The organism is Mesorhizobium sp. M0136 (genome assembly GCF_040322515.1).
In the GTDB taxonomy this organism is placed as follows: domain Bacteria; phylum Pseudomonadota; class Alphaproteobacteria; order Rhizobiales; family Rhizobiaceae; genus Mesorhizobium.
This window is the reverse complement of the sequence record NZ_JAMYTP010000020.1, coordinates 54,651-108,849: the sequence shown is the minus strand read 5'-3', so window position 1 is coordinate 108,849 and position 54,199 is coordinate 54,651. Positions and strand designations below refer to the sequence as shown.

Here is a 54,199-nt window from a genome sequence, read left to right as displayed (position 1 = left end):
GCAAGCGGCAGCACTGTTGCAGCAGCTGCGAGCCTCACTGCGCCATGCCTTGTCCCGCCAGCTCGTCAATGATCGGGCAATCCGGCCGCTCGTCGCCGTGGCAGTGACTGACCAGATGGTGGAGCAAGCCGCGCAGTCCGACCAGTTCGGCGATCTTCCTGTCGATCTCCACCAGCTTGGCTTTCGCAATCGCCTTCACGTCGGCGCTGTCACGTTCCCTGTCCTGGTACAGCGACAGCAACTGGCGGCATTCGTCGACCGAAAACCCCAGGCTTCGCGAGCGCTGCAGGAAGCGCAGCCGGTGAATATCGGCCGTCGAGTAATCGCGATAGCCATTGCCTGTCCGAGCCGGGTGCAAGAGCCCGATATCCTCGTAGTAGCGGATCGTCTTGGCCGGCAGGCCGGATTTTTCGGATGCGACGCCGATGTTCATGGCGGAAATCTCCTTTGTCGGAGGTAATAGACCTTCCAGTAGATGGAAGGTCAACATGATGTGGCGATTTTGGATGCCCGACGCAACCGCCCGCCGGCTCCAACCGTTTGCCTGCCAACAGCACGTACTGAACCTTCGGGAAGAAATCAGTTTCCGGAAACGTTTATCGAACAGCTCAATCCGGTGTTCGACATCGGTGTCAATAACCAAAGACCCTCCGGCGGCACACCGTGCATACGCCGAGGAGACAGAATATGCCCGTCAAGGCCTATATCAACCGGATCGCGACAGCGGTGCCGGAGCACGAGGTTCATCAATTCTACCTGCGTTTTGCGGCCTCGATGCTCGCGGCCGATCGCCGGAGGATCTTCGAACGCATGGCCGATGTTGCCGGCATCGAGCACCGCTATTCCTGCTTTGCGCCGGCGTCCGACCCCGAGGGACCGTCCGCCGACCTGGCGGGGACCTTCATCCGCGGTGCGTTTCCCGGAACGGCCATGAGAATGGCAATGTTCGACGATGCAGCACCTGTTCTGGCGCAAAAGGGCATCGACGGATTGCAGCTTGGCGACGACGCTTCCCGCATCACCCATTTGATCGTCACCACCTGCACCGGCTTTTCGGCGCCGGGCATCGATCTCGAACTGGTTTCCCGTTGCGGGCTGCCGGACAGTGTCGAACGCACGATGATCGGGTTCATGGGTTGCTACGCGGCAATCAACGGCCTCAAACTGGCCCGCCACATCGTTCGCTCCGACCCGCAGGCCAAGGTCCTGCTGGTCAATGTCGAGCTCTGCACGATGCATTTGCGCGAAACCACTGAACTCGAAAAACTGCTGTCGTTCTGCCTTTGGGGTGACGGCTGCGCGGCCGCGCTCGTGACCGCCGAGCCGGCCGGCATCGAGCTGGATAGCTTTCACTGTCTGGTGGCGAGGGAGCGGCGGGACCTGATGCGCTGGAACATTCGCGACCACGGCTTCGAAATGGTTCTTTCCGGCCAGGTTCCGGCAGCGATTCATGAAGCGTTGCGGAGCAACCAGGCCGCCATCCTCGGCGGTCGATCGGCGGAAGACATCGACCTTTGGGCCGTGCACCCGGGTGGACGTTCGGTTCTCGACGCCGTCGAAAGGGCCCTGAAACTGGTGTCCACCGCGCTGGACCCATCGCGCGAGGTGTTGCGCCGGTATGGGAACATGTCGTCCGCGACCGTCATGTTCGTGATGAAGGAGATGTTGAAGGCGCCACCCGGCCTGCTCGGTTGCGGCATGTCGTTCGGACCAGGATTGACGGCGGAAACCATGCTCTTTCGAACGGTGTCATGAGCGGCCTGGAGCGTCGGCAGCTTGCGCCGGAAATCCTCGACGGACTTGCGGCCGACGATCGGCGAGCGCTTGTCGCCCGCCGCGACCTTCGTCGCATCAATATGCTGATGTTTCAGGCGCCGATCGTGACGTCGTTGCTCAGGAGGTTCGTGCCAACGCCGCCACGCCGCATCCTGGAAATCGGCGCCGGCGATGGTTCCTTCATGCTGGCGGTGGCGCGGCGCATGGCCAGGCATTGGCCCGGGGTCGAACTGGTAATGCTCGACCGCGTCGACCTTGTCACGGCGCAACTGCGCGGTGATTTCGACAGGCTGGGATGGAAGGCCGAAGGCGTCACCGCCGATATCTTCGATTGGGCAGGAAAGATCGAGGGCGCGCGGTTCGATGCCATCACCGTCAATCTGTTTCTGCATCATCTCGACGATGCACAGCTCGTGCGTCTGTTTTCGCTGATCAGGCCGAAAGCCCCGTTGCTCATCGCGACAGAGCCGCTGCGGGCGAAACTGGCGCTGGCCGCGACCCGTCTTCTCCCGGCAATCGGCGCCAACGACGTCACACGAAACGACGCGGCTCAGAGCGTGCGTGCCGGCTTTCGCGGCCGCGAGCTTTCCGGCCTCTGGCTTGCGGCCAACGGCAAACCGGTCGAGGAACGGCGCGCTGGCCTGTTTTCCCATATCTTCGTCGGCGCCAGCGTCAGTGACGAGCCATGACGCGATTGTCGACCCATGATGCGATCATCATAGGCGCCGGCCCGGCGGGCACATCTGTCGCGCTCACGCTGGCCCGGCGCGGATGGGCCGTGGCCATTGTGGAGAAGACCGCATTTCCGCGCCGCAAGGTCTGCGGCGAATACATCTCGGCAAGCAATCTTGCGCTTCTCGACCAGCTGGAGATCGGCGATGCCTGGCGTGCCAATGCCGGCCCCGAAATCCGCCGCGTCGGTTTGTTTTCCGGCGAGACCTGCGTCGAGGCGGCTATGCCACGTCCGGGAGCTGGGTCTCGTGCGAAAGACGGCTTCGGCCGGGCGCTCGGCCGGGACATTCTCGACTCTCTGCTTCTACAAGCGGCGCGATCGGTGGGCGTCGAAATCTTCCAGCCCTGCCGCGCCGTCGCCATCGACCGGGATGGTGAGATGCAGCGTGTACGAGTTCAGGTCGGGGATGAAGCGGTGATGTTGCGTGCGCCGGTGATTGTCGCCGCACACGGCTCCTGGGAGCCGGGACCATTACCCAGCCAGCTCGCAAAGACCAATCGGCCGTCGGACCTGCTCGGCTTCAAGGCGCATTTCACCGGGTCGTCGCTCGCACCGGATTTGATGCCTCTGCTGGCTTTTCCCGGCGGCTATGGCGGCATGGTCTCGGCGGATCATGGACGGTTGTCGATCTCGTGCTGCATTCGCCGCGATGTGCTCGCGCGGCTGCGTAAACAACATGATCCCGAACACCGGAGCCATGTGTCAGCCGCCGATGTGGTCTCGCGCCATCTCATGAATTCATGCCGGGGCGTGCGAGGCGCCCTGGAACCGGCGCACCTCGATGATCCCTGGCTTGCCGCGGGTCCGATCCGGCCGGGAATTCGCTCCTGCTACGAACAGGACATCTTCCGGGTCGGCAATGCAGCCGGAGAGTCTCATCCTGTTATCGCCGAGGGCATCTCGATGGCGCTTCAGTCCGGCTGGCTGCTGGCTAGCGAACTCGCATCCGCGCCAAGTGGACAAGCGGGGCGTGAGGCCGCCGCCAGACGCTACGAGGCGGCCTGGAGAAGACTGTTTTCGACCCGGGTCTACGCTGCCGCTGCTATTGCCGGAATTGCCCTTCGCCCCGGCAGCGCCACCGTGATGGCGGCGATCGTCCGGAATTTCCCGCAGGCGCTGACATTGGGCGCGCAACTGAGCGGCAAGACCAAGCCGGTTCCCGGCTTTGCCTGACGAGCGGCGCGCATGAGGGCACGCCCAAAACAGGGTGACCATCCTGTTTTGGCTCGCAGGTGTTTTGGTGACAGGCGTGCCATGTTCGGCCTAGGCTGGCCTCAAAGCCTGGGAGATCGAGACCGTCGAGGAACGGGACGGCCAGCAACAACATTAACGGCGTCACATCGGGACAGACTATGCAGCAAGCCATTACGTCGGACGGCCTTCGCCGGGTGGTGCTCGTCGTCGCGCTGCTGAATCTCGGTTACTTCGGCATCGAATTCGCCGTGGCGCTGGCGATCGGCTCGGTGTCGCTGTTCGCAGACAGCGTCGATTTTCTGGAAGATGCCTCGGTCAATCTCCTGATACTGCTCGCCATGGGCTGGTCGCTGCGTGCCCGCTCGCGGGTCGGCATGGCGCTGGCGCTTATCCTTCTGGTGCCCGGCCTGGCGACGCTGTGGACCGCGTGGGAAAAGTTCAACATGCCGGTGCCGCCGCAGCCGGCAGCGCTGACGCTGGCAGGGTTGGGCGCCTTGGCGGTCAACCTGTCGTGCGCCTACATGCTGGCGCGCTACCGCCGTCACAGCGGCAGTCTTACCAGGGCGGCATTCCTTTCGGCCCGCAACGACGCCGTCGCCAACATCGCGATCATACTGGCCGGGTTGATAACTGCCTTCCTATGGCGCTCGGCATGGCCGGATTTGATCGTCGGCCTCGGAATTGCGGCGCTGAACGCAGACGCGGCGCGCGAGGTCTGGGAGGCAGCTCGGGAGGAGCACCGCGCCGGTTCGTGAAGCCAAACGCCCAGCGCGGTGCCGGCCTGCGAATGCGGCGATGCAGGGGCGCCACTGCAGGCCGGCAGACCGGTTTGCAGTCATCCAGAAACTTGCGTGATTTCTAATATAGCGCACACCTGCAAAGCGGGCGGAGGCAGAAACGTCCTCATAAGCACGCACCTCATCAAAAGGCCCGCGTCCGGACGAGGACACGGGCCGGTTTTCGCTGGCATGCGCTAGGCAGGTATCAAGACGGCGATGCGGTGGATGCCGACTACCTTGCTGGTGTTGGCTGCCTCGTCGGTCTTGCCCTTGGAGCAGGTGTACACGTCACCTTCCCTAAGCTTGAATTCCTTGTCCGCCTTCTTGATCGTGAATTCACCGGCAGCAATGGTGCACACCATGTCGTTGTCCATCACCATTTGAGGGGCGGCTGCTCCGGGCTGAAAGACTATGTCGACAATTGAGATGCTCTTGTAAGCGGGGATATCGGAATTGCCGGTGCCGACCTCGACCAATCTGACGCCGGGGGCTATTTCCTTGCCTTCCTTCGGGCCGTATTTCTTGACCTTTGCAGCAGCCGCCAGCGTGAACAAAGGCGTCACCGCTGCCGCCGTCACGCCAAGCGCGATTGCAGACCTGCGACTTATGGTTTTCATCGCATCCTCCCATTTTATGTTTGGCCACGCACCAATGCGCATGACCACAAGATATTAACACATATGCAGATAATTGCAGCACGGCGTTTCGGAGCTTCCGGGAGCGAACCGCCTCCCGGTCGAATGCGACCGAATAGCAAACAATTCCATGCTATGCTGACGAGCCATCAAACGGACGGCGGGGGATAGCAATGTTGGAAACGGACAAGGTATTCGCCGGCTCAATTCCGGAAAACTACGACCGCTATATGGTGCCGTTGATTTTCGAGCCGTTCGCCGCAGATCTTGCACGGCGAGCAGCGTCCTTGTCGCCAAGCGCCGTTCTGGAAACCGCCGCGGGCACCGGGGTTGTCACCCGCGCATTGGCGCCAAAACTGTCGCCCGGTGCAAGCTATGTCGTAACCGACCTCAACCAGCCGATGCTCGACTACGCCGCTTCGCGGCAAGCTCCCGACGATCGCATCAAATGGCGTCAGGCGGATGCTCTGGCGCTACCGTTTGAAAATGCGGCCTTCGATCTCGTTTGTTGTCAGTTCGGCGCGATGTTCTTTCCCAACCGCTCATCTGCCTACCGCGAAGCCCGGCGAGTCCTGAAGCCCGGAGGACATTTTCTATTCAGCGTATGGGATCGCATCGAGGAGAACGTGTTTGCCGACGATGTGACGAATGCTCTCGCAAGGATTTTTCCGAACGATCCGCCGCGCTTTCTGGCACGCACGCCGCATGGCTACCACGATACGGCACTGATCCGTGGCGAGCTGGAGGACGCAGGTTTTTCCGGTGTGGTGATCGAGACGAGAGCCGAACAAAGCCGTGCCTCCTCGCCGCGCCTTCCGGCCGTTGCTTATTGCCAGGGCACTCTCCTTCGCAACGAAATCGAGGCCAGAGAGGCGGGGAAGCTGGACTCTGCAACCGACTATGCCGCAGCCGCCATTGCAGGCAGGCATGGCAGCGGCAAGGTTACTGCCAAAATTCAGGCTCACATAGTGGTGGCTGTGGTCTAGGTGTTGGATATCCCGCTCCGGCACTTGGCGACATTCAGCTGCTGCGCGGCAAACATCTTGCCGCTGTCCCGAATTCTCAGACGTTAATCGTTCATTCGCCCGAGTGGCAGGTCGACAAGTGCCGGGTCGATAATCGCCGTTCTGATCGAACGCCGGGGCTTGATGACGGTGGCTGCCGGCCGCAAGATTCTGGTCGGCCCGGCTTCACTTTCGCAGCCATGGCCGACTCCGCCCAGCAAGGTCTAGTCATTTCGCTTTCTTGACTCGGCCGACAAAAACGGGCAGCAAAGTCATCATTGGAGGGCAGTTTTGCCAACTATGCAGGTTTTGGAGGGCGTTTTTCGGTGTGACCGTCGCCCAATCGGCGGTCGGTAGAGGGATTAGTTAACCAACTTTGTCCATCTTTTGAATCAATCGGCAACAGACGCGAAGCGTGCTGGGGGCACCAGGCGAACTGTGAATGTCACGGCTGCGAAATCCGCTAGCCGGCATCGGCCGATTGAGAGTGGTTGAATGGCGTTTGTAAGTGCGAAAACCCGGGGTGACAGTCCTGCAACTGGATTGACTTCGATGAGGCCCGGCCTGCGCTGGGTCGCGGTTCCGGCCGTCGGCGCAGCCATTGCTTTATGGTCGGTGGCGACCTTGGCCGGCCTTTATTCGATGGGAACCTCGCTCACCGCCGCTTCCAACGGTCTCCCGCAAAGCCTGCTCGCGCCGCGCACGATCGCGCTCGCCGATCCTCGCCGCAGCCTTGCAAAGGCGCAGGCCCCGACATGGGCCGCAGCAAACGCAGCGCTGTCGGCCAAGCTGCTGCAGCACGGGTGCGATGCCAACTGCCTGCGGTCGGCGTCGAATTTCGTCCACCAGGGAAAATCGGCGCGTCTCAAGCGCAATACGGTGCCGCTCGTCGCCGATGCATCGCGGCAATCGAGCTTCGACGACGTGGTGGCCAAAGCAGGGCTGTCGCCGCAAAAGCTTGCCGCCGCCTTTGCCCGTGCCGGCTCACCCGTCATGCTCGCAAGCCTGCCGGCCGCCGCCCGGTTCGCCGAGCCGGTACGCATTCCCGACCCGAACGGCCCGGCATCGGTGCGCTTCGGGCCGGAGGTGGCGGAGATCGAACGCTCGTCGCGCCTGGCTCTGGCGCTGGCGAATACTTTGCCGGAGCAGATGATCGACGTGCTCCCGGCAGCCGTCGTGGCAAGCGAGCCGGCAGCTTCGCAAGAGCCGCAAGAGCCTGAGGTCCAACTGGCCTCGCTGCCGCCGCAGGACGACATGCCCGACAGCGTTCCGCTGCCGACGCTGCGTCCGCAGGCGGACATCGATGAGCCGGCGCCCCAGGCTCAAGCCTCGAAAGACCGGGCGCCAAAGGATCAGGCATCAAAGGCCCAGGCAGCAAAAACGGAGCCGCCCCAGAAATCCAGGGCCCAGGCATCCAGGGCGAGCAAGGTCCAGACGGCCGACGCTCCGCCGGTCGAGACGCTACCCGGCAGCCTGTCGCCGCGCAATTCGTCACAAGCGGCAGTGCCGGCGGTGTCGGGCAAGCCGGGCAAACGGTCGAAGACGCAGGGCGGCGACATGCTGGCCTATGCCAAGCCCGACTTGCCTTCCGGCGGACTCGGCGGAGCCTTCAGGAACCTGTTCACCACGCCCAACATGGGCAGCGGCGTCGCCGTCTACGACATCTCGGCCAAGACCGTCTATATGCCCGACGGCTCACGGCTGGAGGCACATTCGGGACTGGGCGCGATGGTCGACCAGCCGCGCTACGTTCACAAGAAGAATGTCGGTCCGACGCCGCCCGACACCTACAATCTGACGCTGCGGGAATCGCGCTTCCATGGCGTCGAGGCCCTGCGTCTCACCCCTGCCAGCGGCAGCAACAAATATGGCCGCGACGGCCTGCTCGCCCACACCTACATGCTGCGCGGCGGGCGCGCCGAATCCAATGGCTGCGTCGTCTTCAAGGACTATGCCCGCTTTCTCGCCGCCTACAAGAAGGGCAAGATCAAGCGGCTCGTCGTGGTGCCGCGCCTGTCGAAGCCGCTGACACGCGTCGCCCAAGAGGGCCGCGGCGCTTAGGTTCGCGGCGGTCCTTTACGGCTTCGTTATCCCAGGGCGGAGCGGACGCGACCCTGGGATCCATGCCGTTGCATCAGCCGAAGAATGCAACGAGGCAGATTTGACGCCGTTCTGTCGCAATCCCTTTCACTTCTTATCCCTCCTGCACGAGGTTCTGCACCGTCGCAGCGCATAGAAGTCACGGCATGGATCCCAGGGTCTTCGCGACGTCGCTTCGCTCCTGCTTCGCCCTGGGATGACGACGCTGGGGGACGTTTGGGCCAATCTCGAGGTTTTCATTCCCGGCCGAGGATATTATGACTGACCGGCCGGGGCGGCTCCAGCTTCAAACAATCACGAGGACATCATGACAATACGCGCTGTCGTCTGGGGCGAGAATATTCATGAGCGGACCAACGAGGTGGTCGCCGGCATCTATCCCGAGGGCATGCATGCGACGATCGCCAATGCGCTGAAACTCGACCCGGAGATTTCGGTATCGTGGGCGACGCTGGAGCAGAAGGAGCATGGGCTGCCGGCCGACCGTCTGGCCGAGACCGACGTCTTGCTGTGGTGGGGACACAAGGACCATGGCGCCGTCGCCGACGAAGTGGTCGAGCGCGTGGCGCGCCGCGTCTGGGAAGGCATGGGGCTGATCGTTCTCCATTCCGGCCATTTCTCGAAGATCTTCAAGAAGCTGATGGGCACTCCCTGCACGCTGAAATGGCGCGAGGCGGGCGAGCGCGAACGGCTCTGGGTGACCAGCGCAAGCCACCCGATCGCTGCCGGGATCGGCGAGTATTTCGAGCTCGAAAACGAGGAGATGTATGGCGAGCAGTTCGCCGTGCCGGAGCCGCTCGAGACCGTGTTCATCTCCTGGTTCCAGGGCGGCGAAGTGTTCCGGTCGGGGCTGACCTATCGCCGCGGCGCCGGCAACATCTTCTATTTCAGGCCCGGCCACGAGACGTATCCGACCTATCACGACGCCAACGTCCACAAGGTGCTGCGCAATGCGGTGAGATGGGCGCACAACCCCCAAGGCTCCAATCCGGCCATCCTCGATGCGCCGAACGTACCGGTGGAAAAGGCGCTCGAGCCGATCGTCGAGCGTGGCGGAAAACTTCATTCCGCCGGCGAAACCGGCTTCCGCTAGACGACAAATCCATTATCGAACAAGAAGATAAAGCCCTGTCCTAAGGATAAGAATCATGCGTCTGTTGATACTCGGTACGGGCTGGATGGCGGAGGAGCATGCCAGGCAGTTCGGCAAGATCGAGGGCGTCGAACTGATCGGCGCCGTCGATCTCGACCGTACGCGTGTCGACAAGTTTTCGGACATCTATGGCATCCCCAACCGCTTCGCGTCGCTGGACGAGGCGCTGGCATGGGGCAAGTTCGACGCGGTGGCGAACGTGACGCCCGATCGCATCCACCATCCGACCACCATGATGCTGATCGCGGCGGGCAAGCCGGTGCTTTGCGAAAAGCCGCTGGCCGAAAACTTCGAGAAGGCCAGTGAGATGGCCGATGCCGCCGAGCGAGCCGGCATCATCAACATGGTCAATCTGACCTATCGCAATGTCGCGCCGCTGCAGAGAGCGCGCGCCATGGTGCTGGCTGGCGAGATCGGCACGGTCAGGCATGTCGAGGCCTCCTATCTGCAGAGCTGGCTGGTATCCAAGTTCTGGGGCGACTGGCGCACCGATCCGAAATGGTTGTGGCGGCTGTCGCGCGGCCACGGCTCCAATGGCGTGCTGGGCGACGTCGGCATCCACATCCTCGATTTCGCCAGCTATGGCGCCGCACTCGACATCGACCATGTGTTCTGCCGCCTGCGGTCCTTCGACAAGGCGCCCGAAAACCGGATCGGCGAGTACGAGCTCGATGCCAACGACAGTTTCACCATGGCGCTGGATTTCAGCAATGGCGCTTTCGGTGTCGTTCATGCCAGCCGCTGGGCGACGGGCCATCTCAACGAACTCCGCCTGCGCATCTACGGCGACAAGGGTGGCATCGAAGTCGTGCACAATCTGACCAGCTCGGAGCTGAAAGCCTGCATCGGCGAAGATGTCGAGAACGCCAAATGGCAAGTTCTGGACGCCGGAACGGTGGCGACCAACTACCAGCGCTTTGTCGATGCGGTGCGCAACGGCGTTCAGGCCGAGCCGTCGTTCCGCCATGCGGCCGAATTGCAGAAGGTGCTCGACCTCGCCGTTGTCTCGGATGAGAAGAGGGCCGAATTGAGCACGCACGCGGATGCGCAATAGGCTTGGGTTCCTGCGCCGCAGGGCGAGGGAGAGGTGGCCGCAAAGCGGCCGGAGAGGGGTCTTTGGCAGCGAGGGCCTTCGCAAGAATGAAATGTCTTTGATGGCGGGACAAGGTCGCACGCAATGACATGGTCAGCGCAATTCCCCCTCTCCGTCTCGGCGACCCGAGTGGTTTGTGAAACTCGCTAGCCGCGAGCGAGACTGAACTAACTCGGAAGGTCAGTTGACTCTTCGCCGCAACGGCCCATCGTTGATTGTTGGCCTACCTTTCCGACCAACTTTTGAACAGGGAGGAAACCATGGAAGCCGTCAATCGTAGATCCACAATTGCACTCGGTCTTACACTGGCCGCAACGCCTCTGATCGCTTGGGGGACACCAGCAGCTGCCCAGACTTACGGCCCCGATGAGGGCAAGGAGGTCTCACCCGGCGTCAGAGTTGTAGCGCTTGGTGAGCGCAAGTCGGTCATACCAGCCTATGCAACGGTGAAGCTGCGCGATGTTGTCATTCAGCCTGGAGCGAAGACGACTGACAACATGATGAAGAACGACATGCTCTGCCACATGACTGAGGGAGAACTTTCGGTCGTTCACAACAAACAAAAGTTCACAGTCAAGAAGGGCGATGTTTGGGCCTGCGCTAATGGCGCTACGACAGAAGGCACCCAGAACACGAGCAGTGCGGTCGCGATCATGCGGGTCATCGATTTGATGCCAGCATAAAGGGAAGCGGCTGGTGGAAGTGCGGCAATGGCCGCCCTAAGAGGAAGCCCGGCGCGCATCTGTCGTATTAGGGAACGTCCAGCGAAGGGCCGCTTTCCATCCATCTCCGCCATCGACGACAGCCAGCTGAGTTGAGTTCGAACCCTAATGCCGCAGGATCTTGCTCAGGAAGGCGCGGCTGCGGTCCGTCTTCGGGTGCGAGAAGAACTCGTCCGGGGTGCCGCTCTCGACAATGGCGCCGGCGTCCATGAACACGACGCGCTGGGCGACCTTGCGGGCAAAGCCCATCTCGTGCGTCACCACCATCATGGTCATGCCTTCCTCGGCCACGGCGACCATGACGTCGAGCACTTCCGAGATCATCTCGGGGTCGAGCGCCGAGGTCGGCTCGTCGAACAGCATGATCTTGGGCCGCATGCCGAGGCAGCGCGCGATCGCCACGCGCTGCTGCTGGCCGCCTGAGAGTTGCGCCGGATAGGCATCGACCTTGTCGGCGAGGCCCACCTTGGCGAGCAGCTCGCGCCCGGCCTTTTCGGCCTCGGTGCGCGGGATCTTGCGGACATGGATCGGCGCCAGCGTCACGTTCTCGAGCGCCGTCTTGTGCGGATAGAGGTTGAACGACTGGAAGACGAAGCCGATCTCGGTGCGCAGCCGCGTCATGTTGGTGGCGGCGTCGCCGAGACGCTGGCCGTCGACCGTCAGGTCGCCGTCGCGGATCGTCTCCAGCCCGTTGATGCAGCGGATCAAGGTGCTCTTGCCCGAGCCGCTCGGGCCGCAGACGACGACCACTTCGCGCGGCTCGACGCTCAGCGTGATATCCCTGAGCACGTTGAGCTGGCCGAACCATTTGTTGACGCCGCGAAATTCGATCATGCCAGTGCCATTTTTGCTAAGGTTCGACATCACAACTGCACCTCGCCATGCGCCGCGCCCATGCGTTGCTCCAGCCGGCGGGCCAGCATGATCAGGGGGTAGCAGACCATGAAGTAACCGAGCCCGACGAGGAAGAAGACGAGCAGGCCGTTCGGCACACGCTGCACCACCAGCCAGCCGACGCGGGTGAGGTCGGTGAGGCCGATGGCCGAGACAACCGAGGAATCCTTGATCAGCAGCACATATTGCCCGACCAGCGGCGGCAGCACGATGCGCATCGCCTGCGGCAGCACCACCTGGCGCATGCGCTGCCAGCGCGACAGGCCGGACGCCAGCGCCGCCTCGACCTGGCCGGTCGGCACCGAGCGGATGCCGGCGACGACGATCTCGCAGATGAAGCAGGCGGCCAGATTGGTCAGCGCGATGATGCCGGCGATGAAGGCGTCGAGCTCGATGCCGAGTTCCGGCAGGATGAAGAAGATCAGGAAGATCTGCACCAGGAACGGTGTGCCGCGGATCAGGTCGACCCAGGCGCCGATCGCGCCGCTGATCAGCCGGTTGCCGCCGGTGCGCAGGATGCCGAGGCAGAAGCCGAGCAGCGTGCCCAGCACCAGGCTGATCAGCGACAGCACCACGGTCATGCCGAGGCCGCGCAAGGCGAGGGGGTAGCTGCCGGCGATGCTTTGCAGCTGCTGCCAGATCATGTCCGTGCCCCCGCGAGGCCGAGCCAGCGCCCGGAGAGCGCCGCCAGCCCCTTCAGCCCGTAATAGAGCAGGAGGTAGAAGGCGGCGATGGTGATAAAACCTTCCGCCGGCATGAAGCGGTCGGAAGCGAGCAATTGTCCGGCGCGCGTCAGTTCGGCGACGGAGATCAGCGACAACAGCGCGGAATCCTTGACCAGCACGATTGCCTGGCCGAGCAGCGGCGGGATCGTCACCTTGAACGCCTGCGGCAGGATGACGAGGCGCATGCGCTGGACATAGGTCATGCCCGAGGCGACGCCGGCCTCGACCTGGCCGCGCGGGATCGACAGGATGCCGGCGCGGATGATCTCGGCGACATAGGCGCCGCTGTTCAGCGACAGGGCCAGGATGCCGACGACGAGCTCGGGCAGGACGAAGCCGAGCCGCGGCAGGCCGAAATAGAGGAAATAAAGCTGCGCCAGTAAGGGCGTGGCGCGCACGGCGTCGATATAGGCCTTGGCCGGGACGCGGAACAGCCGGCCGCGCTGCAAATTCATTGCGGCGAGCACGATGCCGACGGCGAGCGCGCCGGCAAAGGAGAGCGCAGACAGCCACACGGTCGTGACGAGGCCCTGCCCGAACAGGGGCAGATATTCGACGATGGTGCGGAAGCTGAAGTTTTCGAGCATGGTGAGTGGGCAGTAGTGAGTAGGCAGTAGTGAGTAGTGAAGGTGTCCGGAATGGCCATCAGCCACTCCATGCTCCCTATTTCTACTTCCTGCTCCCTACTCCCTACTCCCTATCCGTTAGTGGTCTTTTTTCCAGGCGTCGGAATTCACCCAGTAATCGAGGTTCTTTTGCAGGCGGCCGTCGAGGCTGACCTGGTCGAGGAACAGGTTCATCCAGACCAGCAGGTCCTGCTCGTCATAGCGCGTGGCGAAGGCCAGCGGCTCCTTCGACAGCATATCCGGCATGATGGTGAAGCTGCCGGCTGGGTAAGCGGTCGACTGCCCCTTGACCGCCGAGACGTCGTTGACGCCGCAATCGGCCTGGCCGTTATTGACGGCGTCGAGCAGCAGCGGGCCGCCGCCCTTGTAGCTCTTGATGTCGGCATCGGGGAAGGCGGCCTTGGCTTCCTTCTCGCCGGTGGCGCCGAGCAGCACCGCGATCTTGGTGCCTTTGGCCTTGCAGTCCTCGGTGGACTTGAAGGCGGTCCCAGCCTTGGTGAAGACGGTGCTGCCCGTGTACATGTAAGGCTTGGTAAAGGCGACCTTCATGCCGCGCGCCAGCGTCGGCGTCATGTCGGCGACCAGAAGATCGGCCTTGCCCGACAGCAGCGCCGGGATCAGGCCGTCCCAGTCGAAGTCGAGGAAGGTGATCTTGACGCCCATTTCCTTGGCCATCAGTTCAGCGAGTTCGACCGAACTGCCGGTGCGTTCGCCGGCGGCGCCCACCAGCGAAAAGGGCGGGCCTTGCGTCTGCACCGCAACGCGCAACTCACCGCGCTTGGTGATCTCGTCGAGGGTTCCGGCACTGGCGGCAGCGGTGAGGCCGGCGAGCGCAAGTCCGGCGATGAAAAGCTTGGCAATCTTCATTTGGGCATTCCTCCTTGTTGTCGTTTGTTGTTCCACTTGTTGTTTCACCCCATCGGGTGCTTTTTGAGCGGCAGCGCCGTTGCCGGCGGCAACCACCGTTCGAAAATCCTTCAGTCCCAGCTCACTATTTCGGCAACCTTGATGCCGCGCCTGGCCAGCGCGTCGAGGAAGCGGCCATCGGGCACATGCAGCAGCGGGTTGAGCAGGCCGGGCGTGGCGATCTCGCGCCGTGCCAGCATCTGCGCCACGATGCTGGCGGGATAGCCGACGCCAAGGCTCATGCCGAACAGGCCGGAGGCGAGATCGCGTTCGATGACCAGCTCCGAGGTCACCGTCTTGCGGCGGCCGCCTTCGCTGCCGACAAAGACGTTGCGCATCACGCAAAGGTCTTTTTCGTCGGCGCCATATTGCAGTTGCGGACCGAGCAGCCGGCCGAGGAATTCGCGTGGGCTGGCACCGGTGCCGGATACCTTTTCCTCGGACAGGAAGCCGAGCTGCTTCAGCGGCGCCCAGAACGCCGACCAGCCAGGCCAGCGCAGCGAATATCGGCCGGAGCGCTGCAGCCCCTTTGCGGCGGCAAGCATGCCGGCATAATGCGGCGCGTCGCCATTGGGGAAGGCTTCCAGCCTGCCCAGCCCCGCCACCTCGATCTCGTGGATGAAGCGATTGTCGTGCTGGCGGGCGGCCGGCACATCGACCCGTTCGCCATTCTCGACCAGCACACTGTCGCGGTTCTGGCTGACCAGAACCATGTCGAAATTCCAGCTCACCTTGTAGCGCAGCGGCTCGACCACCGCTTTCGGCTCGGGAATGCCGCCGCAGTAGGAGTCGATCGCGGTGATGGTGTCGAACTGGCTTGCGGCGCGCGCGTAGAGCACAAGGTCGATGCCGGGGTCGAGCCCGCATTCGGTGACGATCGAGACGCCGGCCTTTTCGGCCTCCGGCGCGAGATCGGCGATGGCCTTGCCGTAATTGGTGGTGACCAGCGGCGTGCGCGTCGCGATCGCCGCCTGCACCGCCTCGCGCATCAGCGGTTGCGGCAACAGGTCGATGACCGCGTCGACATCCTTCATCACATCGGCCAGCACCGGACCGATCGCGCCCTCCGGCACGACGAAACGCACCCGGGCAAGGTCGGTCAGGCCGCCAAGCCGCGCAGCGCCGTCGGTTGCGGTGTCGACACAGACCACTTGCTCGACGCCGTCGCTGGCAACGAGATCGGCGATCGCCGCCCGGCCTTGCAGGCCGAGGCCGCCGAGAACCGCGATCTTCATGCCATTTCCTTCCGCGTCTCGTCCGACCAGCAGCCTTCCGGCAGGCTGACCCATTTGTTGCACGACGCCATGACGACGAAGGTCTCGCTGCGCACGACTTCGCCCGGCTCACCGGCGCCGGGGATCAGCTCGCTGGTGACGCGGTAGAGATCGGCGACATCGCCGGCCACGGTCACGTCGACGATGATGTCGAAGCGTCCGGTGACGACGGCGGCCGAGTTCACGAAAGGCAGTTCGGAGATGCGCTGCGCCAGTTCCCGGGCGCGACCGCGTCCCTGCGCATTGATGCCGACGATCGCCGAGATCAGCTCGGGGCGTTCGGTGAGGTTGAGCAGCCCGACGATCTTGAGCAGGTTGCGGTCGAGCAGGTTGCGCAGCCGCATGCGCACCGTCGGCACCGAGATCGCCATCTTCTCAGCAAGGCGGTTGACGCCAAGCTGCGCATCCTGCGACAGCAGCTTGACCAGTCGCCGGTCGGTCTGATCGAGATGTTCCCGCAAACGCTCAGGCTTTCATAAAGGGAAATAAACGGTCGGATTTTCTTTCGGATATGAAAATACGTTATGAGAGATTTTTAACAATGGCAAGAGGCATGTCATCCGCCATGGCTCTGTGCCTGTCGGCAATTTTCGTCAAGTGCGCCACATTTTGTTCTTGCTTTGTGCCGGCAGCTATGCTATTAATTTGCACATGGTGCCAATTTGGCTCCAACGACCCGTCCTCCCGAGGCGGGTTTTTGTTTCCGGATCTTTTGAAGGTTCAGCGCCGCCGATCTAAGGTTGGCGAGACAGCGTGGTTCCGCGGAGCGCAGCCGCAACTCATGCCTTCACGTGACGGGCGGAAAGGCTCATCCGCGAAATGGCCAAAATCGGCTTTTCAACAAAACTGTAGCTGGCCAGGGAGACGGCAATGCAGGCGGTGACAATAACCATGCCAGCAAGCCATGGTGATACGCTGACGCTTGCAACGACAGGAGCGGTCGCAAGCAGCACGATAGGATGCGTCAGATAGAGAGAGTAGGAGGCATCGCCCAACCTTGCCAGCAGGCGAGGAGCAAAAAGCCGGAAGTAGTTTTCCAGGCTGATGCAACCGGCGACAAGGATCAAGGCCGGGATTCCCTGAGCAAGGGTTCGCGGCAAGTTGAAGCCAAGTACCATCACCAGCATGGACACGATGGCGAACACGAGCGCCGAGACACCCAGGACGGTAGGCAAACGCGCCAGTCTGCCGACCAGGTGGCCGAGCGCCATGCCGGCAAGGAACTCAAACAGGATTGGCGTGGTATAGAAAAACAGCACAGTGTCGGCGGCGGGTTTGAAGACGATGCGCGCCGCTACGGCGATTGCAAAGACAACGCCGACCATGGCCATTTGCGTCAGCGTGCCGACACGCATAGTCGCCGCGAACAGAATGTAAAACAGGATTTCCAGATTGAGCGTCCAACCCACGCCAAGCACCGGTTGGACATAGCCTGTGACCGTATCGAGATAGGGTATGAAAAGCAGGCTATTGGTGATCTGCTCAAGAGACACTGCACGACCGGCAAACAACCAAAGTGCGGCGACCATGAGGAAGGTCATAACCCAATAGAACGGAACGACGCGCGTGAACCGCTGCATCAAAAAAGCACGGTGGTCTGAGCGTCTGTTCTCCGTCGAGAGAACCATGACAAAACCACTGATGACGAAAAACAAGTCGACGCCACTGTTCAGAACGGGAATACGCAGGTCGAGCATGCCCAGTGCGCCCGGAAGATGATAGGTAACAACCATGAGGGCTGCCAGCCCCCGCAGGATCTGTATCGATGTATACTGTTGAATCCGGCGCGGCGCGGCGTGATCATTCTGCGGAATGATTTTCATAAAAATGGTCCCCGGTGCGGGAGAGCACTAACATACGGGGTCGTTGATGTGCTGATTAATTGCTGGTTTAATTAATATGTAAAGTTTTATATAGATTTTACTGAATGCTGCCACGCTTGAGTTCGCCGACTTAGACCTGCCTATTTGCCAAAACTTGCTATCTCCCCCCTGAAGAGGGGGATCGGCGGCCATCGACGCTTTCCCCGTGCTAACGACTGGTCTCGAAGATAGCGACGGCTGCCGCTGTCAGCGCAGCGTTACCGGGTGCTACTGTTCCATCAGGAAGCTCCTTGCCGTCTTCCAGTCCGACGCGCGTCGACCAACGGCGTTCCGCCGCCCGGTGCACGAAAGGCCAGACCGTGGCGTCGGCGCCGTGCAGCAGGATTGCCCGGCGCATTCCGGCGCCGTCGAGCACGGCGGCGATATCGTCGCTGATCTCAAGCGCAGCGTCCGGCTCCTGCTCGGAGATTTCGATCAGGATGCGCAGCACGCGTTTGCCATGGTCGAGGCTCACCAGGCGTTCGGCGTCGGCAACGGAGGCGAGCCCGGCCTCGATGCCAATGCCGCGCTGGCGCAGGCTTTCCATGACGGCGGGCGCTGCGTTCTCGCTGAGATTGACCGAGGCATAGTCGGGCAGCTCGCTCCAGGCGGCGATCGCGGCCAGCGTCCGCTGGTCGTCGTTCTCGATCCAGGCACCCGTCGACACGCCAATCAGCGTTCCCGGGCAGGCGCGGCGGAGCGCCAGCACGGTCGGGTCCATCGCGTCAGGCGCAAGGCTTTCGCGGCCATCGAGCCCGCGGGCATGAACATGCAGTTCGGCCGCACCTGCGGCCACGCAGGCCGCGCCGTCTCGCGCCATGGCTTCGGGATCAAGCGGCAGTCGGGGGTGGAAATCGGCGCTGCGCGCGCCATTGATGCAGGTCTGGACGATCATGGAGGTGGCGGTCCCGTTGAGTGGAACAAGTTTAGCCCATGACCACGAAATCGGAAATCGAATGACGTCCAGTCCCGCGAACCTCACCCGGCAAGAAACGGGTGGTCCGCGCGCGCCGTTTCACCCATCTCAATGACAGAGAAGCCACAGGAGGCGAAGCCATGACCATCCATTCGATAGGCGCGAAAGCGGCGGTGAAATCGGCGGAGGTGCGCGTTGCCGGATATGATTGGCGGACGCTGGCCGATGAGCTGAGCGGCTATGGCTGCGCGGTGATGGAAAAGCTGCTGACGCCGCAGGAGTGCCGGCATATCGCCGGGCTCTATCCGGACGAGAGCCATTTCCGCAGCCATGTGCACATGGCGCGGCATGGTTTCGGCAAGGGCGAGTACCGCTATTTCCGCTATCCCTTGCCCGACTTGATCGGCGGCTTGCGCACCGCGCTCTATCCGCGCCTGGCCGCGGTTGCCAACGACTGGAACGCGCGCATGGGTATCGCGCAGCGCTATCCCGACGAACACGCCGCGTTCCTCGAGCAATGCCACGAGCAGGGCCAGACGCGGCCGACGCCGCTCCTGCTGCAATATGTCCCCGGCGACTTCAACTGCCTGCACCAGGATCTCTACGGCGATCTTGCCTTCCCGCTGCAGGTGGCGATCCTGTTGTCGGAACCAGGCAAGGATTTCACCGGCGGCGAGTTCGTGCTGACCGAGCAGCGTCCGCGCATGCAAAGCCGCGTCGAGGTGGTGCCGCTGCGCCAGGGCGATGCAGTCGCCTTCGCGGTCCACAATCGTCCGGTCCAGGGCAGCAAGGGCAATTACCGCGTCAACCTCAGGCACGGCGTCAGCCGGCTACGCTCCGGCATGCGCCACACTGTCGGCATCATCTTCCACGACGCCAAATAGCCGAGCCGCCCGGTCGCGAGGCCGGCGGCGATTACCGGGAAAAATCGCTGCGCACGATGCCGTGGCGCTGGAGCTTGTCGTAGAAGGTCTTGCGCGGAATCCCCAGCGCCTCGATCGTGCGCCTGACATCGCCGTCGTTGCGGCCAAGCGTCTCGCGGATGATGTCGGCCTCGTAGCGCTCCAGCCGCTCAGGCAGCTTCATGGCGGCGTTCGATTGAGCCTGGGCAGGGGGTTGTGCTTCGGCGCCTTCCTCCAATCCAAGCACAAACCGCTCGGCGAAATGCGCCAGTTCGCGCACATTGCCCGGCCAGTCATGGTCGCTCAGATGGCGATGCACCGTCGCCGGCACTGCCGGCACAGGGCGGTGGAAGCGGGCGGCGGCGCGCTCGGCGAAATAGAAGAACAGCAGGGCGACATCGTCACGGCGCTCGCGCAGCGGCGGGATCGAGATCGTCACCACGTTGAGCCGGTAATAGAGATCCTCGCGGAAAGCGCCGCGCTGGCGCGGATCGCCGAGGTCGACCTTGGCGGCGGCGACGACGCGCAGATCCACCGGCCGCACCTCGTTGGTGCCGAGCGGCGTGACCTCGCGCATCTCCAGCACGCGCAGCATCTGCACCTGTGTCGAGACCGGCATGCTTTCGATCTCGTCGAGGAACAGCGTGCCGCCGCTGGCGTGCTCGATGCGGCCGATCCGTTTCTTCTGCGCGCCGGTGAAGGCGCCGGCCTCATGGCCGAACAACTCGCTCTCGATGACGGTCTCCGGCAGCGTGCCGCAATTCAGCGCGACGAAATTGCCCTTGGCGCGGCGGCTCCAGCGATGCAGAAGACTTGCCACCACCTCCTTGCCGGAGCCGGTCTCGCCGGTCACCAGCACGTCGACGTCGGTATCGGCGATCTGGCGCAGCGTACGGCGCAGCCTGTCCATCGCCGGCGTCTGGCCGATCAGCGGCAGGCTGTCCTGCGCCTCTCCGGCCGCCTCGCGCAAGGCCCGGTTCTCCATTACCAGGCGGCGCTTTTCCGCTGCGCGGCGCACGCTCTGCACCAGCCGGTCGGCGGCGAAGGGCTTTGTGATGAAGTCGTAGGCGCCGTCCTTGATCGCCTTGACGGCCATGGCGATGTCGCCATGGCCGGTGACGAGGATGACGGGAATGTCGGCATCCAGCCGCAGGATGCGATTGAAAAGCTGCAAGCCGTCGATCTGAGGCATGCGGATATCCGACACCACGACGCCGGCAAAACCGGCGTCGAGCGTGGCCAGCGCCTCGGCCGCCACCGCAAAGGCCGAGACCGAGAAGCCGGCAAGCTCCAGCGTCTGCGCGGTGGCCTTGAGGAGATCGCGATCGTCATCGATCAGGACCACCGGTGCGGAATTGTCGTTCGTCATGATGGCTTACGCTGCTTTCTGGAGATGAATGGTGAAGCGGGTGCCGCTGTCGCCGCTCGAAACCTCGATGCGTCCGCCATAGTCGGCGACGATGTCCTTGGAGATGACGAGGCCGAGGCCAAGGCCTTTTTCCTTGGAGGTGTTGAACGGCGTGAACAGCGATTTGAGGATCGCCGGCGGAATGCCGGGCCCGTTGTCGGATACGCTGATCGTCACGCCGTCCGCGGTCTCTTCGACCGAGACCTGCACATGAGCGTCGTCGCGGCCGTCGAGCGCCTCCAGCGCGTTCTGGAAGAGATTGATCAGCACCTGTTCGAGCCGCACCCGATTGCCCATGACCTTGAGGCTCGGCAGCGGCAGGTCGACGACCAATGCGTCGAGCCGGCCGGCAAAGCGGCTTCTCAACAGCATGACGGCGCCCTCGATGACGCCGCGCAATTCGACAGGCTCGGCGGCTGTGCGGCCCTTGCGGGCAAATGCCTTCAACTCCTCGGTAATTGAGCCGATGCGTTCGGTAAGGGCTGCAATGGCGCCGAGGTTTTCCTCAGCCGGCCCGGTCTGCTTGCGGTCGAGGAAGGTGCGGGCGTTGTCGGCATAGGCACGGATGGTGGCGACCGGCTGGTTGATCTCATGGGCGACGCCGGCGGCGACCTGGCCGAGGATGGCGAGGCGGTTGGCCTGGACCAGATCCTGCTGCACGATTTGGAGCTTGGCTTCCGTGCTGCGGTGGTCTGATATCTCGGCCTGCAACCGGTCGCGGGCTCGGCTCAGATCCTCGGTGCGTTCGACAACGCGGCGTTCGAGTTCGGTGCGCGCCGCCTGTTCGGCGGCAATCCGCATCTGCGCCGACTGCCGGCGCCACAACAGATACGCGGCCAGGCCGAGCAGCGGCACGACGACACCCAGTGCCAGAAGCCGCATTTCGCGGACGGCAGCGGCGATCGGCGCTTCAGCCGGGATCAGATAGTCGAGCCGCCAGGGGGTCGAAGGAACCGGCGTCGAAAGGCTGAGATACTGCGCGTCGCTGCCGCCGGGCGTCACCGCGTGGACGAGCGACACATCCGGGCTGAGCGCCTGCGCGTGCATGATCGGCAACGGCACAAGCGGCGCGTCGCCGAACTGTTGGCTGTCGCGAATTGCGGCTTGCTTGGGTGCGGCCAGCGGCGCGGTTGTCATGAAGCGCCAGGACGGCACGCTGGTGATCAGCACGACACCATTCTCGTCGCTGACATAGGCCGGGCGGTTGGCCTCGCGCCAGTCGGCTTCGAGCTGGTCGAACTCCATCTTGACGACGACGACGCCGAGCGGTGCGGCGGCATCGCCGACGCGCCGCGAAATGTAGAGGCCGGGACGCTTGCTGACATTGCCGAGCGCAAAATATTCGGCGGTTCCGGCCTGCATCGCGCCGGAGAAATAATCGCGAAAACGATAGTCATTGCCGACGAAGCTGATCGGCTCGCGCCAGTTGCTGGAGGCGATCGCCAGTCCGTCGGCGCCGATCACATAGAGCACCGACGCCTTGGTGCCGGAGACCAGCCCGTCGAGCTTGCGGTTTAGCACATCGATTGCCGCGGCGTTTTTCTGCGACAGCGCGTCACGCACTTGCTGGTCTGCGGACAAAAGCAGGGGCAGGGCGCGCGGGCTTTCGAGCACGGCGCGCAGCAGCGCGACCTTCAGATTGGCGTCGGTACGCCCCTGCGCCGCCAAGGTCCCGATCTCGGCGGTGCGGCCGTAAAGGCCGGCGCCGTAGAGCGCTGCCGTGACGATCAAAAGCGCGACGGCCGCAAACAGCAGCCAGGCTCGGCGCGCCCGCCTGGCGAGTTGCTCGGGCGTCGAAGACAAGGCACCGGCGTGGCGTTGCAGCATCGCCCATTTGTGCATGAACTCGCACAAAACACAATTCGACCTATGCGGAGAGTCGCACTTGACCATGCGTCCGGCTGTGCGGACGTTTGTGAATGCTCAATAAAATCAATGATGAATAACTCTTCTGCGCATCTGGCACGGCTGTTGCAAACACGAATTCAGCAGTCGCGAGGCTGCTGGTCAAAACAACTGCCCCGGGGAGTCGAGCTTTCGATCGGGGCGCCATGGAGGACGTCATGCAGACAGCAATCGCTGCCGCCGAGCCGCGCGGCAAACTTCCCTTATACCGGCATCTTTATGTGCAGGTGCTGGCGGCGATTGCCGCCGGCGTGCTGCTCGGCCATTTCTATCCTGAAACCGGCGAGGCGATGAAGCCGTTCGGCGACGCCTTCATCAAGCTGGTGAAGATGGTGATCGCGCCGGTGATCTTCCTGACCGTGGCGACCGGTATCGCCGGCGTTTCCGACCTGCAGAAGGTCGGCCGCGTCGCCGGCAAGGCGATGATCTATTTCCTGGTGTTCTCGACGCTGGCGCTGGTCGTCGGCCTGGTCGTCTCCAATGTCGTCCAGCCCGGCGCTGGCATGCACATCAATCCGGCCACGCTCGATACCACCAAGGTGACGGCCTATGCCGAGAAGGCGCACGACACAACCATCGTCGGCTTCCTGATGAACATCATCCCCGATACCATCACCGGCGCCTTCGCTCAGGGCGACATCCTGCAGGTGCTGTTCTTCTCGGTGCTGTTCGGTGTCGCCCTGGCGCTGGTCGGCGATCGCGGCCGTCCGGTCGTCGATTTCCTGCAGGCGCTGACCACGCCGATCTTCCGCCTCGTCGCCATCCTGATGAAGGCCGCGCCGATCGGCGCGTTTGGCGCCATGGCCTTCACCATCGGCAAATACGGCATCGGCTCGATCGCCAACCTGGCCATGCTGATCGGCACATTCTACCTGACCGCGTTGCTCTTCGTGCTGGTGGTGCTCGGCGCGGTTGCCCGCTACAACGGCTTCTCGATCCTGGCGCTGATCCGCTACATCAAGGAGGAGCTGCTGCTGGTGCTCGGCACCTCGTCCTCGGAAGCGGCATTGCCGGGCCTCATGGCCAAGATGGAGCGCGCCGGCTGCAACCGCTCGGTGGTCGGCCTGGTCATCCCGACCGGCTATTCCTTCAATCTGGACGGCACCAACATCTATATGACGCTGGCGGCGCTGTTCATCGCGCAGGCGACCGACACGCCACTCACCTATGGCGACCAGATCCTGCTGCTTGCGGTCGCCATGCTGAGCTCCAAGGGTGCCGCCGGCATCACCGGCGCCGGCTTCATCACCCTGGCGGCGACGCTTTCGGTCGTCCCCACCGTGCCGGTCGCCGGCATGGCGCTGATCCTCGGCGTCGACCGCTTCATGTCGGAATGCCGGGCGCTGACCAACTTCATCGGCAATGCGGTGGCGACGGTCGTGGTGGCACGCTGGGAAGGAGAACTCGATCAGACGAAGTTCGCCGCCGCCATGGCCGGCGACTTACCGGAGGAAGTCGACCTGTCGCTGCCGGGTTTGCAGGCCGCCTGACTGTTCAGGCCACATGACCATAAGCCCCGGAGGCGGTTCGCCGGCTCCGGGGCAAAAGCGCCGGCGGTCGCGGCATGCCGCCTGAAACGCAACCTGAAGTGGCCCTGTTTTCGACGCGGGGCTTGTTCCAGCCGCATTTGCAGGCCACTATCCGCCATGTCTTCAGGGCACCCGTCCGCTTCGCTCCCGACCTGATCGCGAGGCGAGACATTTCCGTCGGGCTCGGCTGCGACATCACCTTGGCCGAACGTCGGAGCTTTTGCTGCCGCCGACCCTCTGAGCATGGCAGCAGCCCTTGAAGGCAATGGCGGCCTCAATACGAAGTCGCAAAGCGAAACGTGACCGTCTCCTCGTGGAAAGCGCAAGCTTTCTCCTCCGGGGAACTCGTCGCGCGTCAAGAGGGGCGCTTGAAGAAGGGCGAGCCCATGAGGGCTTTTGCCGAACCAAAGCAAGATGCGAGGTCAAACGCGATGCAGTCTGTCCAAAACCGGCTTCCGGTATCCATCATCATCCCGAATTACAACTACGCGCGGTTCCTCAAACGCAGCATCGACAGCGCTCTCGAGCAGGACTACGCGGATGTCGAGGTCATCGTCGTCGACGATGCATCGCAGGACAATTCCACGACGATCATGGAATCGTATCACGACGAGATCCTCGCATGCCCGCGAGCGCAAAATGGCGGACACGCGGCGGCATTCAACACCGGCTTCGCTGCGAGCTCGGGCAAGATCGTCCTGTTCCTCGACGCCGACGATTATCTTTATCCAACCGCCGTCTCCACCATTGTCGACACCTGGGACGAGGCAACCGCTCAGGTCCAGTCCAGACTGCATATCGTCGACGAGGGGCAACGCATCAAGGATGTCTTTCCGCCGCCCGAACTGCCTTTCGACAGCGGCGACGTCATGCCGAAACTGCTGCACAAGGGTCGCTACCAGACCACCGTGACCAGCGGGCTCGCCTTTGACCGCGCAACGCTCGAATCGATCATGCCGATACCGGAGCCGGAGTTCCGCCAGGGCGCCGACGGCTATCTGGCAACGCTGGCGCCGATGTACGGGCACGTCCAGTCCATCGACGAATGCCTCGGCGCCTATCGGATCCACGGCGCCAATCATTCGGTGTTCGGTGAAAAGCTCGCCGAGCGGGCACGCTGGCGGGTAACCCACGATTTCCGCCGCATGCAGGCGCTGTCCGACCAAGCCTCCGGGATCGGCCTGACCATCGTGCCGTCGGATGCCGTCCGCCACGATCCGGTCCATCTGGAAGAGCGGCTGGCGTCGCTTTGCGCGGACCGAGACCGACACCCCGTGGCCGACGATTCCCGGCTGGCGCTCGGGGCGGCCGGCGCCGTCGCCAGCCTCGAAATGACCGCATCCCTGCGGCGGCGTGCGATCCTTGCCGCCTGGTTCCTGTCGGTTGGGGTATTGCCGCGGAAAATGGCGACGGCGGTGCTGTCGTGGAAGCTTGACGCATCGTCCAGACCGGCATTTTTGAGCCGCCTGTCCAAGAGAATCCGTCATGCGATGGGATAGCGGCGATCACGGCCCCTGCTGCCGGGATCGGCCCTCCGGTTCGACGGCTCGCTCGACCAGGACGTGCGCCTCCCGCGCGGCCTCGATGAACGCGTCCCTGGCGGCTTCGGTCCAGCGATCGTCGCTCATGGCGCGGCGGCATGTGCGCAGTGCCAAGCCGTGTTTGGCGCTGCCGGCGTCACGCCAGTGGGCTTCCAGCAATTCGACAGCCTGCCGTGCATTGGAAATGTTGCGGATATCTCCCACGATGCCGACCGCAACCGCAACCGGCTTGGAAAACCATCCTTGGTTCATGGCGAAGCCTTCGACGTGTTGAACTACCTATAACGAAAATCGTAGCGCAAGGTTTCATTTGCGCCAGTCACCACGGCGTGAGGCGCGTCTACTGCGCCGCGCGCAGCCTGACCACGACGCTGCGCGCCACAAGCACCAGCACGGTGAGGACGATCAGGATCACCGAGAGCGCTGCGATCGCCGGGTCGATGTTGTCGCGCAGGCCCATCCACATTAGCCGCGGCAGCGTGATGGCGTTGACCGAGGTGATGAACAGGGTGACGCCGATCTCTTCCCAGGACAGCACGAAGGAGAGCAGTGCTGCGGTGACGATGCCGAACTTGATGTTGGGCATGATGATGCGGGTGGCGCGCTCCCATACGGTCGCGCCGAGGCCGCGGGCGGCGAGGTCGATGCGGCGGTCGAGCTGGCTGAGTGACACCAGGATCAGCACCGTGGCGAAGGGCACCGTCATCACCGCATGTGCCATCGCGACACCGAGCCAGGTGTCATAGCCAAAGAACGACGAAAACCCCGAGATCGAGGTCAGCAGGAAGTAGAGCGTGATTGCCGAGACCACCGGCGGCACCACCATCGGCAGCAGCACGAAGCCGACGAGAGCGGCGGTGAAGCGCGGCTGGAACATCCAGACGCCGAGGCTGAAGCACAGTGCCAGCACCGTGGAAAAGGCGCTGCTGACTATGCCGATCCTGATCGAGAGCAGGATCGAATTGATCCAGCGCGGATCCTCGATCAGCGCCCGGTAATGACGCAGCGACAGTTCGCCCGACGGCATCGCCAGCATGCGGCTCGGCGTCAGCGACACCGGGATGACGGCGAGCAGCGGCAGCAGCAGGAAGAGCGCGACCAGGGCGGCGAGGATCAGCGAGACGGGACCGGGGCGGTAGGTCGGCATCGCACTACACCAATTGCTTCGGCCTGATATAGCGGAAAAGCAGCGCCATCAGCGCGCCGACGAACAGCACCAGCACCACGCTGATCGCCGCGCCCAGGCCCCAGTCCGGGCTCTGGAAGATGCGGAGATAGATCAGCTCGGCGATCATCACGCTGCGGCCGCCGCCGAGAATCGCCGGCGTGACGAAGAAGCCGAGCGAAAAGACGAAGACGATCAGCGCCGAGCCGATGATGCCGGAGCGGGTCATCGGTACGAACACCGACCAGAAGGTGCGCACGCGGCTGGAGCCGAGGCCGCGCGCCGCCAGCAGCACACGGTCGTCGAGGCTTCGCATCGAAGAGGCCAGTGGAAACACCGCGAAGGGGATGAGGAAATGCGTCATGCCGACGATAACGCCGAACTCATTGCGCACCAGAGCCAGCGGCTCCGAGATGAAGCCGACCGCCTGCAGCCAGGTGTTGATCAGGCCGCGATTGGACAAAAGCGCCACCCAGCCGAAGGCGCGCGTCAGCACTGAGATCCAGAACGGCACCAGGATGCAGAACTCGGCCACGACGCGCTGCACCGGCGTGCCGCGCACCCAGACAACGGTGATGGCGTAGGCGGCGGCAACCGAAACGATCGTCACGATCGCGGCGATACGCAGCGTGCGGATGAAGACCGACTGCACCAACTGATCCGTGAGCAGCGCATTGTACTGCCCCAGCCCCGGCGTGGGCAGCGTAAAACTCCATTTGACCACGCCGAGGAATGGCCAGGCGTAAGCCAGCACAAGAAAGAGGAGCAGCGGCGCCATCAACAGCGCCGCGCCTATGCTGTCGGAGAGGTGTGCTCTCATCTCGCCCCCGATCATCCCGGCTTGTCAGGCGGAGATGATCTTCGTGTATTCGTCGAGTGCCGCACCGTAGTTCTTGGCGTACCAATCCATGTCGAGCGGGATCTGCTTCTTCATGTTCTCGGGATCGACGGGGTTGATGCGCTTCTTGTCAGCGGGGATCAGCGCGTCGGCGGCCGGATTGGCCGGACCCTGGCCGAGCTTGTCGAACATGATGAGTTCCTTCTCCGGGTCCTGGGTGCTGGCGATGAACTTCATCGCCGCGTCCTTGCCGCCGGGATTGCCCTTTAGCACGGCGAGCGCGCCGGGCGAGATCAGGCCCTGGTCCCAGATGAACTTGATCTTGCCGCCGGAATCCTGCTCGATGAGCGAAGCCCGGGTCGACCAGACGATCGCCATCGAGGCCTCGCCATTGAGCAGCACGCTCTGGCTTTCGGCGCCGCCACCCCAATAGGCAACGACGTTCTCCTTGAAGGCCGCGATCTTGTCATGCGCGCGCTTGAGGTCGAGCGGATAGAGCGAGGCCGGAGCGATGCCGTCGGCAAGCAGTGCCGCTTCCCAGCTCGACACGCCCCATTTGTAGAGCGAGCGCTTGCCGGGGAATTTTGCCACGTCGAAGAAGTCGGCCATGCCGGTCGGTGCCTGACTGCCGTATTTCTCGGCATCGTAGGCGATGACATAGGAGAAGAAATAGGTCGAGGCCGCGTATTCCCAGCCGAATCCCGGCCGCATCTTCTTCTTGTCGACGATCGAATAGTCGATTGGCTCGAGCATGCCTTGGGCGCCGAGCGTGATGGCCGAGAACGGATCGACGTCGACCAGGTCCCAGGTCGGCGCGCCGCTCTTGAACTGCGCCGCGATCGCGCCTTCGGTCGGGCCGGAGCCGTCCATCTTGACGGTGATGCCGGTCTCCTTGGTGAAGGCCTGGCCATAAGCCGCATCGTAGGCGGTGATGGCGTCGCCGCCCCAGTTGACCAGCACCAGTTCCTTAGCCGCGGCAAAGGCGCCGGTCGAGCGCAGCAGCATCGGCGTGCCGGTCAGCACCAGCCCTGCCAACTGCGTGAACTGCCGGCGCGAGATCTCGCCGCGCACTGCCCTGGCGGATAGCGCCTCGATGGAATTTTTCTTGGCTTGGTTTGTCATGTCAGTTCCCCTTTTTTGTCGTTGATATTTCCTGAAAGTCAGCTTGGCGACTTCGCCACGCCGATCGTCATTGTCCTCCGTCCGGCAGGAGGAAACCCTTTTCCGCCGGCCAGGTCAGCCACACGGAATTGCCCTTGCTGAGCGCGGAAGCGGCAACCTCGTTCGGCACCGAGACCGTGACCTTGGCGCCTTGGCGCGTCGTCAGATCGAGCCGCGTCGCAGCGCCGAGATAGGTCGAGGCGACGGCAGTCGCGGCAATACCGTTCTCGCCCGCTGCCGCCTCGCGTGCGATCGACATGTATTCGGGCCGGATCGCCAGGATGGCGTCGCCACGGACCTTCTCGGCCTTGCAGCGCATGCTGATCGCGCGGTCTTCGCAGAGGCCGGTCGAGCCATTGTCGGCCGGGCGCACGCCCTTCAGCGGCAGCATGTTGATCTCACCCAGGAACTCGGCGACGAAGCGGTTGTCGGGCCGGTCGTAGACCTCGTCGGGCGCGCCGACCTGCAGCAGTTTGCCATGGTTGAAGATGGCGACGCGAGACGACAACGCCAACGCCTCGCTCTGGTCATGGGTGACGAAGACGAAGGTGGTGCCGGTCTCCTGGTGCAGCCGCTTCATCTCGGCCTGCATCTGGCCGCGCAGGCCCTTGTCGAGTGCCGAAAACGGCTCGTCAAGCAAAAGCACGCCCGGCTCGAAGACCAGCGCCCGGGCCAGGGCCACGCGTTGCTGCTGGCCGCCGGACAATTGCGACGGCAGTTTCTTTTCGTGGCCCTTGAGCCCGACGCGCTCGATCATGTCGCCGACGCGGCGCTTGATCTCGGCCGCCGATTTCTTTCTCACCTTGAGCGGGAAGGCGATATTGGCCTCGACGCTCATATGCGGGAACAGTGCGTAGCCCTGGAAAACCATGCCGGCGGCGCGCTGCTCGGCCGGCCGCTCGGTGATATCGACGCCGTCGCTGTAAAGGCGACCGTCGGTCGGCTGAATGAAGCCGGCAAGGATCATCAGGAAGGTGGTCTTGCCGGAACCGGAGGGGCCGAGCAGGGTAAGGAACTCGCCACGGCCGATATCGAGCGTCAGATCGTCCAGCGCACGGAACGAGCCGAAGCTCTTGCCGATCCCGATTGCCTTGATCTCTGCGGCCCGGCCGGGTTGCTGCATCCTGCCCTTTCCTTAGCGTAGGCGAAATCGTATGCAGGGCGGCGGCTTACCGCAACCGAATAGTTTTCGCCTGATCGGCAAATTTGATTCATCTATGCGCCAATCTTGGGGAGATGTCGCCGAAGGCGACGGAGGGGGGGTCGTCTCGCGTGAAGCGCCAACTTCCTCTTTCTTCGAAAATCAGACCGGGCCGAGCCCAGTCGGACCGACCCCCTCTGGCCGCTTCGCGGCCATCTCCCCCTCGAGGGGGGAGATTAACGCTGGTTCTCCGACAGCTTCGACCTCAGCCACCGCCCAAACGCCTCCAGCACCGGATGCGCCGCCTTGGCATGTTCCGAGACCAGAAAATACGAGCGCGGGGAATTGATCGCTATGTCGAAGGGGCGCACCAGCCGGCCTTCGCTCAGTGCCCGGCCGCTGGTCAGCTCGTCGCCCATGGCGATGCCCTGGCCGGCGATCGCCGCCGAAAAGACCAGGTTCATGTCGGAAAAGAAGATGCCGCCTTCCGGGTCGGGGTTCTCGACTTTGGACAGCGCCAGCCAACGCGCCCAGTCCTCGGTGTCACCGAGATGCAGGAGATTGGCGCGCAGCACGTCTGCCGGCTTGGAGAAGCCGCCGATCTTGTTGAGCAGCGTCGGGCTGCACAGCGGCGTGAACGAGATCTCGCACAACAGCTCGACCGCGCGGTTCGGCCAGTTGCCGACACCAAAGGCGATGAAGGCGTCGGCCTCGGCATTGCTGACGTCATCGAGGCGGCGCGGCGTCAGGATGCGGAGCGCGACATCGGGATACATCTGCCGGAATTCGCCAATGTGAGTGCACAGGAAAAGCGAGGCGAAGCCGGGGGTGCAACTGACGCTGAACGATCCGCCGACGCCGGTGCCGGCATGGCGCGTCACCGCGTCACCCAACACCGTCAGCGCCTTGCGCACGTCGCTGGCATAGCGCTGGCCGCGTGGCGTGAGCGCCACGCCCTTGCCGATGCGTTCGAGCAGATCGAAGCCGAGGTCGCGTTCGAGCAGGCGCAATTGATGGCTCACCGCACTGCGGGTTAGATGCAGTTCGTCGGCGGCGCGCCAGACGCTGCCGTGGCGGGCAAAACTGTCGAGGGCGCGCAGCGCCTGCGTCGAGGGAATTCTCAAGAGGTGAACCGAATTTGCATGAGCCGGGAAAACATATCACTTTTTGGCGGGGCGCTTCACTGCTTTCTTTCCACCATGGAGAAACCGATGACCTCGGCACAAGCGACCGCGCTTGCCTGTCTGGACGACATCCAGCCGTCCCTGTCGGCGTGGACGCGGACCATCTTCGACTTCGGCGAGACCGCCTGGCGCGAATACCAGTCGGCCACCTGGTATGTGGAGCAGTTGAAGCACGAAGGCTTTTCGGTCGAGGAAGGCTCCGGCGGTATGCCAACGGCCTTCTGCGCCCATTGGATTAACGGGACCGGCCCGACGATCGGCATGTACGCCGAATACGACGCGGTGCCGGGCAATTGCCAGGACGCGGCAACGGTGAAGCGACCGCGTCCGGGCCTCGGCGAACAGGCGGGCGGCCACACCGATCCGCATTCCGGCCTCGGCATTGCCAGCCTCGGCGGCCTTTTGGCGACCAAGGCAGCAATGCAGCGCCACGGCATATCAGGCACGCTGCGCTTCACCGGCGAGCCGGCGGAGAAGGTGAGGGGATCGAAGCCGATCCATGCCGCGAAGGGCTATTACGATGGGCTGGCGGGTATGATCTCCTTCCATCCTTTCTACATGCTGCCGCTCTGCAACACGGCGCGCTGGGACACGCATTGCGGTGCGGCCTATGCGATGATCCACCGCTTCATCTGCGACGAGCCGGAACATTGGGCGAGGGCGGCAGGCACCGCAGCACCCATCCCGCAGGCGCATTCGGCGGTCAGGGCGCCCGGCGCCAACGACGCGCTCATGATGATGTACATGGCGTCCAAGGCGCTGCGCGATTCCATGCTGCCGCATCAGGGCGGCTGGTCGATCAGCGAGGCGATCCTGACGGCGGGCCAGGCGACCGCCGACAATCTGCCGGCCGGGCTGGCCGAGATCCAGTACATGATCCGCGTGCCGACGCTTGCTATGGCCGAGCAGGTCACCGCCATGCTCGACCGCAATGCGGAAGCCGCAGCCAGGATGAGCGGCTGCCGCCATGAGCGGCACTGGGTGTCGAAGTCGCGGCCGGGGCTGGCCAATCACGTCATGGCCGGCATTGCCTTCGACGCGCTGGCGGCGGTCGGGCCGCCGCGCTGGGACGAGACGGCCAAGGCGATCGCCCGCGAAATCCAGGTCAATGCCGGCGGCGAGGCGAGCGACGAACCGTTCATCGCCGAGCTGGAGCGGCTGATTGCGCCGCAGGATGCAGAGGCGCTGCTGCGTCGCGACCTGCCGCCATCGCAGCTCAATTCGACTTCCGACGACTATACGGATATGTCGTGGCATGCGCCGACGGCGCGGTTCTATGTCGCCCGCCCGGCCCTGCGCTCGGAGAATGGTCACGCCTATCCGGGCTGGGCGATGAATGCGCTGGGCGGCATTTCTGCCACCATCGACCCGATGGTCATCTGCGCCGCAAAGACCATTGCGCTCGCGGCACTTCGCTTGTTGGAAGACGAGGCTGCGCGCGACGCGGCGATGGACGAATTCGTCGCCCGAACCGGCGGTGGCATCGGCGGCTCGAACTGGATCGCCCCACTCTGCGACTACGATCCGCCGATCGGATTTCGCTGGCCGGAATACATCACCACCCCGCGCGGACGGGATTGGTGGATACCAAGCAACCAAGCCGCATGATCAACCAGCCGCCCCCATCACGAGGAGAGACCCATGACCGTCCATGACCGCATCGTCGCCGAGCCGTTTTCGCTGCAGCGCCGCAACCCGGCGGGCGGCACCAAGCCGTTGACCGCCTGGGGTTTCGCCAACGAGACCGACGTGCTGACCGACGTGCTGCTCGGCTCGCCGAATTTCCTGCGCCATCTCTCGACCAGCTCGCTGTCGCGAAAACATCTGCGCGAGGCGCCTTGCAACCTCCAGATCGCGCAGGCACAGCACAAGGACCTGGTCGCCGCCTATGAGCATTTCGGCGTCAACATCCACTGGCACGAGCCGACGCCGGAGCTGCCGATGCAGGTCTATTCGCGCGATTCGAGCGTCATGACGCCGTACGGCGCCATTATCACCGCGATGGCCCAGTGGTGGCGGCGCGGCGAGAACTACGCAGCGATCCGCACCTATGAGAAGCTCGGCATCCCGATCTACGACATGGTCACCGCCGGCACCTTCGAGGGCGGCGACTTCAATGTCATCGAGGATGGCGTGGTGCTGATCGGCTGCGGCGGCGCCCGCACGCAGGAGGAGGGCGCCCGTCAGGTGCAGGCCTGGTTCGACAAGGAGGGCTGGGAGACACGCATCGCCTTCATCGACGAATATTACGTCCATATCGACCTGATGGTCGTGCCGATCGCTGAGAAACTGACCGCCGTCTGCCTTGCCTGTACGGAGCCCGGCATCGTCGACTGGCTGAAGGGCAAGGGCCACGAGATCATCGACGTGCCGTTCCAGGACACGATGGCGCTCGGCTGCAACTTCATGTCGCTGGGCAAGGACAGGGTGATCGCGCCGACTTCGAGCCAGACGCTGATCGGCCAGCTCAAAGCGCGCGGCTTCGAGGTGGCGGCCATCGACATGAGCGAAATCTCGAAGACCGGCGGCGGCATCCACTGCATGGCACAGGCATTGAAGCGCGAGCCTGCGTGAGGCGGCACGCGCCTACAGCACGACGAGCTTTCCCTTGCGCAGACGCCGGGCGCAGCGATAGGCGAGGTCGGCGGCGACCATGTCTTCCATCGCAATGCCCATCGCCTTGTAGGTGGTGATCTGCTGATCCGAAACGCGGCCCGGCGCGCGGTCGAGCAGCATGGCGCCAAGCTCGGTGCCGAAATCCGGGTCGAAGCCGGCAAGCTCGCAGGAACCGACCGGGGTCGGTTTGAATGCATCCTTGGTTTCGACAAAAAGACTGGATTTGGCGATGAGCTCGATCGGCATTTCACCGCGGGGCGGCGCCACCCCGACCGACGAGACATGCGTGCCCGGCTGGACCCAGCCTGCGTCGATCACCGGCTGATAGGAGTGGGTCGCCAGGCACACCACGTCGGAACTGCGCACTGCCGCCTCGAGGTCGGCGACCGCCACCACCGACGGGTGCAGCCGGGCAAGCGCTGCCGCATCGTCGAAGCTCTTCGAAGCGACGCGGATTTCGGTAAAGTCCCGCACCAGCGGCAACAAATGGAGATGCTGGTTGGCCTGCACGCCGGCGCCGACCACTGTCGCTATCCTGGCATCCCGGCGGGCAAGCGCGCGCACCGACAGCACAGCGGAGCCGGAGGTTCGCACCGCCGTTATGAAGGTGCCGTCCATGATGCAGACCGGCAGGCCGGACAGCGGATCGAACAGGCTGATGGTGGCGAGGTGGCTGGGCAGGTTCTTGGCCAAGTTGCCTTCGAAGACATTGACGATCTTAACGGTCAGGTTCATGCCTTCCATCCAGGCCGGCATGGCGAGGCTGTAGCCGGCTCCGGGGATGTCGAGCTGTGGCCGGGGTGGATTGACAACCTTACCTTGTGACAGCGCCTTGAAGCCGTCTTCCAGAACATCGAGAAGCTGGCTGAGGTCGATGCACGCCATCACGTCGGCTTCGCTCAGCACCAGGATCTCGGTCGCTCCCTTGCTGATTTCCGCCGCACTCTTGCCGGCTGGACTGAACGCTTCCTTGGTCATCCTGCACTCCCTTTGTTCGTCGAAATCGGCTCACCACGTTTGCTTCGCGTGGGTGAGGGAAGTGCAAGCTATTGCGAGGTTTCATGTGATGAAATACGTTGATTTTGGCATCTCTGCGTGAAATCAACACATAAATCCCTGAGATATAGTGGATTGTGAAATGGACGACCTCGACCAGATAGACCGCAGCTTGCTCCGGCTGCTGCAGGAGGACGGGCGCCGGACGACGCTTGATCTGGCCGGGCGTATCGGGCTGTCGCCGACCGGAACCAGCCAGCGGGTGAAGCGCCTGTTCCGCGACGGGTTCATCACCGCGGTCAGAGCCGTGCTCGATCCGCGCAAGGTCGGCCGGGGAACGCTGGTGTTCATCGAGGTCCGGCTTGACCACACGGCGCCGCATGTCTTTGACCGTTTTGCCGAAGCCGTGGCGAAAGCCCCGGAGGTTCTGGAGTGCCATATGGTGGTTGGCGGCTTCGACTACCTGGTCAAGGCGCGGATCGCCGATATGGCGGTGTTCCAGGACTTCCTGCAGCGGGTCATCCTGCCGCTGCCGGGTGTGCGCGAAACGCACACTTTCGCCTCCATCGCCGATGTCAAGCCGAACGCCCTCTTGCCCGTGTGATCAGGTAGAGGAGGAACACTGTTCAGGGCGGCTTGCATCGCATCCTCGCCATCTTATCGGTCCCCCTTGGCCGCTCTCCCTTTGCCCGCCTTCCGGTGCAGGATGTCGGAGACCGGCGCTAGCCTTGCGCAGTCAGCAGGTTCGCGTCGCGCGCGAGCCGCCACTCACCGTCTGCCTCCTTGCGCAGCAGCGTCAGTGCATATCCCGATCGATGGACCGGCTCACCATTCGGCGGAGTCGCCGTCATGTCGATGCGGCTGCGGATGAAGGCCCAATTGCCGAGAAGCTGTAATTCCACGTTATCGCTGGTGCCGTCGATATGAACGCCGGCCGTCTCCCGCGCGGCTGCCGCGAAGATCTCCTTGTCGAAGGGTTCCCGGCCGGGAACCATGAAGATCGCGTCGTCCGTCATCAAGCTGAGCACGGTCGCAATGTCACCACGCTTGCTCGCATCCATCCACGTCTCGACCAGCCTTCGGATTGCTTTTTCGTCGCCCGTCATCCGTTACCTCCTTGGCATCTAGCGGTCATCGATAGCGCACGGCGCTCCTCCCTTGCTGAGAAACATAGGGCTTGGATCCCCGTCGTCATCGATTGCGGTGTTCCTCGATGTCACGCTGCGGGGGCCTGGTCCGTAAAACGGCAGGTCCGCGCCCTGCATATCTATCGCCAGCCGCCCGAGGCGGTGATGCGCTCGCCGGTCAGCCATGACGCTTCGTCGGAAGCGAGGAACACCGCGACGCGAGCGACGTCGTCGGGCAGGCCGAAGCGGCCGAGCGGTGTCATGGCGACGATCTGTTTTTCGAAGTCGCTGCCGACGATGCCGATACGCTCGAGGCCTTCGGTGTCGACGCCGCCGGGCGCAATGGCGTTGACGCGGATATTGCGGGCGCCGAGTTCCCGCGACATCGACAGCGTGATCGTGTCCACCGCGCCCTTGGTGGCGGCATAGACGAGCGAGTTCGGCTGCGGATTGCGGCTGGCGACCGAGCTTATGTTGATGATGCTGCCGCCGCTCGGGCCAAAATGGCTCACTGCTGCTTGCGTGGTCAGAACGATGCCCAGCACATTGGTGTCGAACTCACGGTGGAACTCGGCCTCCGTCACCGCTTCCAGCGGCTCGAATGCGAAGACGCCGGCATTGTTGACCAATATGTCGAGCCCGCCGAACTCCGACTTCGCCGCCTCGAACAGGCGGCGCACGTCGGCCGATTGCGATACGTCGCCCTGGACGGCGACGGCGCGGCCGCCACGGTCCTCGATCTCCGCGACGACGCGGTCGGCGCCTTCCCGTGACGAGGCGTAGTTGACGACCACCGCGGCACCGGCCGTGGCAAAACCCTTGGCAATGGCGGCGCCGATACCCTTGGACGCGCCGGTGACGATGGCGACCTTGCCGTTCAGCTTGCTCATCAATCTCTCCTTTGTCGACGATGAGCGGTATTTAATGATGATCAAAAAGCGTATTAGGATCATCATGATCCATTCTTTCGTGCCTGGAACTCCGGAATGACCACCATCCTCGAAAAGACCGCCGGTCTCGTCGCCTTCGTCCGAACCGTCGATGCCGGCTCGTTCCATGCCGCCAGCCGGCTGGTCGGCTCGAGCCCATCGGCGATGTCGAAAAGCGTGGCACGGCTCGAGCGGCGGCTCGGCGTCAGGCTGATCCAGCGCTCGACGCGTCGGCTCGGGCTCACCAGCGAAGGCCTCGCCTACTACGAGCGGGTGGCGCCGCTGCTCAGGGCCCTGGACGATGCCGAAGACATCGTCCAGGTGGCCGATACGGCGCGCGGCCTGCTGCGCGTTACAGCGCCGGTCGAGCTCGGGCGCGGCCTCATCGCGACATGGGCGCAGGCGTTCCTTGCGCAGCATGGCGAAGTGAAAGTCGAGCTCAGCGTCACCGATCGGCACGCCGATCTGATCCGCGAAGGCTATGACGTTGCCGTGCGCATGGGGGCGCTGTCGGACACGGGGCTGGTTGCCCGCAAGATCGCCAATCTGCCGATCGTGCTGGTGGCCTCGCCGGCGTATGTCGAGCGGCGCGGCCGTCCGGCATCGGTCGAGGATCTGGCGAACCATGACTTCATCCGCTACCAGATGGCCGGCCGGCCCTATCCGGTCACCTTTGCCGACGGTACGATGATCGTCCCGGATGGGCGGCTCGATACCGATGATGGCGGCGCCATCCGCAATGCAGCACTTGCCAGTGCGGGAATAGCGCATCTGATGCGGTTTGCGGTGCAGGGCGATCTCGACGCGGGCCGCTTGGTCCGCATCCTGCCCGAGGTGGCGATGCCGACCATGCCGGTGCACATCGTCCATGCCTACGGGCGGCAGCTACCGGTCCGGGCGCGGCTGTTCGTAGACTTTCTGGTGGGCCAAATGGCGGCACTGACGCGATAGGGCAGACGCGGTCTGACGCAAGCACCCAGGTTTGGCAGAGACCAACCGTGCCGGCCGGTGCGAACCACCTTTACCGGAAGCTAGAAGGTGATCTTCACTGAATCGGCGCTGCGTTTGGCCGGGCCGTGGTGGACGGCCTCGATATTGTTGCCGTCGGGATCGAGCAGGAAGGCGGCGTAATAGCCGGGATGGTAGGATCGCTCGCCCGGCGCACCATTGTCGGTGCCGCCGGCCTCAAGCCCGGCCTTGTAGAATGCATCGACCATCGCACGGTCCTTTGCCTGGAAGGCAAGGTGATGGCGCCCGGTCAGCTTTCCCAGGGCCGCCGGGCTGTCGGGGCTGGAAATGAACAGTTCGTCGGCCCAGAAATAATCCTCGCCGGCGCCACCGATCGGTATGCCGAGCACGTTGAGAACTGCCTCGTAGAAGCGGCGGCTGGCCTTGAGATCCCTGACCACCAGCTGGAGGTGGTCGATGAGACGGCCGCGATGAAGTTCCATACCCGATAGCTCCTGATGGCCAGACTGGAAATCTAGCTCGGGACGATGCACGGTCAATGCATTGGAGCAGTTGAGCGGCGCAATTTCCTGACTGGATAAAAAAAATGCAACCGGATTGTCCGATTCAAAACATCTCCAACGTCCTTCGGACGCAAGCGGCTCGGCGAAGCTCGAAAAGGTCGTGCCGTATCAACGCTTCCGGCATGGGAGAAAATTGAAATGAGCCTTCCCTATCGTTGGGTTATCGTCGCGGCTGGCGCGCTGATGACCTGTGTCGCTCTCGGGGCGATGTTCTCGCTGGCGATCTTCCTCGAACCGATGGCGCTCGACACACAATGGTCGCGCGCCGGCATATCGAGCGCGATGACGCTGAACTTCCTGGTAATGGGCCTCGGCGGCTTCGCCTGGGGCGCCATTTACGACCGCTTCGGCGCCCGCATCGTCGTCATGACCGGCGCCGTGCTGCTCGGCCTGGCGCTGGTGCTGGCCAGCCGCACCGGTTCGCTGCTCGTTTTCCAGTTGGCCTACGGCGTGCTCGTCGGCCTCGCGGCAAGCGCCTTCTTCGCGCCGATGATCGCGCTGACCTCCGCCTGGTTCGACACGAACCGCAGCCTCGCCGTCTCGCTGGTCTCGGCCGGCATGGGCGTGGCGCCAATGACCATCTCGCCCTTCGCGCGCTGGCTGATTTCGGCCTACGACTGGCGCACCGCGATGTTCGACATCGGCATAACCGCGTGGGTGCTGCTTCTGCCGGCCGCGTTTCTGGTGCGCCAGCCGCCCAAGCCCGCGGCCGAAGGCGCTGCCCCAAGCGTTGCCGCCGAGGGTGCCGGCATGACGGTTCCGCAGGCGCTGCGCTCGCCGCAATTCATCGTGTTGGGACTGACCTTCTTTGCCTGCTGCGCGGCCCATTCCGGGCCGATCTTCCACATGGTGAGCTATGCGATGCTGTGCGGCATCGCGCCGATGGCAGCGGTCAGCATCTACAGCATCGAGGGCCTGGCAGGGCTGGGTGGCCGGCTGCTTTACGGCGTGCTTGCCGATCGGCTGGGCGTCAAGCCGGTGCTGATCACCGGGCTGGCTATACAGGCCGTGGTCATCGCAGCCTATCTTGCGGTCAGCGAGCTTGGTCAATTCTACACGCTGGCCGTCATCTTCGGCGCGACCTATGGCGGCGTCATGCCGCTCTATGCGGTGCTGGCGCGCGAATATTTCGGCCAGCGCATCCTCGGCACGGTATTCGGTGCCGTAACCATGCTGTCCAGCCTCGGCATGGCTTTCGGCCCGCTCGCCGGCGGCATGGTGTTCGATGCCTATGCCAGCTATTCCTGGCTGTTCATCGGCTCGGCCCTTGTCGGGCTTGGCGCGATGGCGATTGCGATCGCCTTCCCGCCGCTGCCGCGCAGGGAGTTGCAATCGGCTTAAAGCAGGATCGACGAAAGGGCGGCCGCTTGGACGGCAAGCGGCCGCGATGCTGGCAGTGGTTGTTCGGCATTATGAAACACGAATTGCTATGCCCGCAGAGGCACTACTTCGGCGCCATCAAGCGTGTAGCGCGCATAGCGGAAATCGCGAATTCTCGCCAATCTGTCGCCCGCCCACTCCAGCAGGATAAAGTATTTTGCCCCTCCGGCCGGGTCATCCGGATCGATCACCAGAATGGCTGGGTGCCGATCGACCAGGCCTGGAAGCAGTTGCCAATCGTGGATACCCGCGTAATTGTGGAAGTATCGGCCCACTTTCGCGCGGCCGCTCGCCCGGAGCCGGTTGACGAGGTCAAGCCGCACGTCTTCGGCCAGCATGTCGCGGATCGCATCGAAGTCGCGGGCGTTGAACCGATCTACGTAGGCTGCCAGACGCGCCCGCTCGGGCTCGGCCAACACCGGCACAGGCCGATCGTCAGGCTCGCCGGCGACCTCGCGCAGGCGCAGACGGCCGCGATGCAGTGCGGCTTTCACCGCCGGAACGCTGCTGTCGATAATGTTGCCGATCTCTTCGATCGTATACCCGAGCACATCCATGAGGATGACGCTGCTACGCTGCGCCGGGGGCAGCCGCATGAAGGTCTGCAGGCTTGCGGCTGCAGTGTGTCGACCCTCGGCCGACATGCCGGGGTCAGGTATCATGTCGATATCCTCGACGGCATGCGCGGCATCCGCCCTGGCGCGACGGCGCAGGTGGTCGAGCGCGGCATTGTGCGCGATGCGGAACAGCCAGCCCTCGACATTGGCTATCGGCCCGGTCCCGGGGAACGCCTCGAGCGCCTTGACCGTAGCTTCCTGAACGACATCCTCGGCATCGATCACCGAACCGGTCATGCGGGCGCAATAACGGTGCAGTTTCGGCCGCAATTCGCCGAGCAGCCGGTCAAATGGCTCCCGTCCTTCTGGCGTGCCGATTGCGGATCCGGTCATCGCACAAGCGTCGATTTCATGCGTATCTCCCAGGCAGAGGCGCCCGCCGTCGGGGGCAGCGTCCTATAGACGCTCGACGATGGCAAAAGGATTCGGTCGAAAAAACTTTCTTTAGCTGGAATCCTTTGGTGGTGCCTCCGCGTCTCTGCATCGTGGGCCTGCGAACCTTGTAGGCCCTCTGTTCAAGCCGGAGGCGCCACAGTCATGAACAAGCAAAGTGCGGCATCAACGAAGGTCTGGGTTCTCGCCCTCACGTCGATAGGCTCCTTGATGGTCGTTCTCGATGCGATGGTCGTGGCGACCGCATTAAGTACGATGCGGGTCGAACTCGATGCCTCGCTGGAGACGCTGCAATGGACGATGAATGCCTATAATTTGAGTTTTGCCGTCCTGCTCATGACCGGGGCGGCGCTCGGTGACAGGTTCGGCCGCCGCCGCATCTTCATCGTCGGATTGGCGCTGTTCGTCGCAGCGTCCGTTGCCTGCGCGCTCGCTGGAAATGCCGGATTGCTGATTGCTGCCCGCGCGGTTCAGGGCGCGGGCGCCGCAATGGTCATGCCGCTGGCCATGGCGCTGCTGAGCGTCGCTTTTCCTCCGGAGGAACGAGGCAAGGCGCTGGGTATCTTCAGCAGCATCACAGGCCTGGCCCTGATCATCGGCCCGATGGCCGGCGGTGCAATCTCCGAAGGCCTCTCCTGGCACTGGATCTTCTGGCTCAATGTCCCGGTCGGCATCGTCCTCATCCCGCTGGTGCTGCGTCGGATTCCGGAGAGTCATGGGCCGGGCACGGCTATCGATGTCCTCGGCGTCGTCCTGGTAACTGCGGCGGCGTTTGGAGTGGTCTGGGGTCTGATGCGCGGCAACATTGTGGGCTGGAGCAGCTCTGAAGTGCTGTCGGCGCTGACGGCCGGGCTGCTTCTCGCCATCGCATTCGTCCTTTGGCAGTTGCGTACCCGTGAGCCCATGCTGCCTTTGCGGTTTTTTCGGGCGCGCGCATTCTCCTCGGGCGTAGGGGCGAACTTCCTGCTCTGCGCCGCCATGTACGGCCTCGTATTCCTGTTGCCGCAGTTTCTGCAGTTTTCCCAGCGCCGCGGGCCGCTCGGCGCCGGCATGGGATTGCTGCCCTGGACCGCAACGCTTTTTGTGGTCGCACCGATCGCCGGCAGCCTGATCAACCGCGTCGGCGAGCGGTGGCTTGTGGTGGCCGGATTGATCCTGCAAGCGGCTGGAATGGCCTGGCTGGCGCAGATCGCAGCACCTGATCTGCCCTACATCCAGCTCGTCGCGCCGCTGATCATTACCGGCGCAGGCGTATCGATGGCCATGCCTGCCGCGCAGAATGCGGTCCTCAATGCGGTCGCCCGGCCGGAGGTCGGCAAGGCTGCCGGCACGTTCAATACATTCCGCTTCCTCGGTGGCGTATCTGGGATCGCGATCGCCGGTGCAGTGTTCGCCGGGACCGGAAGCTTCGCGTCCACCGACGCGTTCAGTGATGGCTTCACCTCGGCAATCGACGTTTCCGCTCTGCTCTCACTCGCAGGTGCGCTCGTCGGAATGGGGCTGCCGGAGCGTCGCGCAGTGGTGGTCGCGAATGCCAGCAAGGAGGCGTAACTCGGAGGCGGGAAGCTTGCGCGTGAGTGGGTGCCGCGAAGCAGCCCCCTCCTTCAACACGCCCTCCTATTGCCCGGCGGATGCGAGGGTGCCGCTCGCCATGAGACCCCACAGATGGTCGGCGCTCAGGTGCCTGCGGATCCATCATAGGCCACGCGTCCGAGGCTGAGGACCACGATCCTGTCGGCCAGCGCCCGCACCGTGGAGAGATCATGCGTGACGAGGATGACGCCGGTGCTGCTGGCGGCGATCGAGCGGACGAGCTTCGCGGCGGCGGCGAGCATGTTGCATCGCAGCACCCCTGCCGCCGAAATTGGTCGGCCAAGGCAGCGTGTGAAAATCGTCAAAAATGGACAATTCGGGCTGGTTCCCGCTGTTTTTTGTGCTTTATTAGTCGCGTCTCACGTTCCTGTTTCAAATATGTCAACTTTTTGTGTTGCGTTGCACAATGGTGGCCCTATTCTCGGTGAGGGGGGCGCTACCGATTGGAAATGCGCCGTGAACGACGCCGCCATGTTGACCGATTGGCAGTTTCGCCGTCCCGCCGGCGTACGCCGCTAATGGGAAATGCGCGCGACACCCAATTGGACGCGCTGAGGGCCATCGCCGTGACGATGGTGCTGTACGCCCACTTCTTCGCGGCCGGCGGGGCCTCGTTCTGGGGTCATATTGGCGTGCGTCTGTTCTTCGTGCTGAGCGGCTTTCTGATCACGCGACTGCTGCTGGAAGCCAGAGTGGCCGCCGAATTCGAAACCGGACCGGCGCTGAAATCCTTCTATATCAGGCGGGCGCTGCGGATATTCCCGCCTTATTTCGCCGTGCTGGGTTTCGTCTGGCTGGTGGACCTGGAGCAGTCCAGGGGGTCGCTGGCCTGGCATGCGCTCTATCTGTCGAACTTCTGGTACGCATCGCAGAATGAATGGACGCCCTGGCTGCTCTGCCATTTCTGGAGCCTGAGCATCGAGGAGCAGTTCTACATCGCCTGGCCGCTGATAGTCCTGCTGGCGCCGCGCCAGCGCCTCGAAGCAATCTGCATCGGCGTTATCGCGCTGTCGCTGGCCTATCGCTTTTATTGGCCGATCGCGGGAACGCCCAGCCTGGCGCGCGACCTGCTGCCGCCGGCGTCGATGGATGCACTGGCGTCAGGCGCGCTGCTCGCCGCCTACAGGTCAAGAGCTGCTGGCTTGCCGCAATGGCTTCGAGTTGGCTGGCCGGGGCTCGCTGCGGCGTTTTTCGTTCTGCAGTGGTTTGCGCCGGCGCCGGCAAATCCGGTGCAGGAATGGGGCCTCTGGCTGCTGTTGCAGATCCTGCCTGTCGCGCCTCTGGTGGTCATCGTTGCAAACTGTTCAACGGGCATTGGCGGTCGCGTCGGAAAACTTCTCGAACTGCCGCCGCTGCTCGGTTTTGGCCGCATCAGCTACGGCGTCTATCTCTACCATCCGATAGTGCTGGCGCTGGTCGTCAAATCGCAGCCGTGGATTCCGCTCAACGTCTCGGAGCAAGGGCCTGGGCGGTTACTGGTGGCGGGAACGGCAACGCTCATGCTGGCCTCGGCTTCGTGGCTGCTTTTCGAAAAGCCGCTCAACAGCCTCAAGCGCCACTTCCCCTATGTTGCTCGAAGAGTCCCAGGCGCCGCCCCGGCAGGCATCGACGTGGGCAATGCCGGATGGCTTACGGCCGGAGCATATCTGGGTGGACCGCCTGATGGCCCCTCACGCTTGCCACGCAAGCTGCAACGAACCGATCGGGGCTGATCATGGCTGCTCCCTTAGTCTCCGTTCTGCTGCCGATCTACAATGCGGGACCTTATCTGGCAGCTGCGCTGGGCAGCATCCTGCGCCAGGATTACAAGCATCTTGAGGTCATCGCCATCGATGACGGCTCGACCGACAACTCGCTGCAGATCCTGCGGAAATACCGCCAGGCCGACAGCCGCATCTCGATCGTCTCACGCGAAAACCGCGGCCTGATCGCAACGCTGAACGAAGGCTTGGCCATGGCCCGCGGCGATCTGGTCGCCAGGATGGATGCCGACGACATCGCCTATCCCCAACGCCTGTCGCGGCAGGTAGCACTGTTCGACCAGCAGCCTGACCTCGCTCTGTGCGGCGCAAGCTTCGATACCTTGCTCGGCAACCGCATCGTTAGGGGGTCGCCCGATCCGATATTCCACGACAATAGCCTGCGCATATTGTCGATGTTCTTCACGATCTTCATGCATTCAACGGTCGTTTATAACCGGAAGGTCATCGAAGACGGCGTTCTACATTATGACGAGAGCTATAAGCACGCCGAGGATTTCGACCTGTTCAGGCGATTGACCGACCGCTACCCGGCGGCCATGATCCCCGAAAGCCTGATCGCTTATCGAATCCATAACGACAGCGTGACCAACCGGCACAAGCGCGAAATGCGCAGGACGCATTTGAAGATCGTCGCCGAGAACCTCGAGCGCGAAGGACTCGCACAAGAGACGCAAGACCTCCGCGCCATCGGTGAGGTCCTGTCGATGGAGACGATTCGCCGTGCCGCCGAATGGATCCTCGCGCTGGAAGAAAGGATAGCCGCGCTTCCGGCCGAGACGAGGCCGAGCTACCAGGCCGGCACGCTGAACCTGTTCTATTTCCTCTATCAGCTGATAGCGGGAGAAAGGCAGCCGCTGCTGATGCATGAATTCCTGACACGGACGGCGAAATGGAAGCTCATCCGGCGCCGCGAGCAGTACGTGTTTCGCACCGGTGCTTTCGCGCCGCGCTTCAGTCTCGCCTCGATGTCGGTCACCAGGCAGGTGGATGCCCTGTCGCGGTATCTGCAGTCCGTGCCGGCCGCGGCGGTGTTGCCTTCGAACCAGTTGAGCTAGCAACCCATGTTCGTCAAATCGCACCAGCTCCAGCAACGCGGCCGCTCGATGATGCCGGCGGCCATGTCGCCGCGGCCGCAGCAAGGACCGGTGCCGGCGGTCAGCTTCATTGTCTGCACCCGCGACCGTGTCGCCGTACTCGAGCCCTGCATCAGCTCGATCCAGGCCGCGTGTCGTGCCCATGCCGACTTTGCCGCCGAGCTGGTGGTTGTCGACAACGGCTCGACCGACAGCACGGCCAAACGCCTGGCCAGCATCGCCGAACTGTCGGACATCCCGTTCACTGCCATTTGCGAGCCGCGACCCGGATTGGCGGCCGCGCGCAACGCCGGGCTGGAGCGGGCGCGGGGCCGCGTCCTGGTCTTCGTCGATGATGATTGCGCGGTCCACAAGGATTATCTGCGCGATCTGCAGCGGCACTATGCGGCCGGCGAACGGGTCATCCGCGGTGGCCGCGTCGAGCTTGGCGATCCCCGCGACCTGCCGTTCACCATCAAGCGGTCACCGGTGCGCGCGCGGCTCACGCCGGATGTCCATCCTGGTGGCTTCGTGCTCGGCTGCAATATGACGATGCACCGCGATGTTGCCGCCCGAATCGGGCGTTTCGACGAACGCTTCGGCGCCGGCGGCCCGCTGCGCTCGGCGGAAGATACGGACTATCTCGTCCGGGCCGTGCTGCTCGGCATTCCGGTCGAATATGTGCCCGACATGACCATCTATCACCATCACGGCCGGCGCGACCGCAAGGCCATCGAAAAGCTGCATCGCGATTACAGCATGGGCAATGGCGGGCTTTGCCTGAAGCATATCCGCCACGCGCCGTGGCTGCTTCGGCATTTCTACTGGTCGATGAGGGCAGCCTTGCGCGAACTAAGGAAAGGCCCGCTGTTCGATCGTGAACTCAAGCTGTCGCACTGGCCGATCATCGGCATGAATCTGCTCGGCGCGGCCAAGTTCGCGGTGCTTTTGCTGGCGAGATCGCCAAAGACAACGGAAATGCGACAGGAGCAGCAGGCAAATGCCGAAGCGAGGTGATCCGCTATCATGCGACTGATGCCGCCCTGCCTGCCGATGCTGCGCCGCGCGCTCGGGCAAAAGCAGTTGCGCCTGCTTCCGGCCGTCGTGGTGCTCGGGCTGCTCAGCGCCGCGCTCGAAGGCTTCGGCATCGGCCTGATCATCCCGTTGCTGAACATAATCATGGGGCAACAGGGGCAGACCGGCATGGCTGGTTTTTCCGCCGTCTTCCAGCATGTCGGAGCGAGCCTGAGCGAGCGCGACCGGCTGATCGCCATATCGGTCGCCATCCTCGGCTCGATCGTTCTGAAAAATCTGTTCGCCTACGCCAACACGCTGCTGACCACCTTCATCTACGGCAAGGCCAGCCATTCGATCCGCAGCGCGCTGTCGGAGCAGCTGCTTAGGGTAGGCTACCCGTTCTTCCTGCAGCAAAGCCCTGGACGGCTGCTCAACATCATCTCCAACGAATCCTGGCGGGCCTCGGATGCCATGCAGATCACGCTGGGTGCAATCGTCAACGCATCGGCCGCGATCATCCTCCTCACCTTCCTGCTGCTCCTGTCGTGGCAGATGACGTTGCTGGTCACGCTGGGCCTGGCGCTGGTGCAGGTCGCGCACGCCATGCTGTCCGCCAATCTGAAGGCGCCGAGCCGCAGCGTCGCCTCCCGCAACAGTCAGCTCGCATCACAGATGCTGCATCTGGTGCATGCCGGGCGGCTGATCCGCATCTTCGGCCAGGAGCAACGCGAGAAGGCGGCATTCGACCAGGCATCGGATGCGGTGCGCCGGGCGGCGTTCGTGCTTTTGACGCGTCAGGGAGCGTTGCCGCCGCTGACCGAGGTTCTGCACGCCATGCTGTTCCTGGCGGTGGTGATCGGCGCCTGGTTCGCCAATGTTTCCTTCCCGCTGATCGTCGCCTTCGTCATCCTGCTCTACAGGCTGCAGCCCTATATGCGGTCTTTGCAAATGGCCTGGACACAGCTGCAGGGCCTGAGCGGATCGCTGGAAGAGGTGACGTGGATGCTGGACCCATCCGACAAGCCCGCGCCGCCGCAAGGCAGCGCAGCGTTCCCCGGGCTCAGCCAAGGCATCAAGTTCGAGGACGTCAGCTTTACCTATTCCGGCTCGGAGCAGCGCGCGGTGGTGCTGCATGCGGCGAGTTTCGATATCCGCAGCGGCCGCTCGACCGCGCTGATCGGCCGGTCGGGCGCCGGCAAGACGACGATCGTCAACCTTTTGTGCCGCTTCGTCGAACCGGATAGCGGTAGGATCCTCGTCGATGGATCGCCGCTGGACCGCATCGACCCCAGCCAGTGGCGAAAGCACATTGCACTTGCCAGCCAGGAGCTGGAACTGGTCGACGGCACGATTTTCGAAAACATTGTCTACGGCCAGGACGCGGCCTCGGCCGACGATGCCGAGCGCGCGGCAAAACTGGCCGAAGCGCATGGCTTCATCGAGCAACTGCCGCAAGGCTACAGGACCGTCGTCGGCTACCGCGGCGTCAATCTCTCGGCGGGACAGCGGCAGCGGATCGCACTGGCCAGGGCCCTGGTGCGCGATCCCGATATCCTCATCCTGGACGAAGCCACCAATGCGGTGGACGGACTGTCGGAGGCGGCGATCGTCGAGACGCTGAAGTCGCGCGCCGGCCGCCGCACCACCATCGTCATCAGCCATCATCGCAGCACCATCTCGTTCTGCGACGACGTGGTGATCCTGAGCCACGGCCGCGTGAAGAAGCAGGCACCCTTCGCCGCGCTGGCGACGCTCAGCATGGACGAGCTTTACCAGCACGAGGCGCTGGAGGGCTGAGGGCGACCCGCTGCGCGCGCTGTGAGGTCGTCTCGAATGTCAAGCCAGGTCAAGCATCTCAGGGATGAGGAAGACCTCCGCCATGCTTCTCTGCAGGATTTCTGGGGTGATAAGTCCCGAGCTTACCTGCTTTCGATCTGGAGCGTACAGAACCAAGGGTCCGCTTGCCAAATCCAGCAATGGCAGGCGGACCCCAATCAGCGCATGAAGGGACTGATTCTGCGCCGATGTCTCCTCGAGGAGGTGACGCCATCAACTGAAGACGGGCGCAGTTGTTCCCGAAGCTGCCTGTGCACGGGACCATTGCGCAGGCAGGTCAGACTTAGGTCCCTGCGAACGGGCATCGCTGGCTGTGAGTGAAGATCGGATCGGCTCGGCGGTAGCGAAACTTCGTCCGGAGATAGATGCAGCCATCGGGTTCCGGGCATGCGGCTCGGCGCTGATCATGGGCGTCGACCGATCCCCGCACGGCTGATGCGGAGGGCGCTTGCATTCCTGCGGAATGCGCATCCAATCCGGCGCCAACTGAAGTTGTCCAGGCGGTACAGGGCTCAGCGGTCGTCAAGCTGTTGCTAATATGCAGCACAGGCAGCGCTCTATGAACACCGTCGCTTGGAACCGCTACCTCCGGCCAACCGTTGGTGCCACAATGACAAAACCAAAAAGTGAGGCTGACGATGGACCCGCGGCAAAACAACACGTTGGAGATCTGGTGTCTTGCAGCCGTTCCGCTGTCACTACTCCTTACGGTGTTATTAGCCGGATTTATTCTTTAGCCGAACCCAACGAGGCCGGCTTTGCGGACCGGGCCAGGAAGATGAAAATGACGGCCATTAGGCACGGTAGGCGTGACGGACACCCCCGCAGCACCAGGCCGTGGCAGCCTTTTCCGACGTTGCCATCATAATCGGCTTTTTCGACCGTTCCGGTCCGCGGCGATTGCTCGCGGCCCCGGTTGCGAGAGGCGAGCATCCGAGCCCGTACATTTTTTACACAATCTCTGATTGGTAGACTCGCCCGACGCCATCGACGTTAATTTTGCGTTAGCGACAGGAGGGGGGAGATCGCTAAAGGGAGGAAGAAAATGAAAGAAAACTACGATCTGACGATCGACTACGACGACGACGAGCCTTACGACAACAAACCCTACGATCTGGTCACATTCGCGAGAAAGCACGGGCTCAACATGCGAGCCGCCGAGCTTCTCCTTTTCGCCAAGGGTCCGTCCCGAGCGGCCTGCGATGCCGCGGCCAGGGCTTTTCTCGCGGCAGTCGCCGCACAAGCTATGAGACAATCGGCGCGGTAGGTCTCACAAAACCATTGCTGACACGGCCTGCCGTGTCAGCAACCCGACGGACAGCGCTGGAAATTCCGGGCCGTTTCCAACAAGATGCCTGAGCATCCGGGAACGGCCTGAAATGTGCAATCTTTACAACATCACGACCAGCCAGGAGGCCATCCGCCAGTGGACCCGCGCCTTGCGCGATATCCTCGGCAATCTCGAACCCTCCATCGACATCTATCCCAACCAGCCAGGCCCGGTGGTGCGCAATGCGCCGGACGGCGAACGCGAATCAGCCAATCTGCTGTGGGGCATGCCGACGCCACTGGAGCGGGTCAAGGGCAAGGCCGACTACGGCACCACCAATATCCGCAATCCGCAATACGGCCACTGGCAGCAATACCTCGGCATCGAGAACCGCTGCGTGGTGCCCGTCACCAGCTTCGCCGAGCCCAGCCCGACGCCCGGCGACAAGGACCCCGAGACCGGCATTCAGCGCAACTTCTGGTTTGCACTCGGCGAGGACCGCCCGCTGTTCTTCTTTGCCGGCCTGTGGACGCGCTGGCAGGGCATTCGCAAGGTCAAGGACGGCCCCGCCGAGCACCAGGTCTATGGCTTCATGACGACCAGGCCCAACGCGCTGATCGCGCCGATCCACGACAAGGCAATGCCGGTGATCCTGACCACGCCGGAAGAAACCGAGGCTTGGCTCAGCGCGCCATGGTCGGAGGCAAGACACCTGCAGCGCACGGCGCCCGATGACGCGCTGGTGATCGTCGACAAGCCGGCGACGCAGATCAAGTTTCCGCAGCAGGCGCCGGCGCAAGGCTCATTGTTTTAGCGCTTGAATTTCTGCAGCACCCAGATGTAGCCCTTGGGCGGATGATCCTGGTCGATGAACTGCGTCTTCACCGTCGTGTCCTTGCGGCTGCGTCGCTTGCACCTGAACCTGATCGCTTCCAGCGGTTTGTTCCAGCCCACCACCTGGGCCACGTCATTCGCCCTGAAGCGCCCGACGTGGTAGCAGTGGCCGCACTCCACGATAAGCAGCATGTTGGCCTTGGCGGCACGCCCAACGCTGTCCATCGGCCCGGCCATGGCTCATTTCCGGGTCGAGTAATCCTCGGGGAGGGGAAGCAGGCCAAGCTCCGCCATCCGATAATCGGGCTCCTTCTCCGCTACGCTGGCCAGCACCTCGTGCAATTTCTCGACAAGCCCGTAAAGCTGCCAGAACAGCTCGCCATGCGCCTTCAGATGCAGCTGCGACGACAGCACCGTCCGGCGCAGGCTCAAAGCGTCCCTGATGATCGCCTCCGCATCCCTCGCCGACAGCCTGTCGAACCGGCTTTTTCGTCTGCCCATCGCGGCTCTCCTCGATTTGTGAGCAACCGCCCCGCCTACTGACAAATAGGAAGGCATTCCTCGCCAAGTCAATTCGCTCTTAACATTTTTGTTCCCGTTTTGTTCAATTTGAACAGAAACTATCGGAGGCATCGCCATGGATCACATCGTGACGCTGGACAGCCGCCAGGAGGCTGCGCTGGGGCCATCGCCGAGAAGTTCATTGAACTGCATAAGGGTGACGCGGTACAGGCGCTGAAGGAGATGATCGTGCTGAATGGGCATTTGCAGCAGCGGTTGGATGCGGTGGAGGGAGCGCGCCGGCGGACACGGTAGGAGAGGCAGGCACGCCTGAGTAGCCCAGTTCGCCGGAATGGCTTGCGAATAGGACTGAAAGATGGATAGTGCGCGCCATGGCAACAACAGAGATACTGCGCGGGACAGATCTGTTTGGAGTAGGCTCCTACACGATACAGGAAGCCGCTCGCCTTATTCGCACGCCCGTCATCAACGTCTCGCGATGGATGAAGGGCTACAGCTATCGCCGAAAGGGCCAACTATACACGAGCCCGCCGCTCTGGCAGATACAATGGCCGACTGATGACAACGATCAAATCGAGATCGGATTTCGTGACCTCATTGAATTGAGGTTTGTAAAGGTGTTCACAGATGCAGGGGTCGGCCTTTTGGCCATTCGCAACTGTCTCGATTTCGCTCGTCAACTCGTCAAGGATGACCATCCCTTTTCGACCCGCAGATTCCGCACGGACGGCAAGAGCATCTTTCTGGAAAGTGCCAAATTTGCCAGCGATGAAAGAGAGATGCTCGATCTCAAACGTCGCCAATACGTTTTTGGGCAGATTATCGAACGCACGTTCAAGGACCTCGACATTGAGGAAGACGCGGTCGCTCGTTGGCGCCCGTTCAATGGTAAAGATTCTATCGTAGTCGACCCTAACCGCTCATTTGGGCAGCCAATTGCGGCAGAGTCAGGTGTGCCTACTATTGTCCTTGCTCAGGCTGTGGAGGCGGAAGGAAGTCAGGAGCGGGTCGCTCGGCTTTTTGAGCTCTCGCTGGCGGACGTAAAGGACGCGGTGCGCTTCGAAAGCACGCTCGGGACGGCGTGAAGGTCCTAATTGACGAGAATCTTCCGCCTGCGCTGGCAAAAGCGCTTCACGCGCTGTTCAACGGCGATCACCAGGTGGTTCATCTTCGTGCCCGGTTCGGGCCGGGTGTGAAAGACCGCGAGTGGATCGAAGAACTTAGCAGTGAGGGAAGATGGGTCGTGATCTCTGGTGATCGGCGGATCACACGGAATCGTGTCGAATATGCCGCTTTTCGAAACTCCCGGCTCGTAGGATTCTTTCTGTCAAAGGGGTTGTATAAGGCTCCGCTCGTCAAGCAGATGGAACGCATTCTTGCGCTATGGGGCGCCATGGAAACACAGTCAGGAATTGTCGCAGGAGGTGCCATGTTCATGCTGCCAATGAAAAGCACCAAACTGGAGCAGCTAAAGTAGCCATCGCTGCAGCAAAATTAATGTCGTGGCAAGCAGATGGACCCGAGGAGAGGTCCTGGCAGTTTTCGCTCGGGGTGTTGAAGCTACGCGATTTAAGGGGTCAATGGCTGTGCTTCTATTCCGATCAATCTAAGTGTGGAGTGGCAAAGCTACCATTGCCGCAATTGTGTAAGCGTATTGTGGGCGAAAGGGTCGGCGCATTTTTCTTTGTGATGGAACCCAGTTGCAGCTCGCCCGCGCTACTCGCACTGACTGCGTGGACCCCCGGAATATGGTTGATAGGTGTTGTCTGCCGGCCGGTACGAACGGTAGCGGCTGAAGCAGTATTGCACGTGGTCGGATCAGAACTCGGCGGCGCCGGGTTCATCTGATGGCGGGTAACCCTCCACCGACGACGTATCGCTCGCCTCGACGTAGCTGCCGTCATCGGTGATGTCGAGTTAGGGCGAGATGCAGGGGCGCTGCTCTCCGCTGTGGGACGTGTAGTGTCGTCCCTTGGCCTGTAGCAGCGGTAATGGGTTCGCGACGGCTCGTGAGGGCTGGAATTCAGGTTCCGCCGGGCATGCCGCGCGACTGGCTGGCGGGCACCGGCCACCAACGCCCCCTCAATGCCTCTTGAAATACTGCACCTCGCGTTCGTGCTTCTCGGCGGCCTCGCGGGTATCGAAGGTGCCGAGATTGCGGCGCTTGCCGGTCTTTTCGTCCTTCTTGCGCGAATAGAGGCGGTATTTTCCGTCTTTGAGTTTTCTGATCATCCTGTCACTCCCCGAGCCCCTGCTTCCCCTTGAGGTTGCGCGCGGCGTGTTCGATCGCCGCCCGGTCGTTTCCCAGCCTGTCGATCAGCTCCTGCGCCTGTTCGCCCGATATGCCGGTGCGCACCGCCAGGGCCTCCACCGTCAAGACGTCGGAGCTCGCGACCTCGCGGGTTTCCGGCAGGGCATCGCCTGCCGTCAGCGGCAGGGCTGCCTCTCTGTCGATCTCGGCCTCGGCCCGGTGCCAATGCCGCTCGGGATCGCCATGGATCCCGCCTTCACGTTCCCAGATCTGGTATGCGCGCTCACGAATCTTGTCTTCCCGGTCGTCGCCCATGTTGATTTCTCCTTTGGGTATCGGATGAACGCCGTGCCAACCCGAACGATCCAGGAAATCTGCGTGATCGTTGGGTGGGGTCGCACAAGGCGCCATGCACTGCGGCCGCCAGCCACCGCGGCCCGCGCTACTCGCACTGCCGGCGCGGCCCGCCGGAATATGGCTGGTAGGTGTTGTCTTCCGGTCGATATGACCGGTAGCGGCTGAAGCAGTATTGCACGTGATCGGATGAGAGCTCGGCGTCGCCGGTTTCGTCCGGCCGCGGGTAGCCCTCCACTGACGATGTATCGGTCGCCTCGACGTAGCTGCCGTCATCGGTGATGTCGAGATAGGGCGAGATGCAGGGGCGCTGTTGCCCGCTGTAGGAGGTGTAACGGTTGTCGTCGGGCCTGTAGGAGCGGTAGCGGCTTGCGCACCATTCGACATGGGCGACGGGCAGCGCCCGCTGCTCTTCCACCGCCGGCTTGATGGAGCCGGTGGTGTCGGGTGTCGAAGTTGCGGCGGTGTCGGCGGGTTTCGCGGTGCGATCAACTTCCGAGGTGCGAACGGGAACCGGGCGGGCCGGGAGGCGCTCGAGGCGCTGCGAGGCCGGGTTTACCGGGCGCGGATCCTTGGCCCACAGTTCGGCGACGCTGGAGACCGGGGCGGCCGGCGGTACCGGCTTGGCTATCAATAGCCAGGTGGCGAAGGCGAGACCGCTGGCGAATACGGCGAGCGTCAGGACGAAGCCGCCAAAGATTGCGAACAAAGCTTTCATGCCGCGCTCCTTTGCCTCCCGGTTAAGGAAATGCCGAGGCGGGGAATCCGGTTCCAGGAAAGAGCGTAGTGCAGGGCACTCGAAGGAAGGCCCATCTCCGTCTCGGCTTCGCCGAGACACCTCTCCCCGCTTCGCGGGCCGCGGGATCCAAGCCTCTTAGGCGGCTTTCAGTGCAGCCCGAATTCGCGCAGCAGTTCTTCGCGGTAGCGTAC

Annotated in this window: 58 protein-coding genes and 1 pseudogene (2 of these 59 only partly in view); 27 read left to right on the top strand and 32 right to left on the bottom strand. The window is 63.1% G+C overall.

What is annotated here, in order from left to right; translation table 11 throughout:
* Both NKJ35_RS23030 and cueR read right to left on the bottom strand, forming a co-directional pair.
* Positions 1–38 carry the start of a cytochrome c gene (locus tag NKJ35_RS23030; protein WP_352649662.1) on the bottom strand. The gene continues 520 nt to the left of window position 1, outside the view, so the window shows 38 of its 558 coding nt (coding positions 1–38); its start codon is at positions 36–38; its stop codon lies beyond the left edge, outside the window.
* Entirely contained in the window at positions 35–433 is a 399-nt protein-coding gene (gene cueR / locus NKJ35_RS23025) for a Cu(I)-responsive transcriptional regulator (protein WP_352649661.1), read from the bottom strand. Before cueR ends, NKJ35_RS23030 begins: the two co-directional genes overlap by 4 nt.
* A 254-nt stretch (positions 434–687) precedes the next feature.
* On the opposite strand from cueR, the gene NKJ35_RS23020 reads away from it, so the two are divergent.
* The 4 genes from NKJ35_RS23020 (at position 688) to NKJ35_RS23005 (ending at position 4,458) form a co-directional block, all read left to right on the top strand.
* Positions 688–1,755 (top strand): type III polyketide synthase, encoded by a 1,068-nt coding sequence (locus NKJ35_RS23020; RefSeq protein ID WP_352649660.1) that lies wholly within the window; start codon positions 688–690, stop codon positions 1,753–1,755.
* On the top strand, positions 1,752–2,465 hold the full coding sequence (locus tag NKJ35_RS23015; protein ID WP_352649659.1) for a methyltransferase domain-containing protein: 714 nt from the start codon (positions 1,752–1,754) through the stop codon (positions 2,463–2,465). The genes NKJ35_RS23020 and NKJ35_RS23015 overlap by 4 nt, the downstream gene beginning before the upstream one ends.
* Complete coding sequence (locus NKJ35_RS23010) at positions 2,462–3,682, top strand: NAD(P)/FAD-dependent oxidoreductase (RefSeq protein WP_352649658.1); 1,221 nt, start codon at positions 2,462–2,464, stop codon at positions 3,680–3,682. The genes NKJ35_RS23015 and NKJ35_RS23010 overlap by 4 nt, the downstream gene beginning before the upstream one ends.
* Positions 3,683–3,861: 179 nt before the next feature.
* The gene (locus tag NKJ35_RS23005; protein ID WP_352507109.1) at positions 3,862–4,458 is read left to right on the top strand and encodes a cation efflux transmembrane domain-containing protein; all 597 of its coding nucleotides are present in this window, start codon (positions 3,862–3,864) and stop codon (positions 4,456–4,458) included.
* A gap of 218 nt (positions 4,459–4,676) precedes the next feature.
* On the opposite strand, the gene NKJ35_RS23000 is transcribed toward NKJ35_RS23005, so the two are convergent.
* Complete coding sequence (locus tag NKJ35_RS23000) at positions 4,677–5,099, bottom strand: hypothetical protein (RefSeq protein ID WP_352649657.1); 423 nt, start codon at positions 5,097–5,099, stop codon at positions 4,677–4,679.
* A gap of 191 nt (positions 5,100–5,290) precedes the next feature.
* On the opposite strand from NKJ35_RS23000, the gene NKJ35_RS22995 reads away from it, so the two are divergent.
* The 5 genes from NKJ35_RS22995 to NKJ35_RS22975 all read left to right on the top strand — a co-directional run bounded on the left by NKJ35_RS22995 (position 5,291) and on the right by NKJ35_RS22975 (position 11,150).
* The gene (locus NKJ35_RS22995; protein ID WP_352649656.1) at positions 5,291–6,103 is read left to right on the top strand and encodes a class I SAM-dependent methyltransferase; all 813 of its coding nucleotides are present in this window, start codon (positions 5,291–5,293) and stop codon (positions 6,101–6,103) included.
* A 570-nt stretch (positions 6,104–6,673) separates the two neighbouring features.
* Complete coding sequence (locus tag NKJ35_RS22990; protein WP_352649655.1) at positions 6,674–8,182, top strand: tlde1 domain-containing protein; 1,509 nt, start codon at positions 6,674–6,676, stop codon at positions 8,180–8,182.
* A 346-nt stretch (positions 8,183–8,528) separates the two neighbouring features.
* Entirely contained in the window at positions 8,529–9,314 is a 786-nt protein-coding gene (locus NKJ35_RS22985; protein ID WP_352475656.1) for a ThuA domain-containing protein, read from the top strand.
* 55 nt (positions 9,315–9,369) lie between these two features.
* Positions 9,370–10,428: a Gfo/Idh/MocA family protein gene (locus NKJ35_RS22980; RefSeq protein WP_352649654.1), complete on the top strand. Its 1,059-nt coding sequence runs from the start codon at positions 9,370–9,372 to the stop codon at positions 10,426–10,428.
* A gap of 299 nt (positions 10,429–10,727) precedes the next feature.
* Positions 10,728–11,150, top strand: coding sequence for a hypothetical protein (locus tag NKJ35_RS22975; RefSeq protein WP_352475654.1), 423 nt, complete (start codon positions 10,728–10,730; stop codon positions 11,148–11,150).
* A 144-nt stretch (positions 11,151–11,294) separates the two neighbouring features.
* On the opposite strand, the gene NKJ35_RS22970 is transcribed toward NKJ35_RS22975, so the two are convergent.
* The 8 genes from NKJ35_RS22970 to NKJ35_RS22935 all read right to left on the bottom strand — a co-directional run bounded on the left by NKJ35_RS22970 (position 11,295) and on the right by NKJ35_RS22935 (position 18,371).
* A complete protein-coding gene (locus NKJ35_RS22970) occupies positions 11,295–12,023 on the bottom strand; it encodes an amino acid ABC transporter ATP-binding protein (RefSeq protein WP_352475653.1) in 729 nt (242 codons plus the stop codon).
* A 29-nt stretch (positions 12,024–12,052) separates the two neighbouring features.
* Positions 12,053–12,727: an amino acid ABC transporter permease gene (locus tag NKJ35_RS22965; RefSeq protein ID WP_352649653.1), complete on the bottom strand. Its 675-nt coding sequence runs from the start codon at positions 12,725–12,727 to the stop codon at positions 12,053–12,055.
* Positions 12,724–13,395, bottom strand: a complete 672-nt coding sequence (locus tag NKJ35_RS22960) for an amino acid ABC transporter permease (RefSeq protein ID WP_352475651.1) — start codon at positions 13,393–13,395, stop codon at positions 12,724–12,726. Before NKJ35_RS22960 ends, NKJ35_RS22965 begins: the two co-directional genes overlap by 4 nt.
* Before the next feature lie 117 nt (positions 13,396–13,512).
* Complete coding sequence (locus tag NKJ35_RS22955; RefSeq protein ID WP_023677252.1) at positions 13,513–14,301, bottom strand: ABC transporter substrate-binding protein; 789 nt, start codon at positions 14,299–14,301, stop codon at positions 13,513–13,515.
* A gap of 110 nt (positions 14,302–14,411) precedes the next feature.
* Complete coding sequence (locus NKJ35_RS22950) at positions 14,412–15,575, bottom strand: saccharopine dehydrogenase family protein (RefSeq protein ID WP_352649652.1); 1,164 nt, start codon at positions 15,573–15,575, stop codon at positions 14,412–14,414.
* Positions 15,572–16,075: an Lrp/AsnC family transcriptional regulator gene (locus NKJ35_RS22945; RefSeq protein WP_023677254.1), complete on the bottom strand. Its 504-nt coding sequence runs from the start codon at positions 16,073–16,075 to the stop codon at positions 15,572–15,574. Before NKJ35_RS22945 ends, NKJ35_RS22950 begins: the two co-directional genes overlap by 4 nt.
* 318 nt (positions 16,076–16,393) lie before the next feature.
* A complete protein-coding gene (locus tag NKJ35_RS22940; protein WP_352649651.1) occupies positions 16,394–17,437 on the bottom strand; it encodes an acyltransferase family protein in 1,044 nt (347 codons plus the stop codon).
* A gap of 208 nt (positions 17,438–17,645) precedes the next feature.
* Entirely contained in the window at positions 17,646–18,371 is a 726-nt protein-coding gene (locus NKJ35_RS22935; protein WP_352649650.1) for a 3-keto-5-aminohexanoate cleavage protein, read from the bottom strand.
* A 161-nt stretch (positions 18,372–18,532) separates the two neighbouring features.
* Between NKJ35_RS22935 and NKJ35_RS22930 the strand changes: the two genes are divergently transcribed.
* On the top strand, positions 18,533–19,276 hold the full coding sequence (locus NKJ35_RS22930) for a 2OG-Fe(II) oxygenase (RefSeq protein WP_352507122.1): 744 nt from the start codon (positions 18,533–18,535) through the stop codon (positions 19,274–19,276).
* 31 nt (positions 19,277–19,307) lie between these two features.
* On the opposite strand, the gene NKJ35_RS22925 is transcribed toward NKJ35_RS22930, so the two are convergent.
* A complete protein-coding gene (locus NKJ35_RS22925) occupies positions 19,308–20,663 on the bottom strand; it encodes a sigma-54-dependent transcriptional regulator (RefSeq protein ID WP_352649649.1) in 1,356 nt (451 codons plus the stop codon).
* A 6-nt stretch (positions 20,664–20,669) separates the two neighbouring features.
* Positions 20,670–22,544: a sensor histidine kinase gene (locus NKJ35_RS22920; protein WP_352649648.1), complete on the bottom strand. Its 1,875-nt coding sequence runs from the start codon at positions 22,542–22,544 to the stop codon at positions 20,670–20,672.
* Positions 22,545–22,765: 221 nt separating this feature from the next.
* On the opposite strand from NKJ35_RS22920, the gene NKJ35_RS22915 reads away from it, so the two are divergent.
* Positions 22,766–24,097, top strand: a complete 1,332-nt coding sequence (locus NKJ35_RS22915; protein WP_292659748.1) for a dicarboxylate/amino acid:cation symporter — start codon at positions 22,766–22,768, stop codon at positions 24,095–24,097.
* Positions 24,098–24,567: 470 nt separating this feature from the next.
* A complete protein-coding gene (locus NKJ35_RS22910; RefSeq protein WP_352649647.1) occupies positions 24,568–25,635 on the top strand; it encodes a glycosyltransferase family 2 protein in 1,068 nt (355 codons plus the stop codon).
* 6 nt (positions 25,636–25,641) lie between these two features.
* On the opposite strand, the gene NKJ35_RS22905 is transcribed toward NKJ35_RS22910, so the two are convergent.
* The 6 genes from NKJ35_RS22905 to NKJ35_RS22880 all read right to left on the bottom strand — a co-directional run bounded on the left by NKJ35_RS22905 (position 25,642) and on the right by NKJ35_RS22880 (position 31,106).
* Positions 25,642–25,929 (bottom strand): DUF982 domain-containing protein, encoded by a 288-nt coding sequence (locus NKJ35_RS22905; RefSeq protein ID WP_352649646.1) that lies wholly within the window; start codon positions 25,927–25,929, stop codon positions 25,642–25,644.
* An 88-nt stretch (positions 25,930–26,017) separates the two neighbouring features.
* Positions 26,018–26,824, bottom strand: a complete 807-nt coding sequence (locus NKJ35_RS22900; RefSeq protein WP_352649645.1) for an ABC transporter permease — start codon at positions 26,822–26,824, stop codon at positions 26,018–26,020.
* A 4-nt stretch (positions 26,825–26,828) separates the two neighbouring features.
* Positions 26,829–27,662 carry an ABC transporter permease gene (locus NKJ35_RS22895; RefSeq protein WP_352649644.1) on the bottom strand — a complete coding sequence of 278 codons (834 nt, stop codon included), beginning with the start codon at positions 27,660–27,662 and terminating at the stop codon, positions 26,829–26,831.
* Positions 27,663–27,686: 24 nt separating this feature from the next.
* Entirely contained in the window at positions 27,687–28,802 is a 1,116-nt protein-coding gene (locus tag NKJ35_RS22890) for an ABC transporter substrate-binding protein (protein WP_352649643.1), read from the bottom strand.
* Between the two features lie 67 nt (positions 28,803–28,869).
* Positions 28,870–29,964: an ABC transporter ATP-binding protein gene (locus tag NKJ35_RS22885; RefSeq protein ID WP_352649642.1), complete on the bottom strand. Its 1,095-nt coding sequence runs from the start codon at positions 29,962–29,964 to the stop codon at positions 28,870–28,872.
* A gap of 254 nt (positions 29,965–30,218) precedes the next feature.
* Positions 30,219–31,106, bottom strand: a complete 888-nt coding sequence (locus tag NKJ35_RS22880) for a LysR substrate-binding domain-containing protein (protein ID WP_254819437.1) — start codon at positions 31,104–31,106, stop codon at positions 30,219–30,221.
* Between the two features lie 75 nt (positions 31,107–31,181).
* On the opposite strand from NKJ35_RS22880, the gene NKJ35_RS22875 reads away from it, so the two are divergent.
* Complete coding sequence (locus NKJ35_RS22875; protein WP_502904666.1) at positions 31,182–32,774, top strand: zinc-binding metallopeptidase family protein; 1,593 nt, start codon at positions 31,182–31,184, stop codon at positions 32,772–32,774.
* A 33-nt stretch (positions 32,775–32,807) separates the two neighbouring features.
* Positions 32,808–33,740, top strand: a complete 933-nt coding sequence (locus NKJ35_RS22870; RefSeq protein ID WP_254819436.1) for a dimethylarginine dimethylaminohydrolase family protein — start codon at positions 32,808–32,810, stop codon at positions 33,738–33,740.
* Between the two features lie 12 nt (positions 33,741–33,752).
* On the opposite strand, the gene NKJ35_RS22865 is transcribed toward NKJ35_RS22870, so the two are convergent.
* Positions 33,753–34,760 carry an ornithine cyclodeaminase family protein gene (locus tag NKJ35_RS22865; protein ID WP_352649640.1) on the bottom strand — a complete coding sequence of 336 codons (1,008 nt, stop codon included), beginning with the start codon at positions 34,758–34,760 and terminating at the stop codon, positions 33,753–33,755.
* Between the two features lie 160 nt (positions 34,761–34,920).
* On the opposite strand from NKJ35_RS22865, the gene NKJ35_RS22860 reads away from it, so the two are divergent.
* The gene (locus NKJ35_RS22860; RefSeq protein WP_254819434.1) at positions 34,921–35,382 is read left to right on the top strand and encodes an Lrp/AsnC family transcriptional regulator; all 462 of its coding nucleotides are present in this window, start codon (positions 34,921–34,923) and stop codon (positions 35,380–35,382) included.
* Between the two features lie 118 nt (positions 35,383–35,500).
* Here NKJ35_RS22860 and NKJ35_RS22855 read toward each other — a convergent pair whose 3' ends face one another.
* Together NKJ35_RS22855 and NKJ35_RS22850 are read right to left on the bottom strand one after the other, a co-directional pair.
* Positions 35,501–35,884, bottom strand: coding sequence for a YybH family protein (locus tag NKJ35_RS22855; protein WP_352649639.1), 384 nt, complete (start codon positions 35,882–35,884; stop codon positions 35,501–35,503).
* A 161-nt stretch (positions 35,885–36,045) separates the two neighbouring features.
* Positions 36,046–36,795, bottom strand: coding sequence for an SDR family NAD(P)-dependent oxidoreductase (locus NKJ35_RS22850; RefSeq protein WP_352649638.1), 750 nt, complete (start codon positions 36,793–36,795; stop codon positions 36,046–36,048).
* A gap of 96 nt (positions 36,796–36,891) precedes the next feature.
* Between NKJ35_RS22850 and NKJ35_RS22845 the strand changes: the two genes are divergently transcribed.
* Positions 36,892–37,785, top strand: coding sequence for a LysR family transcriptional regulator (locus tag NKJ35_RS22845; protein WP_352649637.1), 894 nt, complete (start codon positions 36,892–36,894; stop codon positions 37,783–37,785).
* 80 nt (positions 37,786–37,865) lie between these two features.
* On the opposite strand, the gene NKJ35_RS22840 is transcribed toward NKJ35_RS22845, so the two are convergent.
* Complete coding sequence (locus NKJ35_RS22840; RefSeq protein WP_352649636.1) at positions 37,866–38,285, bottom strand: VOC family protein; 420 nt, start codon at positions 38,283–38,285, stop codon at positions 37,866–37,868.
* A gap of 219 nt (positions 38,286–38,504) precedes the next feature.
* On the opposite strand from NKJ35_RS22840, the gene NKJ35_RS22835 reads away from it, so the two are divergent.
* Entirely contained in the window at positions 38,505–39,707 is a 1,203-nt protein-coding gene (locus tag NKJ35_RS22835) for an MFS transporter (protein WP_352649635.1), read from the top strand.
* An 86-nt stretch (positions 39,708–39,793) separates the two neighbouring features.
* On the opposite strand, the gene NKJ35_RS22830 is transcribed toward NKJ35_RS22835, so the two are convergent.
* Positions 39,794–40,696 carry a sigma-70 family RNA polymerase sigma factor gene (locus NKJ35_RS22830; protein ID WP_352649634.1) on the bottom strand — a complete coding sequence of 301 codons (903 nt, stop codon included), beginning with the start codon at positions 40,694–40,696 and terminating at the stop codon, positions 39,794–39,796.
* Between the two features lie 204 nt (positions 40,697–40,900).
* On the opposite strand from NKJ35_RS22830, the gene NKJ35_RS22825 reads away from it, so the two are divergent.
* Positions 40,901–42,307, top strand: coding sequence for a DHA2 family efflux MFS transporter permease subunit (locus NKJ35_RS22825; RefSeq protein WP_352649633.1), 1,407 nt, complete (start codon positions 40,901–40,903; stop codon positions 42,305–42,307).
* A gap of 125 nt (positions 42,308–42,432) precedes the next feature.
* On the opposite strand, the gene NKJ35_RS22820 is transcribed toward NKJ35_RS22825, so the two are convergent.
* Positions 42,433–42,591 (bottom strand): hypothetical protein, encoded by a 159-nt coding sequence (locus NKJ35_RS22820; protein WP_352507138.1) that lies wholly within the window; start codon positions 42,589–42,591, stop codon positions 42,433–42,435.
* On the opposite strand from NKJ35_RS22820, the gene NKJ35_RS22815 reads away from it, so the two are divergent.
* From NKJ35_RS22815 to NKJ35_RS22785, 7 genes are all read left to right on the top strand, one after another.
* Complete coding sequence (locus NKJ35_RS22815; RefSeq protein ID WP_352507139.1) at positions 42,590–42,868, top strand: hypothetical protein; 279 nt, start codon at positions 42,590–42,592, stop codon at positions 42,866–42,868. The two genes, NKJ35_RS22820 and NKJ35_RS22815, sit on opposite strands and share 2 nt — an antisense overlap.
* Positions 42,868–44,061: an acyltransferase family protein gene (locus NKJ35_RS22810; protein WP_352649632.1), complete on the top strand. Its 1,194-nt coding sequence runs from the start codon at positions 42,868–42,870 to the stop codon at positions 44,059–44,061. Before NKJ35_RS22815 ends, NKJ35_RS22810 begins: the two co-directional genes overlap by 1 nt.
* Positions 44,062–44,063: 2 nt before the next feature.
* Complete coding sequence (locus NKJ35_RS22805; protein WP_352649631.1) at positions 44,064–45,167, top strand: glycosyltransferase family 2 protein; 1,104 nt, start codon at positions 44,064–44,066, stop codon at positions 45,165–45,167.
* A gap of 63 nt (positions 45,168–45,230) precedes the next feature.
* Positions 45,231–46,202: a glycosyltransferase family 2 protein gene (locus NKJ35_RS22800; protein WP_352649671.1), complete on the top strand. Its 972-nt coding sequence runs from the start codon at positions 45,231–45,233 to the stop codon at positions 46,200–46,202.
* Positions 46,203–46,211: 9 nt separating this feature from the next.
* On the top strand, positions 46,212–47,999 hold the full coding sequence (locus NKJ35_RS22795; protein ID WP_502904664.1) for an ABC transporter ATP-binding protein: 1,788 nt from the start codon (positions 46,212–46,214) through the stop codon (positions 47,997–47,999).
* A 1,084-nt stretch (positions 48,000–49,083) separates the two neighbouring features.
* On the top strand, positions 49,084–49,305 hold the full coding sequence (locus NKJ35_RS22790) for a hypothetical protein (protein WP_254819423.1): 222 nt from the start codon (positions 49,084–49,086) through the stop codon (positions 49,303–49,305).
* A gap of 112 nt (positions 49,306–49,417) precedes the next feature.
* On the top strand, positions 49,418–50,122 hold the full coding sequence (locus NKJ35_RS22785) for an SOS response-associated peptidase (RefSeq protein WP_352649630.1): 705 nt from the start codon (positions 49,418–49,420) through the stop codon (positions 50,120–50,122).
* Here the strand turns inward: NKJ35_RS22785 and NKJ35_RS22780 are convergent.
* Positions 50,119–50,379, bottom strand: a complete 261-nt coding sequence (locus tag NKJ35_RS22780; RefSeq protein ID WP_352649629.1) for a hypothetical protein — start codon at positions 50,377–50,379, stop codon at positions 50,119–50,121. The genes NKJ35_RS22785 and NKJ35_RS22780 overlap by 4 nt on opposite strands.
* 3 nt (positions 50,380–50,382) lie before the next feature.
* Entirely contained in the window at positions 50,383–50,643 is a 261-nt protein-coding gene (locus NKJ35_RS22775) for a hypothetical protein (RefSeq protein ID WP_352507145.1), read from the bottom strand.
* A gap of 392 nt (positions 50,644–51,035) precedes the next feature.
* Here NKJ35_RS22775 and NKJ35_RS22770 point away from each other — a divergent pair, with 392 nt between their 5' ends.
* Positions 51,036–51,749: a DUF433 domain-containing protein gene (locus tag NKJ35_RS22770; RefSeq protein WP_352649628.1), complete on the top strand. Its 714-nt coding sequence runs from the start codon at positions 51,036–51,038 to the stop codon at positions 51,747–51,749.
* Positions 51,746–52,141 carry a DUF5615 family PIN-like protein gene (locus NKJ35_RS22765; RefSeq protein ID WP_352649627.1) on the top strand — a complete coding sequence of 132 codons (396 nt, stop codon included), beginning with the start codon at positions 51,746–51,748 and terminating at the stop codon, positions 52,139–52,141. The genes NKJ35_RS22770 and NKJ35_RS22765 overlap by 4 nt, the downstream gene beginning before the upstream one ends.
* A gap of 239 nt (positions 52,142–52,380) precedes the next feature.
* Here the strand turns inward: NKJ35_RS22765 and NKJ35_RS22760 are convergent.
* The 5 genes and pseudogenes from NKJ35_RS22760 to NKJ35_RS22740 all read right to left on the bottom strand — a co-directional run.
* A pseudogene (locus tag NKJ35_RS22760) lies at positions 52,381–52,476 on the bottom strand (BA14K family protein); the annotation flags it as partial.
* Positions 52,477–52,746: 270 nt separating this feature from the next.
* Positions 52,747–52,896 (bottom strand): hypothetical protein, encoded by a 150-nt coding sequence (locus NKJ35_RS22755; protein WP_023677295.1) that lies wholly within the window; start codon positions 52,894–52,896, stop codon positions 52,747–52,749.
* A gap of 4 nt (positions 52,897–52,900) precedes the next feature.
* Entirely contained in the window at positions 52,901–53,230 is a 330-nt protein-coding gene (locus NKJ35_RS22750) for a DUF2934 domain-containing protein (protein WP_352649625.1), read from the bottom strand.
* 127 nt (positions 53,231–53,357) lie between these two features.
* Entirely contained in the window at positions 53,358–53,987 is a 630-nt protein-coding gene (locus NKJ35_RS22745; RefSeq protein ID WP_352649624.1) for a BA14K family protein, read from the bottom strand.
* A 167-nt stretch (positions 53,988–54,154) separates the two neighbouring features.
* Positions 54,155–54,199, bottom strand: the end of a protein-coding gene (locus NKJ35_RS22740) for an ABC transporter ATP-binding protein (RefSeq protein WP_352649623.1). It continues 726 nt past the right edge of the window; 45 of the gene's 771 nt are visible here — the last part of the coding sequence; its start codon lies off the right edge, out of view; it ends in the stop codon at positions 54,155–54,157.

Bases quoted from the DNA above. Each gene is read 5' to 3' on its own strand.
- NKJ35_RS22960 (WP_352475651.1), bottom strand. From the start codon at position 13,395: ATGCTCGAAAACTTCAGCTTCCGCACCATCGTCGAATATCTGCCCCTG.
- NKJ35_RS22990 (WP_352649655.1), top strand. From the start codon at position 6,674: ATGAGGCCCGGCCTGCGCTGGGTCGCGGTTCCGGCCGTCGGCGCAGCC.
- NKJ35_RS22965 (WP_352649653.1), bottom strand. From the start codon at position 12,727: ATGATCTGGCAGCAGCTGCAAAGCATCGCCGGCAGCTACCCCCTCGCC.
- NKJ35_RS22875 (WP_502904666.1), top strand. From the start codon at position 31,182: ATGGAGAAACCGATGACCTCGGCACAAGCGACCGCGCTTGCCTGTCTG.
- NKJ35_RS22885 (WP_352649642.1), bottom strand. From the start codon at position 29,964: ATGCAGCAACCCGGCCGGGCCGCAGAGATCAAGGCAATCGGGATCGGC.
- NKJ35_RS22795 (WP_502904664.1), top strand. From the start codon at position 46,212: ATGCGACTGATGCCGCCCTGCCTGCCGATGCTGCGCCGCGCGCTCGGG.
- NKJ35_RS22820 (WP_352507138.1), bottom strand. From the start codon at position 42,591: ATGCTCGCCGCCGCCGCGAAGCTCGTCCGCTCGATCGCCGCCAGCAGC.
- NKJ35_RS22890 (WP_352649643.1), bottom strand. From the start codon at position 28,802: ATGACAAACCAAGCCAAGAAAAATTCCATCGAGGCGCTATCCGCCAGG.
- NKJ35_RS22775 (WP_352507145.1), bottom strand. From the start codon at position 50,643: ATGGGCAGACGAAAAAGCCGGTTCGACAGGCTGTCGGCGAGGGATGCG.
- NKJ35_RS22910 (WP_352649647.1), top strand. From the start codon at position 24,568: ATGCAGTCTGTCCAAAACCGGCTTCCGGTATCCATCATCATCCCGAAT.
- NKJ35_RS22970 (WP_352475653.1), bottom strand. From the start codon at position 12,023: ATGATCGAATTTCGCGGCGTCAACAAATGGTTCGGCCAGCTCAACGTG.
- NKJ35_RS22800 (WP_352649671.1), top strand. From the start codon at position 45,231: ATGTCGCCGCGGCCGCAGCAAGGACCGGTGCCGGCGGTCAGCTTCATT.
- NKJ35_RS22755 (WP_023677295.1), bottom strand. From the start codon at position 52,896: ATGATCAGAAAACTCAAAGACGGAAAATACCGCCTCTATTCGCGCAAG.
- NKJ35_RS22750 (WP_352649625.1), bottom strand. From the start codon at position 53,230: ATGGGCGACGACCGGGAAGACAAGATTCGTGAGCGCGCATACCAGATC.
- NKJ35_RS22845 (WP_352649637.1), top strand. From the start codon at position 36,892: ATGACCACCATCCTCGAAAAGACCGCCGGTCTCGTCGCCTTCGTCCGA.
- NKJ35_RS22865 (WP_352649640.1), bottom strand. From the start codon at position 34,760: ATGACCAAGGAAGCGTTCAGTCCAGCCGGCAAGAGTGCGGCGGAAATC.
- NKJ35_RS22770 (WP_352649628.1), top strand. From the start codon at position 51,036: ATGGCAACAACAGAGATACTGCGCGGGACAGATCTGTTTGGAGTAGGC.
- NKJ35_RS22825 (WP_352649633.1), top strand. From the start codon at position 40,901: ATGAACAAGCAAAGTGCGGCATCAACGAAGGTCTGGGTTCTCGCCCTC.
- NKJ35_RS22785 (WP_352649630.1), top strand. From the start codon at position 49,418: ATGTGCAATCTTTACAACATCACGACCAGCCAGGAGGCCATCCGCCAG.
- NKJ35_RS22995 (WP_352649656.1), top strand. From the start codon at position 5,291: ATGTTGGAAACGGACAAGGTATTCGCCGGCTCAATTCCGGAAAACTAC.
- NKJ35_RS22975 (WP_352475654.1), top strand. From the start codon at position 10,728: ATGGAAGCCGTCAATCGTAGATCCACAATTGCACTCGGTCTTACACTG.
- NKJ35_RS22805 (WP_352649631.1), top strand. From the start codon at position 44,064: ATGGCTGCTCCCTTAGTCTCCGTTCTGCTGCCGATCTACAATGCGGGA.
- NKJ35_RS22950 (WP_352649652.1), bottom strand. From the start codon at position 15,575: ATGAAGATCGCGGTTCTCGGCGGCCTCGGCCTGCAAGGCCGGGCGGCG.
- NKJ35_RS22905 (WP_352649646.1), bottom strand. From the start codon at position 25,929: ATGAACCAAGGATGGTTTTCCAAGCCGGTTGCGGTTGCGGTCGGCATC.
- NKJ35_RS22860 (WP_254819434.1), top strand. From the start codon at position 34,921: ATGGACGACCTCGACCAGATAGACCGCAGCTTGCTCCGGCTGCTGCAG.
- NKJ35_RS23020 (WP_352649660.1), top strand. From the start codon at position 688: ATGCCCGTCAAGGCCTATATCAACCGGATCGCGACAGCGGTGCCGGAG.
- NKJ35_RS22840 (WP_352649636.1), bottom strand. From the start codon at position 38,285: ATGGAACTTCATCGCGGCCGTCTCATCGACCACCTCCAGCTGGTGGTC.
- NKJ35_RS22780 (WP_352649629.1), bottom strand. From the start codon at position 50,379: ATGGCCGGGCCGATGGACAGCGTTGGGCGTGCCGCCAAGGCCAACATG.
- cueR (WP_352649661.1), bottom strand. From the start codon at position 433: ATGAACATCGGCGTCGCATCCGAAAAATCCGGCCTGCCGGCCAAGACG.
- NKJ35_RS23000 (WP_352649657.1), bottom strand. From the start codon at position 5,099: ATGAAAACCATAAGTCGCAGGTCTGCAATCGCGCTTGGCGTGACGGCG.
- NKJ35_RS22745 (WP_352649624.1), bottom strand. From the start codon at position 53,987: ATGAAAGCTTTGTTCGCAATCTTTGGCGGCTTCGTCCTGACGCTCGCC.
- NKJ35_RS22915 (WP_292659748.1), top strand. From the start codon at position 22,766: ATGCAGACAGCAATCGCTGCCGCCGAGCCGCGCGGCAAACTTCCCTTA.
- NKJ35_RS22850 (WP_352649638.1), bottom strand. From the start codon at position 36,795: ATGAGCAAGCTGAACGGCAAGGTCGCCATCGTCACCGGCGCGTCCAAG.
- NKJ35_RS23015 (WP_352649659.1), top strand. From the start codon at position 1,752: ATGAGCGGCCTGGAGCGTCGGCAGCTTGCGCCGGAAATCCTCGACGGA.
- NKJ35_RS23005 (WP_352507109.1), top strand. From the start codon at position 3,862: ATGCAGCAAGCCATTACGTCGGACGGCCTTCGCCGGGTGGTGCTCGTC.
- NKJ35_RS23010 (WP_352649658.1), top strand. From the start codon at position 2,462: ATGACGCGATTGTCGACCCATGATGCGATCATCATAGGCGCCGGCCCG.
- NKJ35_RS22985 (WP_352475656.1), top strand. From the start codon at position 8,529: ATGACAATACGCGCTGTCGTCTGGGGCGAGAATATTCATGAGCGGACC.
- NKJ35_RS22980 (WP_352649654.1), top strand. From the start codon at position 9,370: ATGCGTCTGTTGATACTCGGTACGGGCTGGATGGCGGAGGAGCATGCC.
- NKJ35_RS22940 (WP_352649651.1), bottom strand. From the start codon at position 17,437: ATGAAAATCATTCCGCAGAATGATCACGCCGCGCCGCGCCGGATTCAA.
- NKJ35_RS22810 (WP_352649632.1), top strand. From the start codon at position 42,868: ATGGGAAATGCGCGCGACACCCAATTGGACGCGCTGAGGGCCATCGCC.
- NKJ35_RS22930 (WP_352507122.1), top strand. From the start codon at position 18,533: ATGACCATCCATTCGATAGGCGCGAAAGCGGCGGTGAAATCGGCGGAG.
- NKJ35_RS22900 (WP_352649645.1), bottom strand. From the start codon at position 26,824: ATGCCGACCTACCGCCCCGGTCCCGTCTCGCTGATCCTCGCCGCCCTG.
- NKJ35_RS22935 (WP_352649650.1), bottom strand. From the start codon at position 18,371: ATGATCGTCCAGACCTGCATCAATGGCGCGCGCAGCGCCGATTTCCAC.
- NKJ35_RS22895 (WP_352649644.1), bottom strand. From the start codon at position 27,662: ATGAGAGCACACCTCTCCGACAGCATAGGCGCGGCGCTGTTGATGGCG.
- NKJ35_RS22855 (WP_352649639.1), bottom strand. From the start codon at position 35,884: ATGACGGGCGACGAAAAAGCAATCCGAAGGCTGGTCGAGACGTGGATG.
- NKJ35_RS22830 (WP_352649634.1), bottom strand. From the start codon at position 40,696: ATGACCGGATCCGCAATCGGCACGCCAGAAGGACGGGAGCCATTTGAC.
- NKJ35_RS22925 (WP_352649649.1), bottom strand. From the start codon at position 20,663: ATGACGAACGACAATTCCGCACCGGTGGTCCTGATCGATGACGATCGC.
- NKJ35_RS22790 (WP_254819423.1), top strand. From the start codon at position 49,084: ATGAAAGAAAACTACGATCTGACGATCGACTACGACGACGACGAGCCT.
- NKJ35_RS22870 (WP_254819436.1), top strand. From the start codon at position 32,808: ATGACCGTCCATGACCGCATCGTCGCCGAGCCGTTTTCGCTGCAGCGC.
- NKJ35_RS22815 (WP_352507139.1), top strand. From the start codon at position 42,590: ATGTTGCATCGCAGCACCCCTGCCGCCGAAATTGGTCGGCCAAGGCAG.
- NKJ35_RS22955 (WP_023677252.1), bottom strand. From the start codon at position 14,301: ATGAAGATTGCCAAGCTTTTCATCGCCGGACTTGCGCTCGCCGGCCTC.
- NKJ35_RS22835 (WP_352649635.1), top strand. From the start codon at position 38,505: ATGAGCCTTCCCTATCGTTGGGTTATCGTCGCGGCTGGCGCGCTGATG.
- NKJ35_RS22920 (WP_352649648.1), bottom strand. From the start codon at position 22,544: ATGCACAAATGGGCGATGCTGCAACGCCACGCCGGTGCCTTGTCTTCG.